The sequence below is a fragment of the Lactococcus garvieae subsp. garvieae genome (assembly GCF_029024465.1).
GTDB classification, from domain to species: domain Bacteria; phylum Bacillota; class Bacilli; order Lactobacillales; family Streptococcaceae; genus Lactococcus; species Lactococcus garvieae.
Genome location: NZ_CP118950.1, coordinates 1,553,460 through 1,611,130 on the forward strand (window position 1 = coordinate 1,553,460; position 57,671 = coordinate 1,611,130).

At 40.7% G+C, this 57,671-nt stretch carries 47 protein-coding genes, 16 tRNA genes and 3 rRNA genes (2 of these 66 cut by a window edge); 14 read left to right on the forward strand and 52 right to left on the reverse strand.

Annotation, left to right across the window (positions count from 1 at the left end):
* Nucleotides 1-3,743: the 5' portion of an Ig-like domain-containing protein gene (locus PYW30_RS07750; protein ID WP_338150027.1), read on the reverse strand. 517 nt of this gene lie to the left of the window's left edge; 3,743 of the gene's 4,260 nt are visible here — the first part of the coding sequence; the start codon lies at nucleotides 3,741-3,743; its stop codon lies off the left edge, out of view.
* Nucleotides 3,744-4,051: 308 nt separating this feature from the next.
* Here PYW30_RS07750 and PYW30_RS07755 point away from each other — a divergent pair, with 308 nt between their 5' ends.
* Entirely contained in the window at nucleotides 4,052-4,231 is a 180-nt protein-coding gene (locus PYW30_RS07755) for a 2-hydroxymuconate tautomerase (protein ID WP_014025285.1), read from the forward strand.
* 48 nt (nucleotides 4,232-4,279) lie between these two features.
* On the opposite strand, the gene PYW30_RS07760 is transcribed toward PYW30_RS07755, so the two are convergent.
* Nucleotides 4,280-5,569, reverse strand: a complete 1,290-nt coding sequence (locus PYW30_RS07760) for an L-cysteine desulfidase family protein (RefSeq protein ID WP_042219498.1) — start codon at nucleotides 5,567-5,569, stop codon at nucleotides 4,280-4,282.
* Nucleotides 5,570-5,707: 138 nt separating this feature from the next.
* Between PYW30_RS07760 and PYW30_RS07765 the strand changes: the two genes are divergently transcribed.
* The 5 genes from PYW30_RS07765 to yidC all read left to right on the forward strand — a co-directional run bounded on the left by PYW30_RS07765 (nucleotide 5,708) and on the right by yidC (nucleotide 10,565).
* Nucleotides 5,708-6,406, forward strand: a complete 699-nt coding sequence (locus PYW30_RS07765) for a phosphopantothenate--cysteine ligase (protein ID WP_023889103.1) — start codon at nucleotides 5,708-5,710, stop codon at nucleotides 6,404-6,406.
* Complete coding sequence (gene coaC, locus PYW30_RS07770) at nucleotides 6,399-6,950, forward strand: phosphopantothenoylcysteine decarboxylase (RefSeq protein ID WP_014025288.1); 552 nt, start codon at nucleotides 6,399-6,401, stop codon at nucleotides 6,948-6,950. The genes PYW30_RS07765 and coaC overlap by 8 nt, the downstream gene beginning before the upstream one ends.
* Nucleotides 6,951-6,954: 4 nt before the next feature.
* Nucleotides 6,955-7,536, forward strand: a complete 582-nt coding sequence (locus tag PYW30_RS07775) for an ECF transporter S component (RefSeq protein ID WP_019299657.1) — start codon at nucleotides 6,955-6,957, stop codon at nucleotides 7,534-7,536.
* Between the two features lie 155 nt (nucleotides 7,537-7,691).
* The gene (locus tag PYW30_RS07780) at nucleotides 7,692-9,404 is read left to right on the forward strand and encodes a phospho-sugar mutase (RefSeq protein ID WP_023889102.1); all 1,713 of its coding nucleotides are present in this window, start codon (nucleotides 7,692-7,694) and stop codon (nucleotides 9,402-9,404) included.
* 207 nt (nucleotides 9,405-9,611) lie between these two features.
* Nucleotides 9,612-10,565 carry a membrane protein insertase YidC gene (gene yidC, locus PYW30_RS07785; protein WP_014025290.1) on the forward strand — a complete coding sequence of 318 codons (954 nt, stop codon included), beginning with the start codon at nucleotides 9,612-9,614 and terminating at the stop codon, nucleotides 10,563-10,565.
* Between the two features lie 99 nt (nucleotides 10,566-10,664).
* Here yidC and PYW30_RS07790 read toward each other — a convergent pair whose 3' ends face one another.
* The 4 genes from PYW30_RS07790 to fabI all read right to left on the reverse strand — a co-directional run bounded on the left by PYW30_RS07790 (nucleotide 10,665) and on the right by fabI (nucleotide 13,782).
* Nucleotides 10,665-11,321 (reverse strand): Crp/Fnr family transcriptional regulator, encoded by a 657-nt coding sequence (locus PYW30_RS07790; protein ID WP_031285757.1) that lies wholly within the window; start codon nucleotides 11,319-11,321, stop codon nucleotides 10,665-10,667.
* 8 nt (nucleotides 11,322-11,329) lie between these two features.
* A complete protein-coding gene (locus tag PYW30_RS07795; RefSeq protein ID WP_014570994.1) occupies nucleotides 11,330-12,553 on the reverse strand; it encodes an MFS transporter in 1,224 nt (407 codons plus the stop codon).
* 55 nt (nucleotides 12,554-12,608) lie between these two features.
* Nucleotides 12,609-12,812 (reverse strand): hypothetical protein, encoded by a 204-nt coding sequence (locus PYW30_RS07800; RefSeq protein WP_014025293.1) that lies wholly within the window; start codon nucleotides 12,810-12,812, stop codon nucleotides 12,609-12,611.
* A 217-nt stretch (nucleotides 12,813-13,029) separates the two neighbouring features.
* Nucleotides 13,030-13,782, reverse strand: a complete 753-nt coding sequence (fabI, locus tag PYW30_RS07805) for an enoyl-ACP reductase FabI (RefSeq protein WP_014025294.1) — start codon at nucleotides 13,780-13,782, stop codon at nucleotides 13,030-13,032.
* A 214-nt stretch (nucleotides 13,783-13,996) separates the two neighbouring features.
* Between fabI and PYW30_RS07810 the strand changes: the two genes are divergently transcribed.
* Nucleotides 13,997-14,695: an N-acetylmannosamine-6-phosphate 2-epimerase gene (locus PYW30_RS07810; protein ID WP_014025295.1), complete on the forward strand. Its 699-nt coding sequence runs from the start codon at nucleotides 13,997-13,999 to the stop codon at nucleotides 14,693-14,695.
* Nucleotides 14,696-14,968: 273 nt separating this feature from the next.
* Complete coding sequence (gene fabZ / locus PYW30_RS07815; protein ID WP_014025296.1) at nucleotides 14,969-15,427, forward strand: 3-hydroxyacyl-ACP dehydratase FabZ; 459 nt, start codon at nucleotides 14,969-14,971, stop codon at nucleotides 15,425-15,427.
* 336 nt (nucleotides 15,428-15,763) lie between these two features.
* Here fabZ and PYW30_RS07820 read toward each other — a convergent pair whose 3' ends face one another.
* The 4 genes from PYW30_RS07820 to PYW30_RS07835 all read right to left on the reverse strand — a co-directional run bounded on the left by PYW30_RS07820 (nucleotide 15,764) and on the right by PYW30_RS07835 (nucleotide 20,390).
* Nucleotides 15,764-17,392 (reverse strand): hypothetical protein, encoded by a 1,629-nt coding sequence (locus PYW30_RS07820; protein ID WP_042219496.1) that lies wholly within the window; start codon nucleotides 17,390-17,392, stop codon nucleotides 15,764-15,766.
* 150 nt (nucleotides 17,393-17,542) lie between these two features.
* Nucleotides 17,543-17,725, reverse strand: coding sequence for an adenine methyltransferase (locus tag PYW30_RS07825; protein WP_275090559.1), 183 nt, complete (start codon nucleotides 17,723-17,725; stop codon nucleotides 17,543-17,545).
* 224 nt (nucleotides 17,726-17,949) lie between these two features.
* Entirely contained in the window at nucleotides 17,950-19,938 is a 1,989-nt protein-coding gene (gene uvrB / locus PYW30_RS07830; RefSeq protein ID WP_023889516.1) for an excinuclease ABC subunit UvrB, read from the reverse strand.
* Nucleotides 19,935-20,390 (reverse strand): RNA pyrophosphohydrolase, encoded by a 456-nt coding sequence (locus tag PYW30_RS07835; protein WP_003134193.1) that lies wholly within the window; start codon nucleotides 20,388-20,390, stop codon nucleotides 19,935-19,937. Before PYW30_RS07835 ends, uvrB begins: the two co-directional genes overlap by 4 nt.
* A gap of 104 nt (nucleotides 20,391-20,494) precedes the next feature.
* Between PYW30_RS07835 and def the strand changes: the two genes are divergently transcribed.
* Nucleotides 20,495-21,121 carry a peptide deformylase gene (gene def, locus PYW30_RS07840; protein ID WP_023889515.1) on the forward strand — a complete coding sequence of 209 codons (627 nt, stop codon included), beginning with the start codon at nucleotides 20,495-20,497 and terminating at the stop codon, nucleotides 21,119-21,121.
* A 42-nt stretch (nucleotides 21,122-21,163) separates the two neighbouring features.
* On the opposite strand, the gene PYW30_RS07845 is transcribed toward def, so the two are convergent.
* The 34 genes from PYW30_RS07845 to PYW30_RS08010 all read right to left on the reverse strand — a co-directional run bounded on the left by PYW30_RS07845 (nucleotide 21,164) and on the right by PYW30_RS08010 (nucleotide 45,823).
* Nucleotides 21,164-21,409: a hypothetical protein gene (locus PYW30_RS07845; RefSeq protein WP_042219490.1), complete on the reverse strand. Its 246-nt coding sequence runs from the start codon at nucleotides 21,407-21,409 to the stop codon at nucleotides 21,164-21,166.
* Between the two features lie 74 nt (nucleotides 21,410-21,483).
* On the reverse strand, nucleotides 21,484-22,074 hold the full coding sequence (gene yqeK, locus PYW30_RS07850; protein ID WP_023889513.1) for a bis(5'-nucleosyl)-tetraphosphatase (symmetrical) YqeK: 591 nt from the start codon (nucleotides 22,072-22,074) through the stop codon (nucleotides 21,484-21,486).
* Between the two features lie 55 nt (nucleotides 22,075-22,129).
* On the reverse strand, nucleotides 22,130-24,376 hold the full coding sequence (locus PYW30_RS07855) for an ATP-dependent Clp protease ATP-binding subunit (protein ID WP_003134200.1): 2,247 nt from the start codon (nucleotides 24,374-24,376) through the stop codon (nucleotides 22,130-22,132).
* A gap of 221 nt (nucleotides 24,377-24,597) precedes the next feature.
* Nucleotides 24,598-25,980 (reverse strand): RNA polymerase sigma factor RpoD, encoded by a 1,383-nt coding sequence (rpoD, locus tag PYW30_RS07860; protein ID WP_003134202.1) that lies wholly within the window; start codon nucleotides 25,978-25,980, stop codon nucleotides 24,598-24,600.
* 35 nt (nucleotides 25,981-26,015) lie between these two features.
* Nucleotides 26,016-27,902 carry a DNA primase gene (gene dnaG / locus PYW30_RS07865; RefSeq protein WP_042219488.1) on the reverse strand — a complete coding sequence of 629 codons (1,887 nt, stop codon included), beginning with the start codon at nucleotides 27,900-27,902 and terminating at the stop codon, nucleotides 26,016-26,018.
* 73 nt (nucleotides 27,903-27,975) lie between these two features.
* Nucleotides 27,976-28,063: transfer RNA gene (locus PYW30_RS07870), tRNA-Ser, on the reverse strand.
* Nucleotides 28,064-28,101: 38 nt separating this feature from the next.
* Nucleotides 28,102-28,175 (reverse strand) — tRNA-Ile (locus tag PYW30_RS07875).
* A gap of 39 nt (nucleotides 28,176-28,214) precedes the next feature.
* Nucleotides 28,215-28,285, reverse strand: a tRNA-Gly gene (locus PYW30_RS07880).
* Nucleotides 28,286-28,288: 3 nt separating this feature from the next.
* Nucleotides 28,289-28,361 (reverse strand) — tRNA-Phe (locus tag PYW30_RS07885).
* Nucleotides 28,362-28,368: 7 nt separating this feature from the next.
* Nucleotides 28,369-28,458, reverse strand: a tRNA-Ser gene (locus PYW30_RS07890).
* 5 nt (nucleotides 28,459-28,463) lie between these two features.
* Nucleotides 28,464-28,537, reverse strand: a tRNA-Ile gene (locus PYW30_RS07895).
* Nucleotides 28,538-28,551: 14 nt separating this feature from the next.
* Nucleotides 28,552-28,625 (reverse strand) — tRNA-Met (locus PYW30_RS07900).
* Between the two features lie 28 nt (nucleotides 28,626-28,653).
* A tRNA-Pro gene (locus tag PYW30_RS07905) sits at nucleotides 28,654-28,727 on the reverse strand.
* Between the two features lie 41 nt (nucleotides 28,728-28,768).
* Nucleotides 28,769-28,842: transfer RNA gene (locus PYW30_RS07910), tRNA-Arg, on the reverse strand.
* Between the two features lie 17 nt (nucleotides 28,843-28,859).
* Nucleotides 28,860-28,931 (reverse strand) — tRNA-Gly (locus tag PYW30_RS07915).
* Between the two features lie 71 nt (nucleotides 28,932-29,002).
* Nucleotides 29,003-29,075 (reverse strand) — tRNA-Thr (locus PYW30_RS07920).
* An 11-nt stretch (nucleotides 29,076-29,086) separates the two neighbouring features.
* Nucleotides 29,087-29,168: transfer RNA gene (locus tag PYW30_RS07925), tRNA-Leu, on the reverse strand.
* Between the two features lie 46 nt (nucleotides 29,169-29,214).
* Nucleotides 29,215-29,287: transfer RNA gene (locus PYW30_RS07930), tRNA-Lys, on the reverse strand.
* Nucleotides 29,288-29,325: 38 nt separating this feature from the next.
* Nucleotides 29,326-29,398 (reverse strand) — tRNA-Asp (locus PYW30_RS07935).
* Nucleotides 29,399-29,400: 2 nt separating this feature from the next.
* Nucleotides 29,401-29,473, reverse strand: a tRNA-Val gene (locus tag PYW30_RS07940).
* Nucleotides 29,474-29,477: 4 nt separating this feature from the next.
* A 5S ribosomal RNA gene (gene rrf / locus PYW30_RS07945) occupies nucleotides 29,478-29,593 on the reverse strand.
* Between the two features lie 84 nt (nucleotides 29,594-29,677).
* Nucleotides 29,678-32,581 (reverse strand): 23S ribosomal RNA (locus tag PYW30_RS07950).
* Nucleotides 32,582-32,747: 166 nt separating this feature from the next.
* Nucleotides 32,748-32,820: transfer RNA gene (locus PYW30_RS07955), tRNA-Ala, on the reverse strand.
* A 109-nt stretch (nucleotides 32,821-32,929) separates the two neighbouring features.
* Nucleotides 32,930-34,480: ribosomal RNA gene (locus tag PYW30_RS07960) — 16S ribosomal RNA — on the reverse strand.
* The 16S, 23S and 5S rRNA genes sit together here with 16 tRNA genes alongside, the layout of an rRNA operon.
* A gap of 301 nt (nucleotides 34,481-34,781) precedes the next feature.
* Entirely contained in the window at nucleotides 34,782-36,656 is a 1,875-nt protein-coding gene (gene mnmG / locus PYW30_RS07965; protein WP_096822697.1) for a tRNA uridine-5-carboxymethylaminomethyl(34) synthesis enzyme MnmG, read from the reverse strand.
* Between the two features lie 154 nt (nucleotides 36,657-36,810).
* On the reverse strand, nucleotides 36,811-37,359 hold the full coding sequence (locus tag PYW30_RS07970; protein ID WP_042219048.1) for a hypothetical protein: 549 nt from the start codon (nucleotides 37,357-37,359) through the stop codon (nucleotides 36,811-36,813).
* 142 nt (nucleotides 37,360-37,501) lie between these two features.
* Nucleotides 37,502-37,873, reverse strand: coding sequence for a DUF1033 family protein (locus PYW30_RS07975; protein ID WP_019299023.1), 372 nt, complete (start codon nucleotides 37,871-37,873; stop codon nucleotides 37,502-37,504).
* 85 nt (nucleotides 37,874-37,958) lie between these two features.
* A complete protein-coding gene (locus tag PYW30_RS07980; protein WP_042219050.1) occupies nucleotides 37,959-38,360 on the reverse strand; it encodes a Mini-ribonuclease 3 in 402 nt (133 codons plus the stop codon).
* Nucleotides 38,353-39,705 carry a cysteine--tRNA ligase gene (gene cysS, locus PYW30_RS07985; RefSeq protein WP_023889775.1) on the reverse strand — a complete coding sequence of 451 codons (1,353 nt, stop codon included), beginning with the start codon at nucleotides 39,703-39,705 and terminating at the stop codon, nucleotides 38,353-38,355. The genes PYW30_RS07980 and cysS overlap by 8 nt, the downstream gene beginning before the upstream one ends.
* Nucleotides 39,689-40,288 (reverse strand): serine O-acetyltransferase, encoded by a 600-nt coding sequence (cysE, locus tag PYW30_RS07990; RefSeq protein WP_003133482.1) that lies wholly within the window; start codon nucleotides 40,286-40,288, stop codon nucleotides 39,689-39,691. Before cysE ends, cysS begins: the two co-directional genes overlap by 17 nt.
* A 63-nt stretch (nucleotides 40,289-40,351) precedes the next feature.
* Nucleotides 40,352-42,631 (reverse strand): polyribonucleotide nucleotidyltransferase, encoded by a 2,280-nt coding sequence (gene pnp / locus PYW30_RS07995; protein ID WP_042219053.1) that lies wholly within the window; start codon nucleotides 42,629-42,631, stop codon nucleotides 40,352-40,354.
* Nucleotides 42,632-43,106: 475 nt separating this feature from the next.
* A complete protein-coding gene (locus PYW30_RS08000) occupies nucleotides 43,107-43,883 on the reverse strand; it encodes an ABC transporter ATP-binding protein (RefSeq protein ID WP_023889776.1) in 777 nt (258 codons plus the stop codon).
* Between the two features lies 1 nt (nucleotide 43,884).
* Entirely contained in the window at nucleotides 43,885-44,904 is a 1,020-nt protein-coding gene (locus PYW30_RS08005) for a FecCD family ABC transporter permease (protein ID WP_042219054.1), read from the reverse strand.
* Nucleotides 44,882-45,823 (reverse strand): ABC transporter substrate-binding protein, encoded by a 942-nt coding sequence (locus PYW30_RS08010; RefSeq protein ID WP_003133478.1) that lies wholly within the window; start codon nucleotides 45,821-45,823, stop codon nucleotides 44,882-44,884. The genes PYW30_RS08005 and PYW30_RS08010 overlap by 23 nt, the downstream gene beginning before the upstream one ends.
* Before the next feature lie 450 nt (nucleotides 45,824-46,273).
* Here PYW30_RS08010 and PYW30_RS08015 point away from each other — a divergent pair, with 450 nt between their 5' ends.
* Nucleotides 46,274-47,239 (forward strand): ribose-phosphate diphosphokinase, encoded by a 966-nt coding sequence (locus PYW30_RS08015; protein ID WP_003133477.1) that lies wholly within the window; start codon nucleotides 46,274-46,276, stop codon nucleotides 47,237-47,239.
* A 191-nt stretch (nucleotides 47,240-47,430) separates the two neighbouring features.
* On the opposite strand, the gene PYW30_RS08020 is transcribed toward PYW30_RS08015, so the two are convergent.
* On the reverse strand, nucleotides 47,431-47,805 hold the full coding sequence (locus PYW30_RS08020) for a hypothetical protein (RefSeq protein WP_003133476.1): 375 nt from the start codon (nucleotides 47,803-47,805) through the stop codon (nucleotides 47,431-47,433).
* A 453-nt stretch (nucleotides 47,806-48,258) separates the two neighbouring features.
* Between PYW30_RS08020 and PYW30_RS08025 the strand changes: the two genes are divergently transcribed.
* Together PYW30_RS08025 and PYW30_RS08030 are read left to right on the forward strand one after the other, a co-directional pair.
* Nucleotides 48,259-49,377: a cysteine desulfurase family protein gene (locus PYW30_RS08025; RefSeq protein ID WP_023889778.1), complete on the forward strand. Its 1,119-nt coding sequence runs from the start codon at nucleotides 48,259-48,261 to the stop codon at nucleotides 49,375-49,377.
* Between the two features lie 3 nt (nucleotides 49,378-49,380).
* Nucleotides 49,381-49,725 (forward strand): DUF1831 domain-containing protein, encoded by a 345-nt coding sequence (locus PYW30_RS08030; protein WP_014025317.1) that lies wholly within the window; start codon nucleotides 49,381-49,383, stop codon nucleotides 49,723-49,725.
* 115 nt (nucleotides 49,726-49,840) lie between these two features.
* On the opposite strand, the gene tuf is transcribed toward PYW30_RS08030, so the two are convergent.
* Nucleotides 49,841-51,028 carry an elongation factor Tu gene (gene tuf, locus PYW30_RS08035; RefSeq protein ID WP_003133474.1) on the reverse strand — a complete coding sequence of 396 codons (1,188 nt, stop codon included), beginning with the start codon at nucleotides 51,026-51,028 and terminating at the stop codon, nucleotides 49,841-49,843.
* Between the two features lie 181 nt (nucleotides 51,029-51,209).
* Here tuf and PYW30_RS08040 point away from each other — a divergent pair, with 181 nt between their 5' ends.
* Nucleotides 51,210-51,392, forward strand: a complete 183-nt coding sequence (locus PYW30_RS08040) for an SPJ_0845 family protein (protein ID WP_014025318.1) — start codon at nucleotides 51,210-51,212, stop codon at nucleotides 51,390-51,392.
* A gap of 61 nt (nucleotides 51,393-51,453) precedes the next feature.
* The gene (locus tag PYW30_RS08045) at nucleotides 51,454-51,603 is read left to right on the forward strand and encodes a DUF4044 domain-containing protein (RefSeq protein WP_080719680.1); all 150 of its coding nucleotides are present in this window, start codon (nucleotides 51,454-51,456) and stop codon (nucleotides 51,601-51,603) included.
* A 28-nt stretch (nucleotides 51,604-51,631) separates the two neighbouring features.
* Here PYW30_RS08045 and ileS read toward each other — a convergent pair whose 3' ends face one another.
* The 6 genes from ileS to PYW30_RS08075 form a co-directional block, all read right to left on the reverse strand.
* Complete coding sequence (gene ileS, locus PYW30_RS08050; protein ID WP_042219058.1) at nucleotides 51,632-54,418, reverse strand: isoleucine--tRNA ligase; 2,787 nt, start codon at nucleotides 54,416-54,418, stop codon at nucleotides 51,632-51,634.
* Between the two features lie 459 nt (nucleotides 54,419-54,877).
* The gene (locus PYW30_RS08055) at nucleotides 54,878-55,693 is read right to left on the reverse strand and encodes a DivIVA domain-containing protein (RefSeq protein WP_023889780.1); all 816 of its coding nucleotides are present in this window, start codon (nucleotides 55,691-55,693) and stop codon (nucleotides 54,878-54,880) included.
* A gap of 26 nt (nucleotides 55,694-55,719) precedes the next feature.
* Nucleotides 55,720-56,517, reverse strand: a complete 798-nt coding sequence (locus tag PYW30_RS08060; protein WP_042219060.1) for a YlmH family RNA-binding protein — start codon at nucleotides 56,515-56,517, stop codon at nucleotides 55,720-55,722.
* The gene (locus PYW30_RS08065; RefSeq protein WP_003133468.1) at nucleotides 56,514-56,759 is read right to left on the reverse strand and encodes a YggT family protein; all 246 of its coding nucleotides are present in this window, start codon (nucleotides 56,757-56,759) and stop codon (nucleotides 56,514-56,516) included. Before PYW30_RS08065 ends, PYW30_RS08060 begins: the two co-directional genes overlap by 4 nt.
* A gap of 6 nt (nucleotides 56,760-56,765) precedes the next feature.
* The gene (locus PYW30_RS08070; RefSeq protein ID WP_003133466.1) at nucleotides 56,766-57,344 is read right to left on the reverse strand and encodes a cell division protein SepF; all 579 of its coding nucleotides are present in this window, start codon (nucleotides 57,342-57,344) and stop codon (nucleotides 56,766-56,768) included.
* A gap of 40 nt (nucleotides 57,345-57,384) precedes the next feature.
* Nucleotides 57,385-57,671 carry the final stretch of a YggS family pyridoxal phosphate-dependent enzyme gene (locus PYW30_RS08075; protein ID WP_042219062.1) on the reverse strand. Its footprint extends 385 nt past the window's final position, so only the last 287 of its 672 coding nucleotides appear in the window; its start codon lies off the right edge, out of view; its stop codon occupies nucleotides 57,385-57,387.

Consider the following 57,671-nt stretch of genomic DNA (forward strand, 5'->3'; position numbering starts at 1 on the left):
GCTGCATCAATTGCGATGGCTGTAATATCTACGTTAGCTCCAATAGAACCTTTAGGAAGCGTTACACTGTAATTGCCAGAACTGTCGGCTTTGGCAGAACCAATGACCTTACCTGAACCATCCTTAATCTCAACAGTAGATCCAGCTTCTGCTTTACCTGTAACGACATAACCTTTTGTTGAATTGCCTGTCACATTAGTGATTGTTGGGGCATCAGGGGCTGTCGTATCCTTTGGATCGGCTGGGGTTTTACCAGAGGTAGGCGTACTCACGTTGCCGGCCGCATCGGTTGCAGTGGCTGTAATGTCGGCATTAGCTCCCACTGAGCCTGGCAAGCTCACGCTGTAGTTACCTGAACCATCGGCAGTGGCAGAGCCAATAACGGCGCCAGTAGAATCTTTGATTTCCACCTTCGAACCTGGTTCGGCTGTACCTTTAACGACATAACCATCTGTAGAGTTTCCTGTGATACCTGTAATTACTGGTGCATCCGGTGCTGTAGTATCTGCATCGGCTGGTGTTTTACCTGTCGTTGGATTACTCACATTGCCGGCCGCATCGGTTGCAGTGGCTGTAATGTCCGCGTTAGCTCCCACTGAGCCTGGCAAGCTCACGCTGTAGTTACCTGAACCATCGGCAGTGGCAGAGCCAATAACGGCGCCAGTAGAATCTTTGATTTCCACCTTCGAACCTGGTTCGGCTGTACCTTTAACGACATAACCATCTGTAGAGTTTCCTGTGATACCTGTAATTACTGGTGCATCTGGTGCGGTAGTATCCACATCGGATGGTGTTTTACCAGAGGTTGGTGCACTTACATTTCCTGCTGCATCAATTGCAGTGGCTGTAAGAGCTGCGTTCGCTCCAATAGAACCTTTAGGAAGCGTTACACTGTAATTGCCAGAACTGTCGGCTTTGGCAGAACCAATGACCTTACCTGAACCATCCTTAATCTCAACAGTAGATCCGGCTTCTGCTGTACCTGTAACGACATAACCTTTTGTTGAATTGCCTGTCACATTAGTGATTGTTGGGGCATCGGGGGCTATCGTATCCTTTGGATCTGCTGGTGTTTTACCTGCAGTTGGGGCACTCACATTACCTGCTGCGTCTGTCGCTGTCACTGTGATATTAGCATTTGGTCCCACTGAGGCTGGCAAGCTCACGCTGTAGTTACCTGAACCATCAGCTGTGGCAGAGCCAATAACAGCGCCGGTAGAATCTTTAATTTCTACCTTCGAACCTGGTTCGGCTGTACCTTTAACGACATAACCATCTGTAGAATTACCTGTGATATCTGTAATTACTGGCGCATCGGGCGCTGTGGTATCCGCATCAGCTGGTGTTTTACCTGCAGTTGGGGCACTCACGTTACCTGCCGCATCGGTTGCAGTGGCTGTAATGTCAGCGTTAGCTCCCACTGACCCCGGCAAGCTCACGCTGTAGTTACCTGAACCATCGGCTGTGGCAGAACCGATAACTGCGCCGGTTGAATCTTTGATCTCTACCTTCGAGCCCGCTTCGGCTGTACCTGTAACAACATAACCATCTGTAGAGTTTCCTGTGATGCCGGTAATTACTGGGGCATCAGGCGCGGTAGAATCCACATCGGCTGGTGTTTTACCTGTCGTTGGAGTACTCACATTACCTGCCGCGTCTGTCGCTGTCACTGTGATATTAGCATTCGGTCCCACTGAGCCTGGTAAATCCACGCTGTAGTTACCTGAACCATCAGCTGTGGCAGAACCAATAACGGCGCCGGTTGAATCTTTAATTTCTACCTTCGAACCCGCTTCGGCTGTACCTGTAATGACATAGCCGTCTGTGGAATTTCCGGTTACCGAAGAAATGACTGGGGCATCGGGCGCTGTGGTATCCGCATCAGCTGGTGTTTTACCTGTCGTTGGAGTACTCACATTGCCTGCCGCATCGGTTGCGGTCGCTGTAATGTCGGCGTTAGCTCCCACTGAGCCCGGTAAGCTCACGCTGTAGTTGCCCGAACCATCAGCTGTGGCAGAGCCAACAACGGCGCCGGTAGAATCTTTGATTTCCACCTTCGAACCCGCTTCAGCTGTACCTGTAATGACATAGCCGTCTGTGGAATTTCCGGTTACCGAAGAAATGACTGGGGCATCAGGCGCTGTGGTATCCGCATCGGCTGGCGTTTTGCCTGTCGTTGGAGTACTCACATTGCCTGCCGCATCGGTTGCGGTCGCTGTAATGTCGGCGTTAGCTCCCACTGAGCCCGGTAAGCTCACGCTGTAGTTGCCCGAACCATCGGCCGTGGCAGAGCCAACAACGGCGCCGGTAGAATCTTTGATCTCTACCTTCGAACCCGCTTCGGCTGTACCTGTAACGACATAACCATCTGTGGAATTTCCGGTTACCGAAGAAATGACTGGGGCATCGGGCGCTGTTGTATCCGCATCGGCTGGCGTTTTGCCTGCGGTCGGATTACTCACGTTACCTCCCGCATCGGTCGCAGTGGCATTAATATCGGCATTGGCACCAATTGAGTCTGCTGGCAACGTTATGCTATAGTTCCCTGAACTATCTGCTAATCCACTTCCAATTTCTTGACCTGTAGCTGGATTAATAATTTTTACTGTATTCCCTGGGTCAGCTGTTCCTGAGACAACATAGCCGGCTTGAGAATTTCCGGTAACACTTGAAATTACAGGTGGTGTTGGTAGAACAGCTAGTCCATTCCAGTAAATATTTGAAGAACTGTCTGATCCACTGAAAAGACTCACATCCAAGATATCTGATTGGACGATTGTACCAACAAATTTTGAGGTAACAGTCCCTTGTGTCGTTGATGTCGTAGGTATATTTATCGTTGTTGGTACATTAACCGTTGTACTTCCTAGCAAAGAAACATCCAACAATTGTTGTGTGAGAACACCTGCATCATTTAAAACAGGGGTTAATACACCGTCAATAGCAACTGTCAAAGCTGTTTTTATGGGCGCCAGCGTGGTATTAAGAGTCGCAGCTGTTAAGTGTAATGTACCCAAAGGGTCACTTCCTGTAACAGTAACATTGAGATCATTAACCGCTAATTTTAAATCTTGTAAGATATTAATCACATTATTAGCTAAAATCGGACCCAAACCTTTGTCCAAGTCAACTATAATCATTGAGCCATCTGGGCTTAGAGTTGCTGCTTGTGACCATGCACCTTGATCAATGGTCATTACATTGGACAATAAATTCAAATCAGCATAGAGGCGCGACGTATCAAATTTTAGTCCTGCTGTACTCGTAACCGTGTCCACAATGTTTGTTAACCCACTCAATGTGTTGTTTAATGTGCCCACTAGTCCTGTTAGTAGTGGAACTTTAGTCAAATCAACCGAGACATTGGTATTTCCTGTGGCCTGTCCCGGCGTTACCTTGCCTCGTAGTTCTTGTGGAATAACAATAACTGCATATCGTGTACCAGATAAGACATTCGTAGTTACTGCAGAATTCCCTGCAATTGTAAAGTTTACATTTTGTTGTGACCCTTCTGGATAGGGGTTAGCTAGACTTGAAGTCGTGTTGTTTGAAGAGGTGGTATCCCCAAAGATTTCTACTCCTAATACAGCAGCGTTGGCAACGATAGGGTTCGGGAAGAGCGTATAAGCCCCAGCAATTACGACACCTGCTAGAAGTACATTTCCTGATATACCGGCTGATAATAAATGTTTTTTTATATATTGACTACTTTTTAAATAATTTTTCCATTTTTCACAATATATCCTCCTATTTTAACAATATTTATTCAACAACCATTTTTTTATTCAACTCCTCCTCTACATCTAGTTTTCATTAATACCGCGAAAACAGGCTTTTCTTATTGACAAATCCGCAAACATTAAAATGTTGTGACTTTTTCCAAAATTACATTATATGAATAATTATAAATTATAAAATTTATTAAATCAAAAGAATAAGCTCGGTAGTATATTATTTTTATATCGTTATATTGTTCCTATTTAAAAAGATGCTCATTGTCAGAAAAAATGATAAAATAAAAGCATATAAAACAATCCTAAGGAGGATTATCATGCCGTTTGTACATGTTGAATTAGTTGAAGGACGTAGTGCCGAAGCCAAGAAAGCCTTAGCAAAAGAAATTACAGAGTCCGTGATGAAACATACCGGAGCACCTCGTGAAGCCATTTATGTCATTTATGATGAGATGGCAAAAGATAATTTTTACCCCCACGGGGAACCTAAACAATAAAGAAAAAAGCTTAGAGAGGGCTCTCTAAGCTTTTTCTTTTTCTCGATTTTATTTCTTATTCATCATAATATCTAATATGACAGGATCCGAATTTTGCATCCCGCTAGAAACATAACGTCCTAAATCATGGATACAATCCTCTACCTCTTCAGAAACAATGCCATTTGTTGCTGGAATAACTACACCTGCCTGAGCCAGTTGTACCGCGCGATACATTGAAGATACAGAACTGACTACTTTTAGTGCACAAGAAAAACCTGCGCCGTCACAAATCATGCCTACTGCGTCACCAATCATGTTCTTAATTGCCATCTCAGCCTTTGCTTGATCTTCTGATTCAAGATAAATCAAACCAGTTGCTGCCCCCATTGCTGCCGAATCTGTAGCACAATAAGCAGAAAGCAAAGGTAAAAATGCATGAATATAAAGAGCAGTAAGATGTGAAAGAGTTAAACCCCTAATAAGTTTTTCTTCACTCACACCTCTATGTTGTGCAAAGACACAAACAGGAACTGTAGCTGTAATTCCTTGATTTCCTGAGCCTGAATTTGTCATTGCTGCATGCTGGCAACCGCCCATCCGTGCATCTGATGCTGCAGCTGTATAAATGACAATTTGCTCTTCCAAGCTAAGCTCTGAAAGGCTTCTGTGGTTGCGTAAAGCTTTACCAATCCCCATCCCATAATCACAGCTTAAACCTTCTGAAGCCAAAGTCATGTTTAATTCTTGTGCCTTTATTAAAATTGAAATATCTTCCAGATTTTGACTTGTTGCAAAATCCCAAATTTCAGCAAAACTGCGCTTTTTTAAGAATTCAACACTGCTTGCTTCTTCATTAGATTGAACTTTTTCCTTTTTAAAAATTACTTCCTTATTTTTTTCTATCCAATAAATAGAAGTATGCCCACCTGCAATTTTAACTGTTACTGTTTCACTCCCTGAAGCTATGCTAACTTCAACATACAATTTGTCTGCGACAGAAGCAACTTCAGCTTTCACTTGGTTTGACCGGGCAAGGCTAATAATTTCTGGAACTATATCGGGAGAAAGCTCAGAAATAACCTTCAATCCAGCTTCGGCATTTCCTGCTAGGGCACCTGCAGCTGCAGCTACTTCTACTCCAGCTTCTCTCGTTCCAGGAACAATCACAGCCAAGGCATTTTTCATTACATTAGCTGACACCCGTATATTTATCCAATCGATAGAGGAATCTTCTAAATATGTACGGCATACTGCAGCAGCATAGGCCACAGCTACAGGCTCCGTACAACCTGTAGCGGGCTTAACACCTTCTTCTAAAACCTGTAAAAAACAATTTCTAATTTCTTCTGTCAGCATAGTGCTCTCTTTCTTTTTGACTTTTTCATTTTAAATTATAGTTCATATCTTTAATTATTGCAAGCGCTTTCTTTACTTTGTTACCTGGTGGGGTATACTCTTCTTGCATTGCGAAAAAACTTAGGTTAAAATAAAGCCATGAAGATTTTAATTACAGCAGGTGGCACCACTGAGTCCATTGATACCGTCCGAGGTATCACTAATTTCGCGACAGGTAGTTTAGGAAAATTAACTGCTGAAGAATTTTTGACACACGGGCATCAGGTTATTTTGTTAGCTGGACGTTTTGCACAGCTGCCCTCAGAGCAAGAAAATTTAACTGTTATTCCAATTGGCGATACACAAGATTTACTCGATAATGTAGAAAAATTTCTTCCAGAAGTCGATGTTGTTGTCCACAGTATGGCAGTTTCTGATTATCGTCCTGTTTATATGACTGGAGTGGATGACTTACCCCACCCCCTTACAAAAGAACAGCTCATTCATTTCCGCCCTGAAGTGCAGAAAAAAATATCCTCAAACTCTGAATACCAAATGATGCTCTTGGAAAAAACACCAAAAGTAATTTCATTTATTAAAAAATGGAATCCTAAAGTTCTGCTTTTTGGCTTTAAACTCCTTTCTGGTGTGAGTGAAGCACAGCTGCTTGAGGTTGCCAAAAACAAACGTAAAGAAACTTCTGCTGATTTTATCATTGCAAATGATCTGGCTAATATCCAGGGAGAAAACCACCTGGCCTTCTTAGTTAGTGATTCTGCAGATATTACTCGGCTTCACACTAAACCACAAATTGCTCAAGTCATTGTTAAAAAATCCGAGGAGGCACATCATGGCTAATATAACTCTTGCTGTCACTGGCAGCATTGCAGCCTACAAAGCTGCAGATATCGTCTCAATGCTCAACAAAAAGAACCACAATGTTACTGTTTTAATGACAAAAGCAGCCACACAATTCATTACACCTTTGACTTTGCAAGTTTTATCTAAAAATAAAGTGCACCTTGATATTATGGATGAAGAACATCCTGATGTTGTTAATCATATCGATATCGCAAAACACACTGATATTTTTGTTGTTGCGCCTGCCACAGCTGATACTATAAGTCGCCTGTCACATGGTGCCGCTTCTGATATTGTAACTTCTGTAGCCCTTGCGCTACATCCAAGCAAAACCAAATATATCGCTCCTGCTATGAATACCAATATGTATGCCAATCCTTTAACAATGAAAAATATTGATATTTTAAAATCAATAGGATACAATGTTATACAACCCAAACAATCTCTCTTAGCTTGTGGAGACTTTGGGGAAGGCGCACTCGCAGATATTGATACCATTGTTGATACGCTGGATCAAGCTACTAAAATTGAGGAAATTTAAAAACATGAAAAAATCAAAAGCATCCGATATTGCCATCCTTGCAATTTTTATTGCTATCATGGTTGTCGTGCAAGTTTTGAGCCAAATCGTCTATAGCGTATGGCCATTACCTATTGTACCTACACTTTTGCATATTCCTGTAATTATCGGTTCTATTGTCTTAGGTGCTCGTAAAGGAGCTTTCTTAGGGCTTGTGATGGGGATTATCAGCGTTATTAACTCTACAATCCTTACAACACCTTTGAGTTATGTGTTTAGTCCGCTTCAACCCATTCCTGGTACGAATCATGGTTCCCTCTGGGCTTTAGTGGTTGCTATTGTCCCTCGGGTCCTCATTGGGGTCTTTCCTTATTTTATTTATAAAGCCATGAAAACACGTACAGGTGCGGGTATTGCTGCTTTTGTGGGTACAGCCACAAATACAGTACTTGTCTTAAGTTTCATTACTTTATTTTTTGGTCAATACACAGGGATGACCTTCGCGGGTCTTATTCAGCTGATCATCACAAGTAATTCCATTGCGGAAGTTGTTATCGCCGTTATTTTAACAGCAGCGATTGTTCCTTCTTTGGAAAAATCAAGATAAATTACAAAATAGACCTCAATTGGTCTATTTTTTATTTTTTGGAAAATAAAAATGAAAAATGATATAATACATCTGAAACCGAATTCATTTTTGATTAGGATTTAAAATAAATAATAACTAATTAAAGCCTTGAAAACAAAGGCTTGGAGGATAACATGTCATACAATGAAATTTACGAACAATGGCTCAATGCTGACTTAACACCGGACTTGCATAAAGAACTGCTTGCAATGGACGAAAAAACAAAGGAAGATGCATTCTATACCTATCTTGAGTTCGGTACAGCTGGTCAACGTGGCCTTTTAGGTGCTGGGACAAACCGTATGAATATTTACACCGTACGTTTAACAACCGAAGGGCTTGCACGTCTGATGGACAGCAAAGGCGATGCGAAAAAACGTGGTGTCGCGATTGCTTATGATAGCCGTCACTTTTCTAAAGAATTCGCTATGGAAACTGCAACGATTCTGGCAGACCATGGAATTCCAAGCTATGTCTATGACAGTCTCCGTCCTACTCCCGCATTGAGCTTTACAATTCGTGAGTTGAACACTCTTACAGGTGTTATGATTACAGCTAGCCACAACCCTGCACCTTATAACGGCTACAAAGTTTACGGCGAAGACGGTGGACAAATGCCACCTGAAGATGCTGCAGCCTTGACTGAATATATTCGCCAAATTGACGACATTTTCTCTATCACTTTAGGCGATACTGAAAAATATATCGCAGAAGGTATGATCAAAATTATTGGTGAAGATATTGATGCAAAATATCTTAAAAATATCGAAACCGTTACAATCAATCATGATTTAATTAACAAATACGGTCGTGACCTTAACATCGTTTACACACCTCTCCACGGGACTGGTGAAATGCTGGGACGTCGTGCTCTTGCCACAGCTGGTTTTGAAAAAATTGCTGTTGTAGAAGAGCAAGCCATTCCCGATCCAGACTTTTCAACTGTAAAATCACCGAACCCTGAAAGTCAAGCTGCCTTTGCTATGTCTGAAGAACTTGGCCGTAAAGTTGGAGCTGATATGTTAGTTGCTACTGACCCTGATGCTGACCGTATAGGTGTTGAAGTCCGCTTACCAGATGGAAGCTACCAACCGTTGACAGGTAACCAAATCGGTGCCGTTTTAGCTAAATATATCCTCGAAGCACACAAAACAGCGGGCACATTGCCGGCTAATGCGGCTATGGCTAAATCTATCGTTTCTACTGAGTTAGTCAGTCATATTGCTGAAAGCTACAACGTGGAAATGTTTAATGTACTCACTGGTTTCAAATTCATCGGCGAAAAAATTCATGCTTGGGAAACGACAGGTGAGCACACTTACATGTTTGGTTTTGAGGAAAGCTTTGGCTATCTCATCAAGCCTTTTGTCCGTGATAAAGATGCCATCCAAGCAATGCTCCTTATCTGTGAAGTTGCGGCTTACTACCGTTCTTTAGGTAAAACACTCTATGACGGTATTCAAGATATCTATGCTGAATACGGCTTCTTTGTTGAAAAGACACTATCCGTTACGCTTGAAGGAAGTACCGGTAAAGAACAAATTGCTGAAATCATGGGTAAATTCCGTGCCAATGCACCAGAAAAATTTGACGGCCTTGAAATTCTTTTAACTGAAGACTTCAAGGAACTTACTGCAACATCACACAGTGGTAAAGTTGAAAAATTAACCACTCCTCCTTCTGATGTTTTGAAATATCATTTAGAAGATGGCAGCTGGATTGCTGTTCGTCCTTCAGGTACAGAGCCTAAGATAAAATTCTATATGGCTGCTGTAGCAGATACTGAAGCACAAGCACAAAGTAAGATTGATCATTTTGAAAAAGAAATCACAACATTTATCGGATAAATTATCCTCAAAGCTGTCTGTCACAGGCAGCTTTTTTAGTTGCTATTGCTACAATAAAAAAATCACTCTTTTTTATTTTTCCATCCAGAAAAATAAGCGGCTGCAAAGCTTTAAAATAGGTTATTTCAGACTATAGACCTATTGAAAAATAAAGCATTTTCCTGTAAAATGGTAACAGACCGTTTATTTATAGAAAGCGAATTTATTTTGAAAAATTTGAACAAAAAATTGTCCCTCTTGGGTGTAGCAAGTGCTGGTTTGCTCTTGCTCTCTGGCTGTGTCCAAACCCATATTGTTGATGGTGTGCGTGTTCCTACCGAAGCTGCAACACATGGCATGACTTACCAAATTCTTGTTAAACCAATGTCAGCCTTTGTCGATGTGTTTGCCAATAACATGAACCTCGGTTATGGTTGGGGAATCGTCTTAGTCACTCTGATTATCCGTTTCCTTATCCTTCCATTGGGACTCAACCAAGCCTATAAGTCTACTTATATGCAAGAAAAAACAGCTTACTTGGCTCCTGTGTTTGAGCCTCTTAATGCAAGATTGAAAGCTGCAACGACACCTGAAGAACGTATGGCTGCCCAACAAGCATTGATGAAAGCCCAAAAAGATAATGGCATTAACATGTTATCTTCATTGGGTTGTCTCCCCCTACTTATCCAATGGCCTTTCTTCATTGCCCTCTATAATGCCGCAGCCTATACTCCTGGTATTTCTACAGCAACTTTCTTCGGCATTGACCTCGGACGTTCAAGCATTGTAATCACTCTGATTGCGGGTATCTTCTACTTCCTGCAAACTTGGATTTCAACTAAGAGCATGACACCTGAACAAAAGAAAACAGGTATGACTATGCTCATTATGAGTCCTGTGATGATTATCGTTTTCAGTTTCATGTCACCTGCAGGTGTAGCTCTTTATTGGGCTGTTGGTGGTATCGTGATGGTTATCCAACAGATCATCATTACTTACATCATGAAACCACGCATGCGTAAGAAAATTGATGAAGAATTTAAAAATAATCCTCCAAAGATGGCCGATCTTCCAAAAGATGTCACTCCTAAATCTGCCACACAACAAGGCTTGAAAGATTTGGATGCACCGCGTAAGAAGAACAATAACGGACGTAACGCTGGTAAACAAAAACGTAAATAATACACTCTAAAGAAGCAAGTTTATGTTGCTTCTTTTTTTTCTATCCAAAAAACCTCCAGAACCTTAAGATTCTGGAGGTTTTGAACGCTATTCTTCACTCTAGCTGATGTAATTTTGTAAGCTGTATTTATCACAAATCATAATCTTATGCTGCACAATGTCAATAATTTTTTCTTCCCGGAGTTCACGAAGTATCCTGTTAACACTGGTTCGTGTGGAAATACCACAAAATCCTGCTATGTCTTCATTGGTTACGGTAAAATCAATTAAAATGCCTTCTGCTTTTTGTCTGCCAAAGCACTCAATGAAATTATATAAACACGCGCATACAGCGCCTTTTTTGCCATTTACAGTCATTTTTTGCAAGGCTTCTAAGATCATGACTAATCGTTTACGATAAAAATTATCCACAATGCGGAACAACTTGATATCTTTATCGATCCATTCCCAAAAAACTTTACGTGGAACCCGATAAAAAGTTGCCTCATCCGATTCTATTCTCACATTAAAGAGAGCCGAAACGCCATCCACTTGTTCTTCTTCCAGCAATGAAACAAAATCTGGCTCACAAACGTAAGTAATATTGAATTCACGACCGTTGCGCAAAATACTGCTCAGTTTAACCACACCTTCTTTAAGCACATAAAGGTACTCTGATTCAATCCCTTGATACATGATATAGCTGTGTTTCCTACGGCTAACTATACTCACATTTTTTTCTTCTAACAGTTCTACTACATATTTTATGTCATTCATACCATTTTTTAAGCAACATTTGTCTGGTGTTGCTTTTTCCCATGCACAAGATAATAGATGATCCATACTATAACAACTGCTGGTGCACTGTAAAGATACAGGTTACGGAAACCAACCATTCCTTTTCCAAGCATTGGAATGATAGCGCCTAGGATAATCGGGCCGCCACCAACACCCAAATCTAAAAATCCAAAGAAAGTTGAAGTTGCAACCCCGATACGATCTTTACGTGCTTCGCGAATCGCAATGGCTTGACCAAAAGGTGCCACTCCTCCATAACCGAGACCAAATGTACCTCCAGCAATAAGCAACATGATAAAACCAGCACCTGGACTCATGAAGCCTGCTAAACCAACGAAGAGCATTGAAATTGCAAAGAAGATAAAGACAGGATGGAAAACCCAATTATCCCCTTTCGTATCAAACATACGCCCTGTTAATGGGCGTGATAAGAAAATCAAGACAGCATACAAGGTAAAGAACAATGAACCTGCAGTTGAAATGTGTAAGAAGGATGTAAATGGCCCCATTCCTGTTAAAATAGCGGAGTCAATAAATCCTGCCAAAAAGGCAACAAAAGAAATAGGTAAGGCTGATTTTTCGATGTATTTATCTAAGCCTTTTGGACTGTGAAGCAATGCTTCATGCACTTCTTCTTCAGAAAGCTCTTTTACATGGACAAAGAAGATCAAAACAAAAGTCAAAACAAGTAAGACAAGTGCCAAAGCAAGAAGCCCATTAAAACCTAAGGAAGAAGAATAAATGGAAATACTTAAAGCAGGTCCTACAGCTGCAGCAAGTGTGACAGACAAGGCATAATAGCCAATCCCTTCGCCTCGTCTTGAAGCAGGAACAATGTGTCCAGCAATCGTTCCTGAAGCTGTTGCCCCAATCCCAAATCCCATACCTTGAAGCACACGTATAATAAAGAGCAAAGGTATATTAGTCGTTGCATAATAGCCTAAGGTTAAAACTAAAAAGATAATTCCACCTACATAAAGGAGCTTTTTCATCCCAATCCGTGTCACAACGATACCGGTCCATACACGCCCGATAAGCGCCCCAATAACAAAGATACTTGATAATGATAAACTCACTACTGTAGATTGATGGAGTTCTTCCATCGCATACGTCCCTATAGATGATGTTAAAACGTAAAAAACAATATAAAATAAAAAGCTAATAAGTGTATTAATAATGAAAGTAGCTGTAAAAAGACTTTCTTTTTTCATGATTTTTTCTATTCCTCGACTGATGTGTATCCTCTGGAGATACTTTTTTTATTTGTTATTTGATAAGGGAGATATTTCTCACTTCAAAAGCAAATTTCCCATTATCTGTAATCAAATAACCGTGATGATCAGTCACATATTTTACAGCTTCTGCCATGGAGTCAAATTCTTGGATTAGACTGTGGTAGTTTACTCCACCCATAAAGTTAGGTGTCGCAACTTCTTCATATGTAGATAAACTTTTAAATTCAAATTTCATTGTTAAAAATTCCTTTTCTTTATTCTCGTCAAACATTGAGTGGCCACTTCCCTGTCGACATTTATGTACAAGAAATATAATATAAGAAAAAGCGTAACATCGCTACAACAATTTATACTGCAAAATATAAACAACATTTGTTAACAACTCTTATTTACAAAAATAAAAAAAATACTTGATAGAGCCGAAACCCTATCAAGTATTTCTCAATTTTTGCCTATGTTAAGTGAACACCCTTATCCACATAAACCACATCTCCAATGACACCTGTAGCCAAAGGACTAACGAGGAAGGCAGCGGTTTGTCCAATTTCTTCAATCGTTACACCCTTACCGTCAGCTGTACGGCTGTTAGATTCTTTAATCAAATCTTTGTAGCCTGCAACACCGGATACTGCAAGCGTTTTGATGGCACCCGCTGAAATAGCATTGACATGAACACCAACGTGTGCCATTTCTGCTGCCAAGTAACGTACACTTGCTTCTAGAGCTGCTTTAGCAATACCCATTACATTGTAGTTAGGAATTGCACGAACAGAGCCCATATAGCTCAAAGTAACAATACCAGAACCTTCATTAAATAAAGGTTTTGCAGCTTTTGCTACAGCAAGCAATGAGTAAGCTGAGATATCTTGTGCAAGTGCATAGCCGTCACGTGAGATATCCGATACATTACCATCAAGTTCTTCTTTTTTTGAATAAGCAATGGCATGTACCAAACCGTCTATTTTGCCCACGCGGCTTTCAATAGTTGAAAATGCGCGACGGATAGATTCGTCTGATACAACATCACATTCGATAAGTAGATCTTCTGGTCCAGCAAGCTTTGCAAGCTGTTTTTCCATACGTTCATTTTGATAAGTGTAGATCAAGGTCGCCCCTTGATCTTTCATAGCTTTAGCGCAACCCCAAGCGATAGACTTGTTGTTAGCAACACCCATAATGACGATTTTTTTTCCTTCTAAAAACATATAAATAAGTCCCCTTAAAATAAAAAAATATATTTCAGAAAATATAAGTTAAAAAATATAAGTAAATAGTTTAGTATATAAAAATACTTACTACATAAAACATTGTAATGTAAAAGCCTGTAATTGTCAAGTTTCCCTCTTCGATCTTAAAGAAAACGTTTTAAAAATTCTAAATTTGATGATACAATAAAATTAAGAATGAAAGAGAGGTTTTATGAATAAGCAAGAATTTATTGAAAAAGTCCGCGGTGGACTGATTGTTTCCTGTCAAGCATTGCCCGGTGAGCCACTTTATACTATCGACGGTGGAATTATGCCTCTTATTGCCTTAGGTGTCCAAAATGCGGGCGCTGTAGGCATTCGGGCAAATTCTGTACGTGATATTGAAGAAATTAAAGAAGTGGTTGATGTGCCCATTATTGGCCTTATCAAACGTGATTATCCCCCACAAGAACCCTATATTACTGCAACCATGAAGGAAGTTGACGAGTTAGCCAGTCTTAATATCGCCGTCATTGCCTTAGATTGCACACTGCGTGAACGTCATGACGGTTTAAGTATGGCTGATTTTGTTCATCAGGTGAAGGAAAAATATCCTCATCAATTGCTGATGGCAGATATTGATACTTTTGCTGCTGGAAAAGCAGCCTATGAAGCGGGTTGTGACTTTGTCGGAACCACACTCTCTGGTTATACTGGGGCAACCAAAGGACGCCCTCAACCTGATATGGAGCTTATTCAGTCCCTCTTGGACAGCAATATTCCAGTCATTGCTGAAGGGGGTATCCATATCCCTGAACAGGCTAAAAAAATTCAGGAACTTGGTGTGCTCGCTCAGGTTGTTGGTGGTGCAATTACACGTCCTCATGAGATTACAGCCCGCTTTATCACAGCTATAAAGCAAGCCGACTAAAAAATCTCTCAAGCCAAAGACGGCTGAGAGAGCGCTTATGTTAAAGTAATCTTTACTCCAATAGTAGAGCACTACTGGTTCACTTTTTCCAGTAATCATCGTCTAAGTTTAATATTCTAAATATTTGCCTTGCTTGGCTCTGCTTGTACCTCTCTCGATGATCCCCAAGGTCCAGAGGAACACCCCCAATGACCTTTTAATGTTTTTATACATAAAACAATAAAAATAGTGATATAATGAGAAGGTACAAATAAAATATGAGGTACTATTAATATGACACATTCAAAATATGCTATGACAGCGACGGAAGTTATGGAAGTTATTCCTAACCGTTATCCTATTATGTTTATCGATTATGTTGACGAAATCTCAGAAAATAAGATTCTGGCAACAAAAAACGTTACCATTAATGAAGAAGTTTTTAATGGGCATTTCCCAGGTAACCCAACTTTCCCAGGCGTTTTGATTTTGGAAAGTTTAGCACAAGCCGGCTCTATCTTGATTCTTAAAAAAGAAGAATTCCAAGGGAAAATGGCCTATATTGGCGGCATTGACAAAGCTAAATTCCGTCAAAAAGTTGTTCCTGGTGATGTAATGAAACTCGAATTTGAAATCACTAAATTCCGTGGCAAAGTAGGTAAGGCTGATGCTGCTGCATATGTTGATGGCAAAAAAGTAACAACCTGTGAATTTACCTTCATCGTGGATGAAGCCGCTGAGCAAGAAAAATAAAAACTCAATGTCATTAAGAAAAGCCACTGATTGTTGCAATCAGTGGCTTTTCTTCTCCACGTTTACCTCTTAAGTTGTCCCTAAAGAAGTAAAAGTGGCTAACCAATCCCAAAAATCAAGCACATGCCGACTTGTTTCTTGAGACCTGCTGTGTCGCTTTTACTATACACTTTTTCAAACAGTCAACCCCTACGCAGAAAGGAATGAGTTTTCGTATTGCTCGCAGAAATCTAGTTGCTTTTATTCATAAGAAAAAAATAACCATCAAAGTATGGCTTTGATGATTTATTGCCTTAATAATATTATCCTAAGAACTTTTTATTGTGTATGTTTGGATTACGGGTGTACAATGATGGCTGGACGGACACCCATACCATCAACGGTAGTCGCGGTGGGATGATGACAAACTAACAAACCAGGGAGCTCAGCAAACCTAGTAATAGACCAAGCAACGCTACCGCTACTATCTCTAAGGGTACGTAACCACCATGCGGCGTTAGGGCTCATACGTGCTCTAAGATTAGGGAAAGGTCCATTTGATGTAGACAATCGCGTCACATCCGCAAGGGATAAGGCAAAAGCTTGAGGTGTACCACTCGGATTCACAGTGGTCACATCTCCTGCTACTGCAGGGAAGGAAGCCAAGTTGCCAGGCAACCAGTGGAGTATTCCATCTAACCAAGTGATTGAAGCATAGGTTACATCAGGAGCTGGGTCTGGTATAACTACGGGTTGAACCATAGCCTGAACCTCAGCGTCAAGGCCACTGAACCAGTTGCTGAGGACTTGAGGCTGCATATTGAAACTTGTATTGTTAATTGCTTCGTGGCGGATAATCATATGGTTACCGTTACCCATGTCTTCAAGGTAGCGATACTGCTCCCCGGCCATAGTGAAGACACGGCCTGGAGCCATCGCGTTAAAATCAAAAGATGATGGAGGTAAATTGATGTCTGGTCGGGCATTTCCTTCATCAATCATCGAGTTGTTCTTAATTCCTGTAAGGAAAGCTTCTAAACGGCTGTCACCACCTGGGAGAAACTCCTCACTGTTATCCGGGCTGATCAGTTGGCTGTCCACATGGATGCCATAATAATAACTGCCGTTAAAGACTGTATCTTCAATGGCATCGGTCAGTTCTGCAGCATCCAGAAGATAAGAACTTGCATTTCCTGGCTCCAAGAGCGAGGCCCAATAGGCCCAACCGGTGGTGTGGTCCACCACCCAGAAATCACCGATTTGTTGCCAGTCTTCCAAGTTAGACCACTGTTCAATGGTCATTGGGGCACGTTGCTGGCGCAGGTTTTGTGCCGCTTCATTTTCAAGGGTAGCCCCCGGCCAAAGGCCTGCACTGTTATCAAAGGTGTCGTTTTCAGACCAGTAAGCATCTGTACCATCCCCAGGGTGCGTGGCGCCATCGGTTGTCCCATCGGTTGCCCCTGCGCCTGCGATATAGTCCCGGGCATGACCAGCGGCTGCGGTCCTTAGGTACAGATTATCATGGTTGAAGGTTGGCATGTACCATGGGGCTGTTTCGCCTTCACGGCTCCAGCCAAAGGTCAGCTGAGCGTAGCGGTTAAAGGCGCTGGAGTTCCCCGTATCGGCACGCTGATTGATATTGTTTGCGCTGGGGATCCAGGTGATCCAAGTCGCTAAGTTGTCCCGTTCACTTCCAGGGACGAGGGGTGTAAAGTCCCCTTCTCCTCTTTGGTACTCCAAGAACTCGGACAGGCGGATACGAGCCATGATGGGACGTTCGCCATAGTTTTCCACAAAGACATCCTTGTTTTCGGTGTCTCTATTGTAGTAGTCGTGCACACGGCCACCGACATTGACCTGTACAGTATTTTCTCGGTCATTGATGGCTTGTTGGTTGAAAGCCTGGAAGGCCATCGTTCCGCCGATGAGGCCAAGCAAGGAGAGGAGAGCAATGTTCCGTAGTTTACGTTTCTTTTCTGGTGTCATAATAATACCTTTTCCCTTTCTTTGTCTTTCTTTATGATTCTTTTTTTATCTTTACTTCTCTTAACCTGACCCTCAGCACTAAGGGTCAGAGGACGGAAAAAACGCTCCAGTGGTCCAGAGCGTTTGGGGGCAAGCAAAAATAGGCGGTTATTATCTACCGCATGCTGTGCTGTGCTGTGCTGTGCTGTGCTGTGCTGTGCTGTGCTGTGCTGTGCTGTGCTGTGCTGTGCTGTGCTGTGCTGTGCTGTGCTGTGCTGTGCTGTGCTGTGCTGTGCTGTGCTGTGCTGTGCTGTGCTGTGCTGTGCTGTGCTGTGCTGTCTGATTATAAGTCATAGCGTTTCCCTCGTCAATTCTTTTACAAGTCTTTTATTACATATATCTAAGAATATTTCTTATTTAATTCTAACATTTGTAGTTTTGATGTCAAAATGATTTCAGTAGAGTTTCATTTGTATTGGACTTCTTACGTGGGGAAACAAAAAAAGTTCCAACACTTTTTACAGTGTTGGAACCTTTTATTTTTATTTACTTAAGGGCATCAAAAACCTTTATTGTTGTTAATCTAAAGCTTTTATCTCAAGAATCATATCACGTAACTGAGCAGCTGATTCAAAGTCAAGCGCACCGGCAGCTTCGGCCATTTCTTTCTCAAGCTTTTTAAGAAGTGCTTTACGCTCTTTTTTCGTCATTGCTTCAGCCGAAACTTCTTCCACTTCTCCGCTTTCCGTACGTTTCGTAATTGAAATTAAATCACGAATTTCTTTCTTAATGGTTTGTGGCACAATGCCGTGTTTTTCATTGTAAGCCATTTGAATTTCACGACGACGGCTCGTTTCATCCATTGCACGTTGCATGGATTGAGTAATATTATCCCCATACATGATAACACGTCCGTTAGAATTACGCGCGGCACGTCCGATGGTTTGAATCAAACCACGCTCATTACGGAGGAAACCTTCCTTATCCGCATCCAAAATAGCAACCAGAGAAACTTCTGGCACATCGATCCCTTCACGTAAAAGATTAATACCGACTAACACATCAAAAACGCCCAATCTCAAGTCACGAATAATTTCAGTTCGCTCCAGGGTTTTGATATCACTGTGCATGTACTTGACTTTTACACCCATTTCTTTGAAATAAGAAGTTAAATCTTCCGCCATCTTTTTCGTCAAGGTAGTGACAAAGACACGTTCATCTTTTTCGACACGCGCATTAATTTCCCCTAGGAGATCGTCGATTTGCCCCATCATTGGCCGAACTTCCACGATAGGGTCCAGAAGCCCTGTAGGACGTATAATTTGCTCGACAATTGTCTCCGTTTGCTCCATTTCATAGTCACCCGGTGTGGCAGAAACATAAAGAATTTGGTGCACATGACTTTCAAATTCTTCACGACGCAACGGACGGTTGTCCAAGGCTGAAGGCAGGCGGAAACCGTAGTTGACCAACATGTCTTTACGTGCCCGGTCACCATTATACATCCCTTTCACTTGACCCATCGTCATGTGACTTTCGTCAATCATGATCATAAAATCATCGGGAAAGAAATCAAGCAAGGTGAAAGGGGGTTCTCCTTCACTACGGCCGTCCATATGACGTGAGTAGTTTTCTACGCCATTACAATAGCCCATCTCACGTAGCATTTCGATATCATAGTTGGTTCTTTGTTCCAACCGCTGTGCTTCTAAGAGCTTCCCTTCACTACGGAAGACTTTTAATTGCTGTTGAAGTTCTGCTTCAATCTTGGCAATGGACTCTTCCATACGATCGTCATTTGTCATAAAGTGAGTAGCCGGGAATATAGCAAGATGGTCTACTTCTCCTAACACTTGCCCTGTGAGAGCTTCTATTTCACGGATTCGGTCAATTTCATCGCCAAAAAATTCAACACGAAAAGCATGCTCATCTCGTGATGCAGGGAATACTTCGACAACATCACCACGTACACGAAAACGCCCACGTTGGAAGTCAATATCATTGCGCTCAAATTGGATGCCTACTAAATCATTGAGTAATTTATCACGAGAGATTTCCAGTCCAGGACGTAAGCTAACGACGCTATCTTGATATTCTTTAGGAGAACCCAACCCATAGATACAGGATACAGAGGCCACCACAATAACATCATTCCGTTCCAAAAGGGAGCTTGTTGCACTATGACGCAGTTTATCAATTTCATCATTGACGGAACTGTCTTTTTCAATATAAGTATCTGAAGAAGGGACATAAGCTTCAGGTTGGTAATAATCATAGTAGCTGACAAAATATTCGACAGCATTGTTGGGGAAAAACTCTTTAAACTCGCTGTAAAGCTGACCTGCAAGCGTCTTATTGTGCGCCATAACTAAAGTAGGTTTATTTGTCCGCGCAATCACTTGACTCATGGTATATGTTTTACCTGTACCAGTCGCCCCCCTTAAAATTTGCGCTTTTTCGCCATTTTCAATATTTTCTACAAGCGTCTCAATCGCTTGCCCTTGGTCTCCAGCTGGTTCATACTTGCTGACCAAGTCAAATTTATTATCTGTTATACGTTCTATCATTTTATTTCCTTAAATTCTTTTTTAAAATAAGTGAGTGCCTTTCGGTATACATCGGCTTTGAAACTAAATGCACTAAAATCAATATCTGCAAAAGGAACCGCCTTATAACTGATAAACTCGGGATGACCCGTTTTTACATTAATAGAAGCCGTGGCATAAAGTCGGATAAGAAAATACTGTTGCTCTTGTCCATCATAGCTCCAATCAGGAAAAGTCATACCTTCTGGAAAATCATAACGTAAAAGTTCTGGATATTTCCCTATAATTTCAAAATCTTGTGTACCAATCTCTTCCTCGAGTTCTCTCACTACGGCTTGTTCGGGAGTTTCACCTGTCTCAATTCCTCCTTGTGGGAAGCCCCAGATTTGTGGCAAATCCGCACGTTGAAAGAGTAAAATTTCATTTTCTGCATTCAAAATGATTGCTGCTGTATTTTTTCTATAAGTTTTCATTTCTGCCCCCTTATAAACCTTCTCTTTAATCAATTTTAACATTTTTGACTGAAAATTTATGCTATAATTAACTAATAGTAATAATATATCAAGGAAGTAAAAAAATGTCTGTACAAGAAAAATTAATCAAAGCAAGTCATATGATTAGCATGGACGATATTGTCCGTGAAGGAAACGAAACACTGCGTACTGTTGCTGATGAAGTAAGCTTACCCTTGTCTGATGAAGACATCATTCTAGGCGAAAAAATGATGGAATTTCTCCGTAATTCACAAAATCCAGCAATGGCAGAAAAAATGCAGCTCCGTCCAGGTGTGGGGTTAGCCGCCAATCAACTCGATATCGCTAAAAAAATTATTGCTGTTCTTATTCCTAACGATCCGGAAGTAGATGAAAATGGCAATGAAGTTGCACCTAAAGATGCTTATAAATTGGCAGAAATCATGTATAATGCTAAAATTGTAAGCCACTCTGTTCAAGATGCAGCTATCGAGTCTGGCGAAGGTTGTCTTTCTGTCGACCGTGAAGTACCCGGTCTGGTTATCCGTCACGCGCGTGTAACTGTAGAATACTATGACAAAAACAACGAAAAACATAAGATTCGTCTGAAAGATTTCCCTTCAATGTGCGTCCAACATGAGATCGACCACACAAACGGTATAATGTTCTACGATCATATCAATGAAAAAGAACCTTGGGCTATTAAAGATGGACTTTTGATTGTTCAATAATTTTCCCAATAAAAAAGAATAAGCTTTGCGGCTTATTCTTTTTTATTTTAATAATTTTTCAAGCTGTCTTTTCCTTATTCGATAGTCCTGAATATTAAGGACAATTGTTATTATGAGGTAAAGGGGGTAAAAAAGGAAAATATAAGGGGGGATAGCAAGGATTATCACAAATCCACTGTTCGCTCCAATAAAATAATTATTAATTTGATTGAAGGCTGTGTACTTTGATGAAGTCTCTTGGTCATATTTCCGAGCCATATTTTCTTCGTTTATAATTTTCCAGAGCATGGTTTCTCCAATAAAACTTTTTATTACTTATTCGTACGAAAAATATAAGGAATATTCACCAAAGATAAATTTTTTCATTCACTACTTCTTCTTAGATTTAAAAATTCATAAGCTTCTAAAAGCCAAGGATGAATGACTTTTATATCATGTTTCAAAATATAATCAATATAAGAAAAAGCTGCTGCTTCAAAAGAAAAATTTAGCGCTTGGGTAATTTCCTGTAGATAAGGAGGCTGACCTTCTTGATCCCATCTTATTTTGTCAGCCACAAATAAAACTAAATCAACCTTTGAAAATTTTTTCTTCAAGGTAGTGTGACAAGAAATTGCTGAAAGAATTTTTTCGTCTTGGATCCCAAATTCTCTTTGAGCCATTATCCTTGATATCCTTTGATGGATAATCATAGGAAATTGTCTTTCTTCCTTAAAAAGTTCTATCCTCATGTCTTCTGCTACAAAAATTCTTTCATTATTTGGATAAATAGCAGAAATATCATGCAGGTAGCCTGCTATCCTTACTTGCTCTCTCTCTTCTTCATTGAGGAATTCTTGGCCTATTTCTTCAGCATAGTCACCAACAGTTATACAATGCCTATATGTTGCATAACATCCCTTTTCTAATAAAAAAGCTTTTATCTCTTGTTTAAGTTGATTTGTATTTTCCATATTTATCTTACTTTAACAAAAAAAGATAAGACCATCAACTGGTCTTATCTTTATCTTATTTCTCCTCATCTTTATTATCAGATGTATCCGTTGTGGCTTCTACTTCTTCAGGCTTATTCACAATAACAATCTTATCATCAACCAAGTCTGCCAGTAATTCTTTATATTCAGGATGCTCAATATAAAAATCAGCAATTGCATCCTCGATATTATCCTGGATGGTACGACGCAATGGACGAGCCCCCATTTTCGGATCGTAACCCAGATCAACAAGTTTTTCTTTAACGGCCTGTGTGACATCAAGATGAATATCATTTTGAGCGATTTGAGCATTCACTTCATCCAACATTAAATCCACAATCTTAAGCAAGTTTTCTTTGCTCAATGCCGAGAATTCAATGATAGCATCAAAACGATTCATGAATTCCGGACTAAAGAAATTACCCAATTCCCCAAGTACTGAATTCGTACGTCCTTCACGTGCAGCACCAAAACCAACACTTGCTTCAACCTTACCTGTACCAGCATTCGATGTCATAATGATGATGGCATCTTTGAAGGAAACTGTACGCCCTTGCGCATCTGTCAAACGACCGTCATCAAGAATTTGCAAGAACATATGCATAACATCAGGGTGGGCTTTCTCAATCTCATCCAACAAGATTAAGCTGTATGGGTTACGACGTACACGTTCTGTCAATTGACCGGCTTCTTCATAACCTACATATCCTGGAGGAGCTCCAATCAACTTAGCCACACTGTGTTTTTCCATGTATTCCGACATGTCAAAACGAATCATGCTATCCCTAGAACCAAAGAGTTCATAAGCCAATTGTTTCGCGAGTTCGGTCTTCCCTACACCAGTCGGTCCAACAAAGAGGAATGAACCGATAGGACGATTAGGCTTTCCAAGTCCAACACGTGAACGACGCACGGCTTTCGAAATTTTATCAATTGCTTCATCTTGTCCGATAACATGTTCTTTCAAGTCTTCGGCCAGATTAATCAGCTGTGTTTGTTCTTTTTCTTTCAAATCTCCCACAGGGATATGCGTTTTTTCTTCAACGATTGCTTCGATATCTTTTTCTGTGATATTTGGCATATCAGTATCCGAGATTTCATGACTTTGCAGCTCACGAAGCTTAGCGATTTGATCACGGAAATGGGCTGCTTTCTCAAAATCTTCACGTTGCATAGCTTCATTTTTTTGCACTTCTGCTTGCTCAATACGTTTCTTTATGTCCTCTGGATCAACAAATTTGAGGGTGAGATTCTTTTTCGAACCTGCTTCGTCCAGCAAGTCAATTGCCTTATCAGGAAGGAAACGGTCCTGAATATAACGGTTAGATAGATTTGCAGCAGCTAAGATTGCTTCATCGGAGTATTTTACATGATGATAATCTTCATAACGTTTTTGAATACCACGTAAGATTGTGATTGTCTCATCTACAGAAGGTTCATCAACTTTAACAGGTTGCATCCGACGCTCAAGCGCTGCATCCTTTTCAATAATTCGATATTCATTGAGTGTTGTTGCTCCAACAAGTTGGAGTTCGCCACGTGCTAAAGCCGGTTTAAGGATATTTCCGGCATCCATATTTCCTTCTCCAGCAGAACCTGCGCCCACAATCTCATGAATTTCATCAATGAAGAGGATAACATCATCACGTTTACGGATCTCTTCCATCAGTTTTTGCATGCGCTCTTCAAATTGTCCACGCACACCAGTACCTTGGACGAGACTGACAACGTCAAGACGAATAACTTCTTTATTTTGTAATTTTTGTGGTACGTCACCGTCAACGATTTTTTGGGCTAATCCTTCAACAACTGCTGTTTTACCAACACCAGGTTCTCCGATAAGAACAGGATTATTTTTTGTCCGACGATTCAGAATTTCGATGACACGCGTAATTTCAGAATCACGCCCAATAACAGGATCGATTTCCCCACGACGTGCAGCATCAGTGATGTTGACCCCGAATTCTTCGAGAAGTCCTTTAGGTGCTTGGCCTCCACGAGGATTTTGTGGGCCTCCTGGGCCTCGACCTCCGGCTTGTGTTGGAGGGGTCATTGTCCGACCTTGATCATTTCCATGTAAAGCTTGGAAAATATCTGGGAACGGATTAAAAGGATCGTCATTATTCGAAATATTTGTAGCTCCAGCAAACAAGCTTTCTTGACCACCTGATTTCATAATTTGATAACAGTTTTGGCATAGATCCACTTGCTTACGCTGGCCATTCACATTTGTATAAAGGTGAATTGTCGCTTCGTTTATTTTACAATTTTGGCAGAGCATCTCTTCCTCCTTCTTTGTGGTTACGTCTTTTCTTTATTTTAACTTATTTTTTTAGAATTAAAGAATCATGTCTGGTTGCTTCTATTTCAAGTTTGACCTTTTTTGACCTTTAATAATTTTTATTATATCACTTCTCTCAAATTTATCAAATCTTTTGTACTCTATTCTTTTCCAAGAATAAGAAAAAACTCTTCGACATCTGTCGAAAGAGTTTTTTTATATTACATAAAGTCACGCAATGGTTTGCTGCGACGAGGATGACGTAATTTCTTAATCGCTTTTGCTTCAATTTGACGAATACGTTCACGTGTCACTTTAAATTGTTTACCAACATCTTCAAGTGTGTGCATGCGGCCATCATCTAAGCCAAAGCGCATACGCAACACGTTTTCTTCACGGTCTGTCAAGGTATCCATAACTTCATCAAGCTGTTCACGAAGCAAGATACGGTTTGTATAGTCTACTGGACTTTCAATCACATCATCTTCAATGAAATCTCCAAGGTGTGAATCGTCTTCCTCACCAATAGGTGTTTCCAATGATACAGGTTCTTGCGCAATTTTTAAGACTTCACGAACTTTATCAGGTGTCATATGCAATTCTTTACCGATTTCTTCTGGTAAAGGATCACGACCCAATTCTTGTAAAAGATTACGTTGCACACGGATTAACTTATTGATTGTTTCAACCATGTGGACAGGAATACGGATTGTACGTGCTTGGTCAGCAATCGCACGTGTGATTGCTTGACGAATCCACCATGTCGCATAAGTTGAGAATTTGAAACCTTTAGTATGGTCAAATTTGTCCACAGCTTTCATAAGTCCCATGTTTCCTTCTTGAATCAAATCCAAGAATTGCATGCCACGTCCTGAATAACGCTTTGCAATTGAAACAACCAAACGTAAGTTGGCTTCCGCAAGCATTTGTTTGGCAAATTCCGCTTCATCTCCGCCTGCAACGATAGCTTCCGCAAGTTTTGTTTCTTCTTCAAGTGAAATCAATGGGTAACGTCCGATTTCCTTAAGATACATACGGACAGGATCATCAATACGGACATTTGTCACGATTTCATCCATTGCATTATCATCAAGCTTTTCTTCTTCTTCAGCTTGCAAAGCTAATGGACTAGGATTTCCATCTTTGTCAACAATGGAAATACCCGCATCTTGGATTTGTTGAAGCAAATCTTCGATAGCTTCCGCTTCCAAACCAAACTTCACCACAAGCTCATCTGTAATTTCATCATCTAAAGCTTCTTCAAGAGGTTTACGTTTTGTAATATAAGCTGCTACTGCTTTATCAAAAGCCTTGTTGTCAAAGGTATCCGAATCTTTAATATCGACTTTCTTGGCCGCTTTTTCTTTAACAGAAGTTACCTGCTTAGAACCTTTTTCTTTCAGCTCTTCCACATCAACTTTTTCAACAATAATTGGTTTAAAATCCATTGCTGCAAGGAGTTTTGCTTCTTCAGCTTCAAAAATAGAACTTGAATGAGATTTAACCGCCATGCCAAGCTCTTGTGCTTTTGCGATTAAAGCTTTGTTAGTAATTCCAGTTTCTTTTGCAATTTGACTGATTCTTTTTTTATTATTACTTGCCAATTTAATCCTCCCCAATGAACAATATAAGTAATAGCTTATATTTTTTTCTTCTGATTAATAATTTGGATTGTGAGTTCCAGCTCACGTTCCTTGTTGCCTACTTTTTGGGCATTCTCTAGTTGTTTTTGCAATTCACTAAACTTTATTTGCTCCATTTCCTTTGCAAAAACGGCTACCAAATCGTCGAGCTCCTGACTACTTGTCTCATCTGGCAAATCAAGGCTTAGGATTTGATAAAATAAATTTTTCTCGTCGGCATCTAGTGAGCTACCAAAGTGAGAAGGATCAATTTCTTCAAAACTCATAACCTCAAGTATGATTTTGTCAAAAAGGTTCTGGTAACGCTGGTGGACAAAGCGAAAAGTTTCATCCTCTGCAAATTTCTGAAGAACACTTTGGTGATAAATCATGCGATTCAGAAGTTGCTCCTCTGCTCGTTCACTTCGTGATAAACTTGGAAGTTGCGGCTGTTGTACAGTTTTAACAGCCTCTTGAGCAGGGGAAAAAGTTTCATAATAATCTTGTTCCGATGCAATAAAACCAGGATCAAAATAATTCGTAAAATCTTCTTCCGAAAAGCTCCCAAAACTCTCTTCAAAATTTCCCGCTGCTGCCCTTGATTTAAGGACGTTTTCACGCTTTAAATTGACAGATTGCTCTACTTGATTATACTCGAAATCAGGTAAAATCTCAACTAATTTTCTTATAAAAGCATCCTGGGCCGTAATTGACGAAACCCTTGCAATAACAGGCGCCATTTGCTCAATAAAATCCAATTGATTTTGCAGATTCGAAAGGTTTTCAGGCTTCAGATAATCAATCAGAAACTCTGTCGGTTGTATCCTACTGTTTTCCATCAGACCAGCTAATGACTCTAAAGAATACTTTTTGCTGTAATCGTCTGGATCCAGACCTTCCGGAACACGAACAATCTGTGTCTTCTCTTCACCAATCAAGTCAATTGCTTTATATATCGCATTTTGACCCGCCTGATCACCATCATAGATAAGAACATAATTTTTAGCTATTTTTTTTAAACGCTTTACGTGTTTCTCAGTTAAAGCTGTCCCCATGGTCGCCACAACATTAAATATACCAGCTTTATAAGCTGCAATAACGTCCATGAACCCTTCCATTAAGTAAACTTCACGAGTTTTAGAAATAACAGGTTTTGCTCTATCTAGATTATAAAGCTCGTAAGACTTATCAAAGATTTTCGTTGCACTTGTATTAATATACTTTGCCTTACTTGTATCATTTTCTTGCCATTTTCGGCCTGAAAATCCAACAACATGCCCGTACTCATTTTTGAGGGGAAACATAATTCTATTTTGAAAAGCATCAAAAACCTTGTTGCTTGAAAAGTTGAAAAGCCCCGAATTCGCTTGCACACTTTCATCAAATTTCCCAGATAGATTTTTAAAAATAAAATCGTTTTCGTCTGGTGCTAAACCGATATTAAACTGCTTGATAATATCAGCAGTAATTCCTCGTTTTTCCAAATAAAGTCGGGCTTTTTCACCAATTTCTGTAGAGGTTAAAACGATATTATAAAGGCGTGCAGCTTGATTGTTTATATCATAGAGCAGTGCATTAGGGTTATCTTTTTCTGCAGTAGAATCATCCTCAATATTTAAAGTGATGCCAGCAAAACTCGCCACATCTTTTACTGCATCCACAAAACCAACTTGTTTATAATCTTTTATAAAATCAATAACATCGCCTGATTTTCCACAACCAAAACAGTGATAAAAGCCTTTATCAGCATTGACATTGAAACTCGGCGTTTTTTCCCCATGAAAAGGGCAAAGCCCTAAATAATTCTTTCCTGACTTCGTGAGAGGTACATATTGTGAAATCAAATCAGCAATATTTACCTGATTTTTTAACTCGGTTACTTCTTCGTTTGTAAGAAAAGCCATCTAACCCCCTCTCATCTTAAACATTCTACATAAAGCATAAAAAACGACTATTCAACAATAGTCGTTGTACGGAAGGGGAGTAAGGGATTCGAACCCTCGCGCCGGTTTCCCGACCTAACGATTTAGCAAACCGTCCTCTTCAGCCTCTTGAGTAACTCCCCACCAGTTATTCACAATATATAGATATTATAAACATCTATGGGAACACGAGGATTTGAACCTCGGACCCCTGCGTTATCAACACAGTGCTCTAACCAACTGAGCTATGCTCCCAAATTATTAAAAAATCTTCTATATTCTAGAAAAATTTTAAGCGGGTGATGAGAATCGAACTCACAACATCAGCTTGGAAGGCTGAGGTTTTACCACTAAACTACACCCGCAAATGGCGCGAGACGGAATCGAACCGCCGACACATGGAGCTTCAATCCATTGCTCTACCAACTGAGCTACCGAGCCAAAGGAAAGGAGGATGTGGGATTCGAACCCACGCACGGTTTTACCCGCCTGACGGTTTTCAAGACCGTTCCCTTCAGCCGGACTTGGGTAATCCTCCAAAAGTGGATCTTGTTGGATTCGAACCAACGACCGCTCGGTTATGAGCCGAGAGCTCTAACCAACTGAGCTAAAGATCCAGCTGTAAATATAATAGCGGCGAAGGGGATCGAACCCCCGACCTCTCGGGTATGAACCGAACGCTCTAGCCAGCTGAGCTACACCGCCAAAAATTTCTGATAGATTAATCTATCAATCGGGAAGACAGGATTCGAACCTGCGACACCTTGGTCCCAAACCAAGTACTCTACCAAGCTGAGCTACTTCCCGAGATAAAGTTCATTATCATCATGATTTCATTCAGAAATCAATGCACCCGGCAGGATTCGAACCTGCAACCGCCTGATTCGTAGTCAGGTACTCTATCCAGTTGAGCCACGGGTGCATAATATTTAATTTTAAAGCGAACGACGAGATTCGAACTCGCGACCCCAACCATGGCAAGGTTGTGTTCTACCCCTGAACTACGTTCGCAACGCTTAAAGAAAGTTAAACTCTCTTCATACCTCTAGCTGTACTCCATTAGGTCTAAACAGTTAAAGGAATGCCGACTACATGATTCGAACACGCGACCCTCTGATTACAAATCAGATGCTCTACCAACTGAGCTAAGTCGGCTATAAAAGAAATGCGGATGAAGGGACTTGAACCCCCACGCCCTAAAGCACTAGAACCTAAATCTAGCGTGTCTGCCAATTTCACCACATCCGCTTGACAAGTTCTTTTACGCTTTATACCTCAACCTAATGTTAAAGTATGACCCGTGCTGGGCTCGAACCAGCGACCCTTTGATTAAAAGTCAAATGCTCTACCAACTGAGCTAACGAGTCTATTTCTTTTATTACCTTTCAAGTAAGTCTACTTGAAACGGTTCCGACGGGAATCGAACCCGCGATCTTCGCCGTGACAGGGCGACGTGATAACCGCTACACTACGGAACCTATGGGAGTTAACGGGATCGAACCGCTGACCCTCTGCTTGTAAGGCAGATGCTCTCCCAGCTGAGCTAAACTCCCAATCACTTGGCATTTACCATATCTCACAGGGGGCAACCCCCAACTACTTCCGGCGTAATAGGACTTAACTTCTGTGTTCGACATGGGAACAGGTGTATCTCCTATGCAATGAATACCAAATCATGGTCTGAATGTATTGAACACTCAAAACTAAATAACAATCTCTTGATAAATAAGTAAAGCTAAACTCATATGTTCTATTACTTGGTAAAGTCCTCGAGCTATTAGTACTGGTCCGCTCCATCCCTCGCAGGACTTCCACTTCCAGCCTATCAACCTGATCATCTCTCAGGGCTCTTAATTCATAAAGAATGGGAAATCTCATCTTGAGGTGGGCTTCGCACTTAGATGCTTTCAGCGCTTATCCCTTCCCTACATAGCTACCCAGCGGTGCTCCTGGCGGAACAACTGGTACACCAGCGGTAAGTCCACCCCGGTCCTCTCGTACTAAGGGCAGATCCTCTCAAATTTCCTACGCCCGCGACGGATAGGGACCGAACTGTCTCACGACGTTCTGAACCCAGCTCGCGTGCCGCTTTAATGGGCGAACAGCCCAACCCTTGGGACCGACTACAGCCCCAGGATGCGACGAGCCGACATCGAGGTGCCAAACCTCCCCGTCGATGTGAACTCTTGGGGGAGATAAGCCTGTTATCCCCAGGGTAGCTTTTATCCGTTGAGCGATGGCCCTTCCATGCGGTACCACCGGATCACTAAGCCCTAGTTTCCTACCTGCTCGAGTTGTAGCTCTCGCAGTCAAGCTCCCTTATACCTTTACACTCTACACATGATTTCCAACCATGTTGAGGGAACCTTTGGGCGCCTCCGTTACTCTTTAGGAGGCGACCGCCCCAGTCAAACTGCCCGACAGACACTGTCTCCCACGCCGATTATGCGTGTGGGTTAGAGCAACCATGAAGCAAGGGTAGTATCCCAACAGCGACTCACTTGAAACTAGCGTCCCAAGGTCAAAGTCTCCTACCTATCCTGTACATGCTTCACAGGTACTCAATATCAATCTGCAGTAAAGCTCCATGGGGTCTTTCCGTCCTGTCGCGGGTAACCTGCATCTTCACAGGTACTAAAATTTCACCGAGTCTCTCGTTGAGACAGTATCCAAATCATTACGCCTTTCGTGCGGGTCGGAACTTACCCGACAAGGAATTTCGCTACCTTAGGACCGTTATAGTTACGGCCGCCGTTTACTGGGGCTTCAATTCAGAGCTTCGACTAATGTCTAACCCCTCCTCTTAACCTTCCAGCACCGGGCAGGCGTCACCCCCTATACATCACCTTGCGGTTTAGCAGAGAGCTGTGTTTTTGATAAACAGTTGCTTGGATCTTTTCACTGCGGCTGTATTTCTACAGCACCCCTTCTCCCGAAGTTACGGGGTCATTTTGCCGAGTTCCTTAACGAGAGTTCTCTCGATCACCTGAGGCTACTCGCCTCGACTACCTGTGTCGGTTTGCGGTACGGGTAGTATTGAATTAAACGCTAGAAGATTTTCTTGGCAGTGTGACATCAAGGGCTTCGCAACCGTAGTTGCTTCCCCATCACAGCTCAATGTTAAAGGAAAATGCATTTGACACATTCCACACCTCACTGCTTAGACCAGAATCCATTAACTGGCTCCCTTTAGCCTACTGCGTCCCTCCATCACTAACAATACTAGTACAGGAATATCAACCTGTTGTCCATCGACTACGCCTTTCGGCCTCGCCTTAGGTCCCGACTAACCCAGGGCGGACGAGCCTTCCCCTGGAAACCTTAGTCTTACGGTGGATAAGATTCTCACTTATCTTGCGCTACTCATACCGGCATTCTCACTTGTAATCGCTCCAGCACCCCTCACGGTATACCTTCATCGCTGATTACAACGCTCTCCTACCATTTAATTAATATTAAATCCACAGCTTCGGTAATATGTTTAGCCCCGGTACATTTTCGGCGCAGGGTCACTCGACTAGTGAGCTATTACGCACTCTTTGAATGATAGCTGCTTCTGAGCTAACATCCTAGTTGTCTGTGCAACCCCACATCCTTTTCCACTTAACATATATTTTGGGACCTTAGCTGGTGGTCTGGGCTGTTTCCCTTTCGACTACGGATCTTAGCACTCGCAGTCTGACTGCCGCACATGTGTATTAGCATTCGGAGTTTATCTGAAATTGGTAACCCGAGATGGGCCCCTCATCCAAACAGTGCTCTACCTCCAATACACTTAAATTGCGACGCTAGCCCTAAAGCTATTTCGGAGAGAACCAGCTATCTCCCAGTTCGTTTGGAATTTCTCCGCTATCCCACAAGTCATCCAAACACTTTTCAACGTGTCCTGGTTCGGTCCTCCAGTGCGTCTTACCGCACCTTCAACCTGCTCATGGATAGGTCACTAGGTTTCGGGTCTACATCATGATACTAAAGCGCCCTATTCAGACTCGCTTTCGCTACGGCTCCGCCTCTTCAGCTTAACCTCGCATCATAACGTAACTCGCCGGTTCATTCTACAAAAGGCACGCTCTCACCCATTGACGGGCTCGAACTTCTTGTAGGCACACGGTTTCAGGTGCTATTTCACTCCCCTCCCGGGGTTCTTTTCACCTTTCCCTCACGGTACTGGTTCACTATCGGTCATTAAGGAGTATTTAGGCTTGGAGATGGTCCTCCCGGATTCAAACTGGAATTTCGCGTGTCCAGCCCTACTCAGGATACTGCTAGGTATAAAGTCTATTTCAAATACGAGGCTATTACTCTCTTTGGCTTACCTTCCCAGGTAATTCTTCTATAGACTTTAAGTCCACGTTGCAGTCCTACAACCCCAAGAAGCAAGCTTCTTGGTTTGGCCTGTTTCCCGTTCGCTCGCCGCTACTTAGGAAATCGTTTTTACTTTCTCTTCCTGCAGGTACTTAGATGTTTCAGTTCTCTGCGTTACCTTCGCGTAAGCTATGTATTCACTTACGGATACTATGCATAACATAGTGGGTTTTCCCCATTCGGAGACCTAGGGATCAATGCGTACTTACTGCTCCCCCTAGAATATCGTCGTTAGTCACGTCCTTCTTCGGCTCTTAATGCCAAGGCATCCACCGTGCGCCCTTATTAACTTTGCCATTAAAACAAGTATAAGTTTTTTCGAACTCTTTAAAAGAATTCGCAGCTTTACAGAATGTTTAAAACATTTCTCGGTTTATTTATCGTTATAAGATATTGTTATTTAGTTTTCAATGATCAATTCCTATTTTAACGTCTTCGTTGACCAGATACTTCCGTATCTTATGGAGCCTAGCGGGATCGAACCGCTGACCTCCTGCGTGCAAAGCAGGCGCTCTCCCAGCTGAGCTAAGGCCCCTTCTCTCAACGCAATCTTCTCTATCTTGCATCAAAAGACTGCTTGTTGGTCTTTATAGACCCCTCAAAACTGAATAAAGTAGAACAACATCTTTTTTTATATTCCTTAGAAAGGAGGTGATCCAGCCGCACCTTCCGATACGGCTACCTTGTTACGACTTCACCCCCAGTCATCGGTCTACCTTAGGAAGCGCCCCTCCTTGCGGTTAGGCAACCTACTTTGGGTACTCCCAACTTCCGTGGTGTGACGGGCGGTGTGTACAAGGCCCGGGAACGTATTCACCGCGGCGTGCTGATCCGCGATTACTAGCGATTCGACTTCATGCAGGCGAGTTGCAGCCTGCAATCCGAACTGAGAATGGTTTTAAGAGATTAGCGCACCCTCGCGGGTTGGCGACTCGTTGTACCATCCATTGTAGCACGTGTGTAGCCCAGGTCATAAGGGGCATGATGATTTGACGTCATCCCCACCTTCCTCCGGTTTATCACCGGCAGTCTCACTAGAGTGCCCAACTTAATGATGGCAACTAGTATAAGGGTTGCGCTCGTTGCGGGACTTAACCCAACATCTCACGACACGAGCTGACGACAACCATGCACCACCTGTATCCCGTGTCCCGAAGGAACTCCTTATCTCTAAGGATAGCACGAGTATGTCAAGACCTGGTAAGGTTCTTCGCGTTGCTTCGAATTAAACCACATGCTCCACCGCTTGTGCGGGGCCCCCGTCAATTCCTTTGAGTTTCAACCTTGCGGTCGTACTCCCCAGGCGGAGTGCTTAATGCGTTAGCTGCGCTACAGAGAACTTATAGCTCCCTACAAGCTAGCACTCATCGTTTACGGCGTGGACTACCAGGGTATCTAATCCTGTTTGCTCCCCACGCTTTCGAGCCTCAGTGTTCAGTTACAGGCCAGAGAGCCGCTTTCGCCTCCGGTGTTTCCTCCATATCTACGCATTTCACCGCTACACATGGAATTCCACTCTCCTCCTCCTGCACTCAAGTCTCCCAGTTTCCAATGCACACAATGGTTGAGCCACTGCCTTTTACATCAGACTTAAGAAACCACCTGCGCTCGCTTTACGCCCAATAAATCCGGACAACGCTTGGGACCTACGTATTACCGCGGCTGCTGGCACGTAGTTAGCCGTCCCTTTCTGGTTAGATACCGTCACTTAAGTAATTTTCCACTCTACTTAACGTTCTTCTCTAACAACAGAGTTTTACGATCCGAAAACCTTCTTCACTCACGCGGCGTTGCTCGGTCAGGGTTGCCCCCATTGCCGAAGATTCCCTACTGCTGCCTCCCGTAGGAGTCTGGGCCGTGTCTCAGTCCCAGTGTGGCCGATCACCCTCTCAGGTCGGCTATGTATCATCGCCTTGGTAGTCCTTTACACTACCAACTAGCTAATACAACGCGGGATCATCAAGTAGTGAAGCAATTGCTTCTTTTAAATAAGAATCATGCGATTCTCATTGTTATGCGGTATTAGCGTTCGTTTCCAAACGTTGTCCCCCGCTACTCGGCAGATTTCCCACGCGTTACTCACCCGTTCGCCGCTCTTCATAAAAATAGCAAGCTATCTTTAATCATCGCTCGACTTGCATGTATTAGGCACGCCGCCAGCGTTCGTCCTGAGCCAGGATCAAACTCTCATTTAAATTTAGTTCATCAAATGAACTGGCTGTTGTTTTGTCTTTCATTATTGAATTGACAGTTGGTATACAAGAAGTTCCCTTCTCGCATATAGTCATTCTACTTTATTCAGTTTTCAAAGGTCTATCGCTCTCACGGGAGATACGCTCTCTCGCGACAACTATTATATTCTATCAAACTACTCCCTCCCTGTCAAGAATAAACTGTGGTTTTTTACTTCTTTTTTTACCCTTGTTCGGAAAACCCCGCCGTTGTCACGTTCTTTAACACTAAAAAAATCAGACACCTAGTGTCTGATTTACATTTTTATCTTTTGCCTTCAAGATAAACCATCAAAATGGAAATATCGGCAGGATTTACTCCTGAAATACGGCTTGCTTGTCCTAAGGTTTCAGGATTTATTTTCTTGAATTTTTGGCGCGCTTCCGTTGCGATACTGTCTAAGGCATCCCAATTCATATTTTTAGGAATGCGTTTAGCTTCTAAGCGGTGCATCTTTTCAACTTGTTCTTTTGCTTTTTTGATGTAGCCCTCATAAGTAACTTCTGTTTCAATAAGTTCGATGACTGTTCGATCGAGTTCTTCAGAAGATTCGCCAACAAATCTAACGACATCAGAATACTTCACCTCAGGGCGTTTTAAGAACTCGATGCCCGTCAAAGCATCTTTGATTGGACCAAATCCCATCATTCCAAGTTTTTCTTGCGTATCCGCAAGTGGTTTTAGTTTTTCTTTATTAAGACGAGCAATTTCTGTTTGGTAAGAAGTGAGTTTATCTTGGAAAGCATCCCAGCGCTCGTCACCAACTAAACCAATTTCTCGTCCAATAGATGTCAAACGCATATCTGCGTTATCATGACGTAAAATTAAGCGATACTCGGCACGAGAAGTCAATAATCGATAAGGCTCTAATGTGCCCTTAGTCACAAGGTCATCAATCATTACTCCGATATATGCATCGCTTCGTTTTAGGATGAGCTCTTCTTTCCCTTGAACTTTAAGACTTGCATTGATTCCCGCAACCAACCCTTGACCAGCTGCTTCTTCATAACCAGATGTACCATTTGTTTGTCCCGCAGTGAAAAGTCCTGAAACAAGTTTCGTTTCCAATGTTGGACGGAGCTGGTGAGGCAGAACCACGTCATATTCGATAGCATAACCAGTACGCATCATTTTTGCATCTTCTAAACCAGGAATAGAGCGGACCAAATCAAACTGAACATCTTCCGGTAAACTTGTGGATAAACCTTGGATATACACTTCTTCTGTATTGCGTCCTTCTGGTTCCAAGAAAAGTTGGTGGCGGGGTTTATCCGCAAAACGTACAACTTTATCTTCTATAGAAGGGCAATAACGTGGACCGACACCTTTGACAATCCCTGAAAACATTGGAGCACGGTGCAAATTTTCTTGAATAATCTCATGTGTTGTTTTACTTGTGTAGGTAAGCCAACAAGGAATCTGCTCTGTGAGGTAATCTTCATCTTTTGACAAAAAGCTAAAGTGATTTGGTTTTTCATCCCCTGGTTGAATCTCTGTCGCATCATAGTTAATACTTGATGAAAGCACACGTGGCGGTGTCCCTGTTTTGAAGCGGCCAATTTCAAATCCTAAATTGCGTAAGTTATCAGCCAAGCTGACAGAGGCTAGCGAATTGTTTGGTCCTGAGGAATATTTAAGCTCACCAATGATAATTTCACCGCGTAAAGCAGTTCCTGTAGTAACGATAACGGCTTGGGCAGCATACTTCGCTCCAGTTGTAACTTTTACACCTGTTACTTTTCCAGCATCAACCAAAATTTCTTCTACCATTGCTTGACGTAAGGTTAGATTCTCTTGATTTTCAACTGTATGCTTCATTTCCTGAGAGTACAACGCCTTATCTGCTTGTGCACGCAAGGCACGGACTGCAGGTCCTTTACCCGTATTCAACATTTTCATCTGAATATAGGTCTTGTCAGTATTTCGTCCCATCTCCCCACCTAGGGCATCAATTTCACGAACGACTATTCCTTTAGCAGAACCACCGATTGAAGGGTTGCAGGGCATGAAAGCAACCATGTCGAGGTTAATTGTTAATAAAAGGGTTTTGGTGCCCATACGAGCTGAAGCGAGTGCTGCTTCTACACCAGCATGCCCCGCCCCAATCACTATAACATCATATTTTTCTTGAAATTCCATAATTTCTCCATTTTTACAAAACAAAAAGCCAAAGCCAGTGAAAAATACATGCTAAAAAGCACATATCTTCCCGAGCCTTGACCATCGAGTTTTTATGATAGGACTATTTTAACTCTTTTCAAAAATTTTTTCAAGAGTATTTTCCTGTTTATTTTTACACTAAGGCTTCACCATCCCGATACAAGACCAACGAAGCGAGTTCCTCTACTGTTCGCGCTGAACCTTCTGGTAGAATTCGGTCTTTTTCTCGAGACGTTGGATCATATTTACCTGAGTAATCAATCGTGCCATTTCTTAATTTGACCGGAACTGGCGTGCCTTTAGGATAAATTTCAAATCGTGAGCCGTTTTCAGGAGCGATTCCTTCTAAGTACATCCACAAGTAAACCTGACCTGTTTGTTCATTTATACCTCCATATTGGAGATAGAAATCCCGTTTCTGCTTTGTCACTTTTGTATCCAAAACACGTACTCTTCTTCCATCAATATCACTTTCATAATTGACCCAATCCCCATGAATAGTTTCAAAATTTCCCATCTTTATTTGTTCAATATTTACTGTTTTTTCTGGTCTGTATTGTTCTGCTTTCGCAAACTCTATTGTTGGTGCTACAACCGGATGCTCACCCTGTTTCACAGCAAAAATTAAAAGAACAGCAGTAAGAGCTAATGTAACATCTGTGATAACAAGCAGTTTTTTCAAGAAGGACTCCTTTCTATTTTGATTAGATTTTGATTATAAAATAATTATAACAAAATAACTTAATCTTCAATAACGTTTTACTTGGAGACTTTTTGACATTAAAAGACTTCTAGCTGAGTGGCTAGAAGTCTTTTGCATTTGATTATTTTTTATCCCACAATTTATTACAAAATTTGGGAGGTAAGTCTCCAGAAGATTTACCATATGCCCAGCGTTTTTTCTCTACTGGAAGCACATGCCAATCTTCTAACAGCATCAAACTTTGATAACGTTGGAGGTATCCTGCACATTCTTCGCACCAGATCTCATCTCCACTTCTCCAGAATGCAGCTAAAAGGTCGTCTTGGCTTTTAAATTCTTTATAGCTTTTTGCCATTTTTAGCCATTCACTTTTGTACTTTTTCAAAGCTTGATAGAAGTCTTCATATTCATCTACTGATTGAATATCTTTTTGCCAGTCTTCAAAAAACCACCATGGTTCATCATAGCCTGACATTGTGATTACTCTATACATATTTCTTGTCCAGCTTCTTTTCTTTAATATACATCTCTTGTTATGTATTGTAACGAAAAAATATGCTTTTGAGAAATATTTTGAACTATTTTGCAGATATGTCGATATTCTTAATGCAAAAGGCAGCAAATTCTTCTAAACGTTCTATCTTTTTAGTCAAGTGTAAGAAACCTACAACTGCTTCAAAACCTGTCGATATACGATAAGTCACAACATCTGTGTTTTTAGCTGTTGTTTTAGAGTGTGCATTTCGCCCACGCTTGAAGTAAAGAAGTTCCTCCTCTGTTAGAAAGTCCACTTCTTCCATTTTACGAATCAAGGCAGCCTGCGCTTTCGCGGAAACGTATTGAATCGCTTGACGTTGAAGTTCTCCAGGTTTGGTTAGACCTTTATCTAAGAGGTAGTCTCTAATGAAAACTTCATAAACAGCATCTCCGATATAAGCGAGTGCTACACCATTTAATAACTCTGCATCTTTTTTATTCACGATGCCACCTCACACCTTGAGCAGTATCTTCAAGAACAATCCCTTGTGCCTTTAATTCATCACGAATCTTGTCTGCTTGAGCAAAATCTCGTGCTGCTCTTGCCGCTTGTCTTGCTTCGATTAAGTCTTCAATTTCAGCATCTAAGCTTATATCTTGATTTTCAAAATGCAAGCCGAGAATTAAGAGAACATCCTCAAAGAAAGCTTTCACTTCTAATCCGCCATTTCCCTTATTTACCCAAGTGATGAAATCATAAAAAACAGTTAAACCATTCGCAATATTGAAGTCCTCATCCATTGCTGTTTCAAACTCTGCTTTAAATTTAGCAAGAGCTTCTAAGTCAGCCTGACCCTCTACATCAAGATTGCGGTAAGCATTTTCAATCTTTTTGACATTGTTTTCTGCATCTTGTACGGCTTCATCCGTAAAGTTAACAGGTCGGCGATAGTGAGTCGTAGCCAAGAAAAAGCGGAGAACTGTTGGACTTACTACGTCAAGCATTTCATGCACGGTTTTAAAGTTTCCTAAAGACTTGGACATTTTTTCGCCACTAACATTTACAAAACCATTGTGCATCCAGTAGTTTACAAATTTTTTACCTGTTTTTGCTTCTGATTGCGCAATTTCATTGGTATGATGGGGAAACTCGAGGTCTGCTCCTCCAGCATGTATATCCAAAGTATCCCCTAAGAGGTCACTGCTCATCACTGAACATTCGATATGCCAACCTGGGCGTCCTTCACCCCAAGGACTTGACCAAGAAATTTCGTCTTTTTTCGCAGCTTTCCATAAGGCAAAATCCGCGGGGCTTTCTTTACGTGCTGTTTCTTCATCTGTTCGACCAGAAGCACCTTGCAGCAGTTCTTCTAAATTTTTATTTGCGAGCTTCGCATAACCTTCTGATTTTGAAACACGAAAATAAACGTCGCCTTCTGCTTCGTAAGCGAACCCTTTATCCATTAAATCTTGAATAAAAGTAATCATCTTGTCAATATAGTTAGTGGCTCTTGGATTTACTGTTGCACGTTTGACATTGAGAGCATCTGTATCTTGATAAAATGCGGCGATATATTTGTCAGATAATTCAAGTGGTGTAAGATGCTCTTGAGCTGCTCCTTTGATAATTTTATCATCAACATCTGTAAAGTTAGAGACGTAAGTCACTTCAAAGCCCTTGTATTCCATATATCTACGGATTAAATCAAAAGCAACAACAGAACGTGCATTCCCGATATGAATGTAGTTATAGACTGTTGGTCCACAAACATACATCTTTATCTTATTTTCTTCAAGGGGATGGAACTCCTCGATTTTTCTTGTCATTGTGTTATAGATGTGAAGCATGATAGCTCGCCTCCCTTTTTTCTTCTATGGACGAAATTTTCTCTGAATCTTTTTGTCCCTTAACTCGAACCACTTTTGCTGGAATTCCTACTACTGTGACTTCAGGTGGAACATCACTTACGACAACAGCACCAGCACCTACTTTGGCATTTTCACCAATTTCGATAGGACCAAGCAACTGTGAGTGTGCTGATATTAAGGCCCCCTTACGCACCGTAGGGTGACGTTTCCCTTTATCTTTTCCTGTTCCTCCAAGGGTTACTCCGTGATAAAGTTTAACATCTGTTTCTACTATCGCTGTCTCACCGATAACCAATCCAGAACCGTGATCGATAAAAACGCCGTGGGCAATCGTTGCTCCTGGATGAATTTCAATTTGTGTCCAAAAACGCCAAAACTGTGAGTTCATCCGCGCCCAAAGTTTAAAGTTATGCGTCCAAAGCCAATGACTAAAACGATGTGCTGCTAAAGCTTTTACTCCCGGATAAGTCAAGAGAACTTCTAGCCCAGTTCGTGCAGCAGGATCATTTTCTTTAGTGACACGGATGGCTTCCTGCCAAAAGCCTCTCTTTTTATTTTTCATATTCATTTATTATAGCAAAAATCTATAGGAAAAGCGCATTACACTGCGCCTTTCTCCTTTTTATCATTCTGGTCGAGTTGTTGATAATTCTGGAAACTCTTCATCTATGACTGGCGCTTTGCGTTCACGACGCTCAAATTTAGGCCCAGATGGTTTTTCTTTATGGTATCCACGATGACCATTTCCGTTATTCCCATTACGACGTTCGCGTGGCTTATGCTCAGGTTCTACATAGCCTTCCGGTTTTTCTAGTAAAGCACGTACTGAGGCGTCAACACGACCTTTCTCATCAACTTTTGTAATCTTGACTTTAACAAGATCTCCAAGCTTCAAGGCATCTTCTACTTTGTTCGTGCGATTCCATGCAAGTTCTGAAATATGCACCATGGCATCAGTATGGCCAAAAAGATGAACAAATGCTCCGAATTTTTCGATTCTTACTACCTTGGCTTCATACACATCGCCGACCTTGGCTTCGCGGACTAATTCTGTAATGATTTCTTTCGCTCGGTTAATCGCTGCCTGGTCAGGCGAAAAGATAGAACAAAGTCCATCTTCATCAATGTCGATTTTGACACCTGTCTCTTCGATAATTTTGTCAATCGTTTCGCCGCCCTTACCAATAACAACCTTAATTTTATCCGTATCAATTTTAATCGTATCAATTTTAGGTGCTGATGGTGCAAGTTCTGAACGGGGTTCCGAAATCGTTGCTTCAATCACATCTAATATTTCAAAGCGGGCACGTTTTGCCTGTGCAAGTGCTTCTGCCAAAATTTCGGCAGTGATGCCTGAAATTTTGATGTCCATTTGTAAAGCAGTAATCCCCTCACGTGTACCTGCAACTTTGAAATCCATATCGCCAAAGTGATCTTCCAAACCTTGAATATCTGTCAAAATAGTATAGTTGGAACCATCCGAGATTAAGCCCATAGCAATTCCAGCTACAGGTGCCTTGATTGGTACTCCTCCAGCCATCAAGGCCAGTGTCCCTGCACAAATCGAAGCTTGCGATGAAGAGCCATTCGACTCTAGTACTTCCGCAACTAAACGTACTGCATAAGGAAACTCTTCCAGTGACGGCATCACTTGCTCAAGCGCGCGTTCACCAAGTGCACCATGACCTATTTCGCGGCGTCCAGGTGCACCATAACGTCCAGTTTCTCCTACGGAATACTGTGGAAAATTATAGTGGTGCATGAAACGTTTTTTATATTCAAGATCCAAGCCATCAATAACTTGTGCTTCACCCATCGGGGCCAAAGTCAAAGTTGACAAGGCTTGCGTTTGCCCTCGTGTAAAGAGAGCTGAGCCGTGGGTAATTGTATTTGGTGTAAAGTCGATTTCTGCTTCCAAAGGACGAATTTCGTCGACTTTACGACCATCAGGACGAATTTTATCCTCTGTGATGAGGCGGCGGACTTCTGTATGTTCCATTCCCTCCAGAATCTCAGCAACATCACGCATGATTCGTTCAAACTCTTCGTGTTGGGCATAGGTTGTTTCATATTCTGCTTTGACACGCTCTTTAAGGGCTTGAGTGGCAGCTTCACGCGCAAGCTTTTCTTCCACTTGTACAGCAGCTTGCAAGTCTTTATTATAGTCTGCAATAATTTGAGCTTTCAACGTTTCATCGACACGTAAAAGTTCAACCTCTGCCTTGTCCTTACCAACTTTGGCAACAATCTCATTTTGGAAAGCAATAAGTTCTTTAATCGCCTCGTGTCCTGCAAGGAGAGCTTCGAGCATAACCGTTTCTGATAATTCCTTTGCACCTGACTCTACCATATTGATCGCATCTATATTTCCAGCGACAATAAGATCCAAATCAGACTGTAGGGTCTGCTCAACATCGGGATTAATGATAATTTCTCCATCTATATAGCCCACTTCAACACCCGCAATCGGACCGTCAAAAGGAATATCTGAAATGGCTAGTGCCAAGGAACTTCCGAACATCGCTGCCATGCGTCCACTTGCGTTTTCATCATAGGAAAGTACAGTATTGATGACTTGCACTTCATTTCGAAAACCATCAGCAAACATTGGACGTATAGGGCGATCAATCAAACGGGCAGTCAAAGTAGCATACGTTGATGGGCGTGCTTCACGCTTATTAAAGCCTCCAGGAAATTTTCCTGCGGCATACATTTTTTCTTCATAATTAACTTGCAAAGGGAAAAAATCACCGTTTGCCATTTTTTTCGACATGGTTGCTGCAGTCAGCACGGTTGTGTCTCCATAGCGAACAACAACTGCACCATTGGCTTGCTTGGCAACTTGACCTGTTTCAACAACAAGCTCGCGTCCTGCAAAATTCATTCTGAAAGTTTCTTTTGTCATGTTTTCTCCCGCTTTTCAAGTTTTCTGTGCTTCTCATTTCTATCCAAAAATCAATTTTCTTTCCCACAAGTAAACTCATTTTTGTATAGAAGAGCACTGTGCTCATTATACTATATTTTTGAGGATAAAAAAAGCTTCATAAGAGCAATCTATAACGGTTTTAGGCGTCCAATCTCAGCAAAAGAAAACGCTCACTTTTCTCTGCGTTTTTGAACATTTTCTAACGCACCTTTCTTAAAATATAGAGCCCCTCAAATCGTGTTATAATAAGAAGAATTTCAAAAACTCAACTGAAAAGGAAAAGTCGATGCGCGTCGTTAACTCATTACGAAATTCATCTTTTACAATCATTCATTTGAGGTCTATATTAATACACCAAGCTCCTTTATCATTATAAAAGGATTGTTCGAGAGAATAAAAAAGACAACGTTAACGTTGCTTTTTTTATTTTTATTTGACTTGACAAAACCTGTCTCTATTCTTGCTTTTTATCAATTTCCTGCCAAAATTTATGTTTTTCAAGCATATAATCTAAAACATCAGTCTGGTAAACTTGCTCCAAAAAAGAACGAGAAAGTACCGCGTTGGCTTTTCCTTGTTTTAAGATTTTTCCTTCCTGTAAAACCAAAATATTTTCCGAAAAAGACAGTGCCAAATTAATATCATGAAAAACAGCAATGATGATTTGATTTTGAGTAAAATACTTATCAATATTGCGCAACATTTCTAGTTGGTAATAGATATCCAAATGATTATTGGGTTCATCCAATAAAACAATTTGAGGGTTCTGTAATAATGTCCGGGCAAAAAAGACACGCTGCAGTTGGCCCCCAGAAAGTGTTGACAGTTGTTGATCTTTTATCTTATCCAAATCAAGCGCCACCATCACTTGTGCTACACGTGCCTTATCTTGGACGCGTGCCACTGCCATAAATCGTTTTCTCAGTTGGGTGTAGAGCCCCATCATCAAGGTTTCATAGACGGAATAAGAAAAATATACAGCTGGATTTTGAGAGAGAAGAGCCACTTTTTCCGCTAATTCAATTCTTTTTAATGTTGCCAATGATTGTTCGTTAAACTCAATCTTTCCTTCATATTTTAGTAAACCAGCAAGACTCTTCAAAAGTGTTGATTTTCCACTACCATTTGGCCCTAAAATTGCTAACCTTTCCCCTGCTTTGACAGAAAAACTAATATCAGAAAGAATTTCTTTTCCCGAATACTCCACCTTCAGATTTTCAACTTTTAACATCTCATACTTGTCCTTTCCTAAAGAAAATATAGCAGAAGAATGGCGCACCAATGAGGGCTGTTACCGCTCCAATTGGTAATTCTCTTGATTGGAAAACACTTCTTGCCACAGTATCAGCAAGAACACAGAGCAAGCCGCCCACAAGTGCTGAACTAGGGAGAACCCACTTATGTGTCGCCCCAAACAACCGGCGAGCGACATGAGGTGCAATCAAGTCGACAAAGCCAATCACTCCGGTCATAGCTACGCTGGCTCCTGTGAGCAAAGTCGACAAACCAATTAAAAGAACTTTCGTACGCTTGACTTCTACTCCTTGACTCAAAGCAAAGGCATCACCAAAACTCAAAATATCCATTTCTCGGTGAAAGTAAATCAAGCAGAAAAAACTAAAGGTAAAAAGCAAAGCAAGGAGCTGTACGTTTTCCCATGAAGCCCCCGAAAAACTCCCTAATTGCCAGAAAATGATACGTTGCATATAATCCGGCGAAAAAGTCATCATTAAGGTTAAAAAGGAATTCACAAACAAAGAAAATACCATTCCCACCAAAATAATAGTTTGATTCTCTAAGGCTTGGGAAAATTGTTGAGCAAAGAGTAAAACGATAACAACAGTTACAAGTCCAAAAGCAAAGCCCGCAAGGCTCATCGAAATGGAAGGGCTCATAAAATTAATACCGAATAGCATCACAGTTGAAGCCCCTAATGAAGCACCGGATGATACACCTAAGGTATAGGAAGAAGCTAAAGGATTTTGTAGAAGGGACTGCATCACAGTTCCACTCGCACCCAAGGCTAAACCAACAAGAAAGCTGAGCAAAATCCGGGGCATGCGCACTTCAAGAAGAATGTCCTGCAAAAGAGGAGCAGAACTATTCCCTCTGCCTATCATCATACTCATTAAATCGCCTACTGATATCGGAGCACTTCCTATGCGAAGACTGAGAAGCATTGCCAGTAAAGACAGTGCCAAAAGTAGAATAATGATGCTTATTCTATTCTTATTTGAAATTTTTGTATACATCAGGATATACCGCTTTGGCCATTTCTGTCATTGCCTTTACTATATGTTGATTGGGAAGCGAACTTCTTTCGTTATCAATAGAGTAAACAGCTTTATTTTTTACTGCTGTCACCTCTTCCCAACCTTTCAATCTTAAAATATCATTAATAGGATCCGGAACATATTCTACATTTGTTAAGATCACATCTGGATTAGCCATAATTGCTGCTTCTTCTGAAACTTTGATTGCTCCTGCCTCTTTGGCCATCACATTCTCAGCTCCAATCGTTTCAATCATCTCATTGATATAAGTATCCTTTCCCATACTATAAATTTCTGGAGAAGCAGCGATTTCAAACAGCACTCTTTTCTTAGGACTTATTTTTGTGGCTTGTTCTTTAAAAGCAGCGATGTCTTTCTCCATCTGACGCGTCACTTGCTCCCCTTTTTCTTTTTGGTTTAAAGCTGTCGCCACAAGGCAAATATTATCTTCGATTTCTTTAAAATTCTTTTCTGTAGGTAAGACAACAACTGCCGTTCCTTTATCCTGGAGTTTCTTAATTTTATCTTCCGATTGGAACAGGGTCAAATCACTCACAAATAAAAGTTCTGGCTTGAGCGCCATTATTTTTTCAAGATCCAGGTTCATAAGGTCTGTCTGCTGCACTTTTTCCAAACCCTTAACATACTTAGGACTTTGCGTATCTACAGCAATAAGTTTATCTTTTTGTCCAAGATCGTTAATCACTTGTGTCACTGCGGGTGAGAGTGACACAACTCTCTGAATATTTTGCGGAATTTTTACTTTTTCACCTTGTGGTGTCGTAATTTCAACTTGAGATTGGTTTCCTTCCTGAGTCACATGTTTATTTTTTGTACATGATGATAAACTGACCGCTATAAACAGCAAACCAATTATCGTTAGTGTTTTCTTTTTCATTTGTTCTCCCTCACTAAAAAAAGCTCTACTCATGCAAAGCCCTACATTTTTCTCTTGCTTTGACCAGACAAAAAGAAACAAAGGTCCTTGACAGCTCTTATTTACTCAAAGACAGTCAAAAAGATGACGTGGTCTGTGTCCTCTCAGTAGTTTAAGTACTGCTAAGAAGTCTTGCCGCTCTTCTTATATTATTTTTATTTCTCTCATCTTGTGACATAACATTCTTCTTATTTTACCATGTCTACGCCTAACTTCGGTAGCTAAAACACTTGGCCTGTTACACACGATAGATTGATAAGAAGAGGACTCTAATTATCAAACCTCTTGCATTAAAAATTTCTTTATTCTAACTCTGCCAATATAACGTGAAATGTTTCACGTAAATAGCGCTATGCAATCCCCCTCAAATTTGATAGAATAGACATATCATAATATTATAGGAGAAAAACTGTGACTTATTCTGACGCACAACTTAAACTTTTTTCACTGAACTCAAATCCCGAATTGGCTGAAAAAATTAGCAAAATTATGGATGTTCCTTTGGGGAAAGTAACTTCAAAACAATTTTCTGACGGAGAAATCATGATTAACATGGAAGAAAGTGTTCGTAATCATGATGTTTATATTATCCAGTCAACAAGTTGTCCCGTCAATGATAACATTTGGGAATTGTTGATCATGATTGATGCTTGCGTCCGTGCATCTGCACATTCTGTCAATATCGTTATGCCATACTTTGGTTATGCGCGTCAAGACCGAACTGCTTCAAGTCGTGAACCAATCACAGCTAAGCTTGTCGCTGATATGCTCGTTAAAGCGGGAGCAGATCGTGTACTCACTTTAGATATCCACGCAGTTCAAGTACAAGGTTTCTTTGATATTCCTGTCGATAATCTCTTCACTGTTCCACTTTTTGCTGAGTACTACATGAATCAGGGATTGTCTGGCGATGACGTTGTGGTTGTTGCTCCTAAAAACTCAGGTATCAAACGCGCGCGTAGTCTCGCGGAATATTTAGAAGCTCCTATTGCCATCGTTGACTATGAAGATGACGATGCAAAACGTGAAAATGGTTATATCATCGGTAATGTTGAAGGGAAAAAAGTTATTCTCATTGACGATATCCTCAACACAGGTGTAACCTTCTCAAATGCTGCTTCTGTCGTACGCGAAGCAGGCGCTGGAGATGTTTATGCCGTAGCAAGTCACGGTCTCTTTACTAAGACCGCTGCTGACTTACTTGAAAAGTCAGGTATTTGTGAAGTTCTCGTCACTGATTCTGTCGCTACTAAAAACCGTAAACCTAACAATGTAAAATATCTTAGCGTAGACAAACACATGGCAGATGCAATTCTTCGTATTCACGAAGGACGTCCAGTATCTCCACTCTTCAAATTTGATAAAAATCAAGACTAAAGTCTATTCTGAACAATATTTAAGTTCATTCCTCACCAGCTTTTAGCTGGTTTTTTATATGAAAAAAAACCACGCTGGCAAGACGAGGCTTCACATTCAGGAAATTTTAATCGCTATTTTGATTTGCCGTATTTACTCTATCATATCTTCTTCTCAATCACGTTGTCTTTTGTTAACAGACCTTGAAATGGTTAGTGCTCTCTATTATCCTCATTCTTTTCTTTTGGCGTTTCTTCTTTTATTTTTTTGTCCTCTAGAGTAACCCCTTTTGACTTGAGATAGACAAAGAGCTCTTGAAATAATGGATTGATTTGACAAATGAGTTGAAGCATACGTGCAAAGAAAAAAAGTAAGGAACTATTGATGACAAATTCTATTTCATGGGTGTACATTTTCACATTTGAAAACTTATAAAATTCGAAAACACCCCAAAAGATTGCTATTGTTACACCGTCGATCACTATCCTCTTCTTCAATGGTGGATCCATTTTTTCGCCATCCTTGAGCCATGTTAATCCTAAAATAATTACAATTAATGCCGATATACCTAGTAAGTTATATTCCATATCTCTTTTCTTCCCTTCCTATAAGATTGCTTATCAAGCTTAAATTTATTATATCCTTCATTTCTAGATTGTTCCACATCGTTTAAAAAATTATACTTTAATACGTGTCAGTGTTATAATTGGCATAGGCAGATCACAATAATATAATTAATACATCTTTCAAAGGTCACCTTTCTGCCTAGGTGGCTTTTTTCATGTTCTGTCCTTACTTTAGCTTCTTCTTTCTCTTCTCATAACTGCATTTCCTTAAAAAAATTTAGCGTAAGCGTTCGAATTTCAGAAAAAAAATATAAAACATGGTAATATAGATATAATGGGAACTTACGATTGTCATCAAGCTTTCGTATAGAGTACATAAATGAAATACATACATTTATTATAGAGGTTGAGTCACTAAGACCTTCCCCCTTGAAACAAGACTTTTAATAGAAACTCGAAAGAGAGGAAAAAACAATTATATATCTAGACAATGCCGCAACAACACCTATACTTCCTGAAGTTGTTGATGTCATGACGGAAGTTCTTGCTAACAATTTTGGTAATCCGTCCAGTACGCACACTTTTGGTCGTCAAGCGAGCCAGCTCGTGCGTCAGGCAAGAGAAACAGTAGCTCAGGCACTCCAAGTTTCACCTGGAACAATTACTTTTACTTCCGGCGGAAGCGAATCCAACTCCACCGCTTTGGTGGGTTATGCATTAGCGCATCGTCAAAACGGGAATCATATTATCACCACTGCCTTAGAGCATCCCTCAGTACTTAATGCTCTTAACTACTTGAAAACACGTCATGGCTTTGATGTTACTTTTGTTCAGCCTCAAGCTGACGGCTCTTTCCCTGCCCAATTGATTGAAAATGAACTGAGGGAAGAGACAATTCTTGTTTCAATGATGATGGCGAATAATGAAACTGGTCAACTGCTTCCCATCAAAGAAGTGGGCCAACTTTTAGAAAATCATCCAGCTGTTTTTCATGTTGATGCGGTACAAACAATGGGTAAAATTCCCGTACATCCTGAGGAGCTAAAAATAGATTTTCTGTCAGCTAGCGGACACAAATTCCATGGTCCAAAAGGTGTTGGCTTTCTTTATCATCGTTCTGGACTAAAATTTGACAGTATTATCCACGGGGGAGAGCAAGAAGAAAAACGTCGTGCAGGTACAGAAAATCTCCATTCCCTCCTAGGCATGGCAAAAGCACTGCAAATTGCAACAGAGAACATGAGCGATAATTATGCACATGTTGAAAAACTGAAAGCCTCGCTTCTTGAGGACCTTGCAGATATTGAGTATTATACACACGAATTTGGACCTAGTATGCCACATGTTGTGAACATCGGTTTTCCAGGGAAAAACCATGATTTATTGCTCGCAAAACTTGATCTAGCTGGCGTGGCAATTTCTACTGGGTCAGCTTGTACCGCGGGAACGGTTGATCCTTCACATGTTCTCGAAGCTGTATATGGTATTAAATCCCCAAAACTTAAAGAAAATATTCGTGTTTCTTTTTCAGAACTCAATACTGAAGCAGAAATTCACAATTTTGTTAAAGCACTAAAAGAAAGGGCACTATAAAAGATGGCTTTTATTACTGAAAAAAAACTTGAAGGCTGCAAATACAGCTACACATTATCACCGAAAGTTAAGAAATTTACTCTCAAAGACACCACATTTTCTCAAAATAATATCGGAAACTTTGAGTTTAAACGTATCCTTGAAGAAGTTCCAAATTCTGGTCAAGGCTTCCTCCTTAAAATTATTATTAATCCTGATTTAACAGGCTTTAAACTCTCCGTTACTGATAAATCTGGATTACGTAATGTGAACATCTTTAAAAATGCCAGCGAAATTATCCAAGAAAAATTTTATTTCCAAATGGATACTTTTGTTGATCGCGAAATCTTTATTAAAAATGAAGCCTAAAAAACTCCCCTAAAGGGAGTTTTTTTATATCCTCATCCAAAAGTACGCAACAAAAAAAACTCACTAAATGTGAGGTTTTTTTGGAAGTGCATTCACTTCAATAACTCATTAAGAATTATGCTTTGATTTCAGCTACGATACCTGAACCAACAGTACGTCCACCTTCACGGATAGAGAAAGTAGTTCCTTGTTCGATGGCAACTGGGTGGATAAGTTCAACGTCGATGTGAACGTTATCACCAGGCATTACCATTTCAGTACCTTCTGGAAGTTTAACTGAACCAGTAACGTCAGTTGTGTGGAAGTAGAATTGAGGACGGTAGTTGTCGAAGAATGGAGTGTGACGTCCGCCTTCTTCTTTGCTCAATACGTAAACTTCACCTTCGAATTTAGTGTGTGGAGTGATTGAACCTGGTTTAGCGATAACTTGACCACGTTCGATTTCGTCACGTTGAACACCACGGAGAAGTACACCAACGTTATCGCCGGCAAGACCTTCGTCAAGTGTTTTACGGAACATTTCGATACCAGTAACAACAGCTTTTTTAGTGTCTTCTTTGATACCAACGATTTCGATTTCGTCGTTGACTTTAACAGTACCACGTTCGATACGACCTGAAGCAACAGTACCACGACCAGTGATTGAGAATACGTCTTCGACTGGAAGCAACAATGGTTTGTCAGTGTCACGTTCTGGAGTTGGGATGTATTCGTCAACGATGTCCATAAGTTCTTCAACTTTAGCAACCCATTGAGGTTCACCGTTCAAAGCACCAAGAGCTGAACCAGCGATTACTGGAGTATCGTCACCTGGGAAGTCGTATTCTGACAAGAGGTCACGGACTTCCATTTCAACAAGTTCCATAAGTTCTTCGTCATCAACGAGGTCAGCTTTGTTAAGGAATACGATAAGGTATTTAACACCAACTTGACGTGAAAGCAAGATGTGCTCACGTGTTTGTGGCATAGGTCCGTCAGTTGCAGCAACAACGAGGATCGCACCGTCCATTTGGGCAGCACCAGTGATCATGTTTTTAACGTAGTCCGCGTGACCTGGGGCATCGATGTGGGCATAGTGACGTTTATCAGTTTCGTACTCGATGTGAGCAGTGTTGATAGTGATACCACGTTCGCGTTCTTCTGGCGCAGCATCGATAGATGCGAAATCAGTCGCTTTAGAGTAACCTTTGTCAGACAATACTTTAGAGATTGCAGCTGAGAGGGTAGTTTTACCATGGTCAACGTGTCCGATAGTACCAATATTTACGTGCGGTTTGCTACGGTCGTAAACTTCTTTAGCCATTTTAAAATGTCTCCTTTGAGAAAAAATATATTTTTTATAGGTAGCAGTGCTTTACACAAACTACCGTTCCATAACATTATACTGGATTTTCGCTTTAAATGCAAACTTTATTGCTATTTATCTGGCTTTTTTTGGCTTTTCGTAGTAAAATATATAAAAAATGATAAGGAGTAATATCGATATGGGATTAACTTTTAGAAAACGTGATGATTTCGATAAAATGATGGATGATCTAGGCGTCTCAACTGGTGATTTAGACACTGATAAAGCAACAGCAAAAACTGATAAACAAGAAGATCCATTTGCAAAATTCTTAGAACCAAAAGATACTTCAAAATCCGAAACAGTTGATTCTGGTAAATAGTGTGACATTTTACTAATTTCTTGCTAGAATATAATTGAGAATAATAAATATTGAGGAAACTATGGCTTACAAAAAGAAACAAAAATCTACTTTTCAAAAAGTAACGATGGTTGTTGTCGTTGCGATGCTGCTGCTTATTGTCTTTAGCTCTCTAGCTATGGCTCTGTCTGCATTTAAAAAAAACTGCTTCAAGCAGTTTTTTATATTATAAAAAGCTTGGGTAACCAAGCTTTTTTATTTTATTCAAACCCTTCAGTTAATACTTGAGGAAATTCATTTTTTACAATTGTGGCACAGCTTGAGCAAAGAGCATGCAGATGTTCATTTTCATCTGTCCCAACGGTAACATCTGTACGGCGGCAACGGTCACATACTTGACCTGCTGCTTGTTCCACAAGAATAGCTACATCATCAAATTGAAGCGCTGCTTCTGGTGCTTCTTCATTTGATACAGAGAATTCTGAAACAATGAGAAGTTGGGCAACATTTTCATCAAGACTTACAAGAAGGCTTGAAACCACTTCATTAGGATAAACCGTAACTTTTGCTTCAAGTGATTTACCGATTAATTTTGCTTCGCGTGCTTCTTCAAGTGCTTTGAGGACTTTATTTCGGAAATCAAGGAAAGCTTCCCACTCACCGAGTAACTCTTCTGAGCCAGTGAAGTCTTTAACTTCAGGCATTTCAGCAAGATAAGCAAACTCTTCCGTCTCTGCTTCAAGGTAAGACCAGATTTCTTCGGCTGTGTGTGGCAGAATTGGAACCAAAAGTTTTGTCAAATCTGCAAGCATTGTATACATTACGGTTTGCATTGAACGACGATCTGCAGCATTGGCTGCCTCGATATATACAACATCCTTCGCAAAATCAAGATAGAAAGCAGACAAATCATTAGTCAAGAAGTTAATCACTTGCTTATAAACACTCATGAAATTGTATGAATCATAAGCTTCACGTACTGCTTTTACTAAGGTATTGAATTTAGCAAGCATATATTTATCAACACTACGTAAGTTTTCATATGAAACGGCATTTGTATTTTTATCAAAATCAGTAGTATTTGCAATTAGGAAGCGCATTGTGTTACGGATTTTACGATAGACTTCTGAAACTTGATTAAGGATTTCCATAGAAACACGAACGTCGGCTTCCGTATCCACAGAAGCTACCCAGAGACGAAGGATATCTGCCCCTAATTTTCCTGTCACATCTGAAGGTAAAATTGTATTACCAATAGATTTAGACATTTTACGTCCTTTTCCATCAAGAACAAAACCTTGTGACAGAACTGCTTTATATGGCGAAACCCCATTCACAGCAACTGATGTTGTAATTGATGAGTTAAACCAACCACGATATTGATCTGAGCCTTCCAGATAAAGATCTGCAGGGTAAGACAGGTAATCTCGTTCGTCTAGAACACCATTCCATGATGAACCCGAATCAAACCAGACATCCATGATGTCTTTTTCTTTTGTGAACTCACCATTTGGAGAACCAGGATGAGTAAAGCCTTCAGGTAATAACTCTTTAGCTTCACGTTCAACCCAAACTTTTGAACCGTGTTCAGCAAAAAGCTGAGCAACATGTTCTGTTGTTTCTGGTGTAATGATTGCCTCTCCATTTTCCGCATAGAAGATAGGCAGTGGAACACCCCAAGCACGCTGACGAGAGATAACCCAATCTCCACGGTCACGAACCATATTATAGAGACGTGTTTTCCCCCAAGGAATAATCCAATCGACTTGTTCAATTTCACTTAGGATATTTTCACGGAAGTCATCAATCGATGCAAACCATTGAGGTGTTGCACGGAAAATAACGGGTTTCTTCGTACGCCAATCATGTGGATAACTGTGCGTAAAGAAGTCAAGCTTCAGCAAGGATCCTTTTTCTTCCAACCATTTACTTACAATTTTGTTTCCTTCATCATAGAAGATGCCCTCTAAACCAGGAGCTTCATCCGTATAATAACCACGATTGTCCACAGGTGACATCACTTCAAGTTTATATTTACGGCTAAAGAAATAGTCATCTTCACCGTGACCTGGTGCACTATGAACGAGTCCAGTACCAGAATCAAGTGTGACATAATCTCCATTCATAATCAATGATTCACGATCGTAAAATGGATGGTGAGCCGTCATCATATCCATATCAGAACCCTTAAGTGTTTGAAGTACCGTTGGATTTTCCCACTCTAGAGTTTCTGCTACCTTGCTGAGCATTTCTGAAGCAATAACAAATTTACGATTTCCTACTTCTACAACTGAATATTCGTAGTCTGGGTGTACAAAAATCCCCATATTTGCTGGCAATGTCCAAGGTGTCGTTGTCCAAATAACAAATTCTACATCTTCTGGCAACAGGCCTTTAACATCTTTTGCTTTGAAAGCCACAAAGATTGATGCCGAACGTACATCTTGGTATTCAATTTCCGCTTCAGCCAATGAACTTTCTGAGGAAGGAGACCAGTAAATTGGTTTTTGCCCCTTGTAAATATAACCTTTTTCCGCCATTTTACCGAAGACACGAATTTGCGCCGCTTCATATTCTGGAAGAAGTGTCATATATGGACGTTCCCAATCTGCTAAAACACCTAAAGACTTAAAATCTGAACGTTGCATATCTACTTGCTTGAGCGCATATTTACGACACTCTTCAAGATAATCCAACATGTCCATTTCTTTACGATTCATGCCCGCTTTTGAAAGTTGTTGTTCAATAGGTAAACCGTGAGTATCCCAGCCTGGAACGTATGGTGCACGGAAACCAGACATGGATTTATAACGTACAATAATATCTTTTGAAATTTTATTTAAGGCATGTCCAACGTGGATATTCCCATTCGCATAGGGAGGCCCGTCGTGCAACATAAACGATGGTTTACCTTCGTTGAGTGCTTGACGTGCTTCATAAAGCTTTGCTTCTTCCCATCCTTTTTGCCAACCTGACTCTTTGTTTGGTAGGCCTGCACGCATCGGAAAAGCCGTTTTCCCTAAATTCAATGTATCTTTAATTTTCATATTTTTTAACCTTCCTTTTAAAGTTTATCAATTTACCAGTATCTCTAAATTCTCAGCTTCCTGCGTATTGCCATTCTAACTGCTAAAGCAGTAAGAATTTTTCTTGGTTCACAACTCGCTTCGCTCCTTGCGTATTATCATTCTAAACTGCTAAAGCAGTAAGAATTTTTCTTGGTTCACAACTCGCTTCGCTCCCTGCGTATTATCATTCTAACTGCTAAAGCAGTAAGAATGATAATAAAAAACGGTCTTTCGAAAAAGGACGAAAGACCGTGGTACCACCTTAATTTTTTTCACAAAAAGTGAAAACTCTTACGTACGTAACGTGTACAGCGTCTAAACTTACTTTAGTTGGGCTTAGAATAATTTAGGTGATAAGCCGAAAAACAGGGAATATGAGACTTTCATCAACGCTCACTTGCTGTAAATATATTTTTCTTTTCTTGTCCTAAAATTATATTATTTATGTTCAGATGTTTCTACTTCTGGAACTTCTGTTTGCATCTCTGGAAAAACTGGATAAGTTTTTTCTTTATTTTTTTCAGCTTCTGGAGTTTCACCATCTTGTGAGGGTATTTTTTCAGTTTCTTTTTCATGAGCAGGAGCCAAAACTTCTTTTACAGTTTGTGGTACTTCTGTTTCTGCAACTTCAACTGCTTGTTCATCAGTTTTAACCGTTGCTCCTCCACGCCCTTTATTTCCTGTCAAAGATGTTCCACTCAATTGCATGTCTACAATTTCTTGAAGCTTTTCCTCAGGGTTTGTGATATGTGAAGATGTTGCTTCTAAAGTATCTTGCCAATCTTCTGAATGAATACTTGCCAACTGAGCCTCAATAATTGAAGTCATACGTTGGTGATAAAGACGCATTTTACGTTTCAAATCATCTGTATCACGCACCAAACGACGTGCATCATCAGAAGCTTGGTTAAGGATTGTTCCTGCTTCTTTTTTAGCTGCTTCAATAATGAGTTGACCTTTTTGACTTGCTTCAGCAATAATACTGTTTGACTCACTTTGTGCTTGAACACGTAAATTATCTGCTGCATCTTGCGCCACTACAATTGACTTATTCAAGGAATCTTTCATGTCATCAAAGTATTTTACGCGCTCACGCAAATCCTTAAGCTCACGGTCTTGATCTTTAATTTTTTGTGCAAATTCATCATAGTCACGAACAACAATATCTAAAAACTCTTCAATTTCATGTTTATTGTAACCACGCATTTGTGTATTAAATGTTTTATTTTGAACATCTAAACTATTTAATGCCATAAGTACCTCCAATCTCCCAAGAGACTCTATTTTTTCTTATGATTCTTAGTAATTTCACATTCGATTTTCTGTTTACCCTTTTTGGTCTCACCTAACATCTTTAGAATTTTAATGCGACCTAGACCACGGACACTGATTAAATCTCCTGGTTCAACAGGAAAATCTTTCTTTTCAATTTCAAGGTAGTTTAATTTCACCTTTCTTAATTGTAACATATTTACAGCAAGATTGCGAGAAATTTCGAAAGTGCTTGCAATAATTTTATCAATACGTAAACTCGAAACTAAGACTACTTTTCTTACTGAGGAAGTTTCTGTTTCTAATCGTTCTTCAAATGGTTTTTCAACAAATTTTACAGTGGCAGAGCCAATTTTTCTGATATTATTCTGAAAGATTTCAAGAAGATGTTTAGAAACAAAAACTTGAACTCTTCCTTCATTTAAAATAATGTCCCCTATCTCTGAACGCCGAATCCCCGTTTGACCTAAGAAGCTCCCTAAAATTTGGGAATGCTTAAGTTGATAAAATTTCCGGGCATAAGAAATTTCTAACAGCGCTAAGTCAAAATCAAGGATATCTAATTGATAAAATTCGGGCGCTATAATGATTTTAGTCAGTTCGGTCTGCGCAATATCCTGAGTAGAAAAAATCTGAAGCTCCCGCTTATTTGCTAAAGATTCGAGAATTTCAACTTCTCTAGGATTTAGAAAATAAGTAGTAACTACAGAATAATTGTTTTCCACACGATCCATCCAATCTAAAACGCGATCAATAAATTGCTTTTCTTCAGGATGAAAGTGTTGATATATATTTTCATGACTCATAGGAAGCGTAAAAGAAGTTGTTGAATAACTTGTAAAGCAATTACGCCAAGAACGATTGTAAAATCTAACCCTGCAAAACGTAAAGGAATACCTTCAAATAAGCTCAGATAAGGTCTTGAAATTTTGACGATAAAACGGCCTACAGCTGTATCATAAAGGCTTGGTATCCAGCTCATCAAAGCATAGGCTACCAAAACCCAAGTATAAAGACCAATCAGTCGAATTAAAATATATATAATCATAGTTTATTAAATATCGAAGTTCTCAAAGTTTTGTCCTGCCAAGATACTTAATTCTTGGGAAGCATCAACTGTGATATTCGCCGGTGTGAGTAAGAAAATTTGTCCGCCAACATTTTGAACGTCACCATCAAGTGTGAATACGACACCAGTCAAAAAGTCAATTGAACGTCGGGCTTGAGTATCTGGCATAAACTTGAAGTTAACCAAAACCGACTCTCCATTTTTAACGATACGTGCAGATTCCATAATATCAGAATAGGCACGTGGCTCTTTGATGGCAATAACTTGTCCTGCATTTGTTGTGGCTTGATTCATCATAGGTTTTTGAACTTTTTTCTCTGTTGTTTTAGTGTTATTTGTTGTTGAAGAAAAGGGTGCTGGGCGTTTAGCAGCAGATTTTGCTTGCGCTTGTCTTTGAGGTTGAACCGGGCGATTCATACCTGTAGATTTCTTTTCTGTATTTACTGTTGAAGACTTTTGCGGTTGTGCTTGTGGCTTTTGTGCCGCTACAACGGGTTCATCATACTCATCGTCGTCCTCTTCGAAAAATTTTTTTAATTTATCAAATTGATCTTTTAAGGCCATACTTCCCTCCGTTTTCAATGCTTAAGATTCTATACAAATTTTATTCAAAAAATGCTGTACCAATTCGAACAAAGGTCGCTCCTTGTTGAATTGCTCTTGTATAATCACGGCTCATTCCCATACTCAATTCAGTACAAGGAACATTAGCAATTCCTTTAGCCGCGATTTCGATTTGCAATTGCTTCATCGAAGCGAAAATGTTATCCAACTGCTCATTATCAGCATCAATCGGCGCCATCGTCATCAAGCCCACAATTTCCACATTCTCTAACTGTGAAATTTCTGCTAAAGCTTGATCTATATCTTCTGGTGCAAATCCATGTTTTG

Coding starts and splice junctions, on each gene's coding strand:
- PYW30_RS07755 (WP_014025285.1), top strand. CDS start 4,052: ATGCCGTTTGTACATGTTGAATTAGTTGAAGGACGTAGTGCCGAAGCC.
- PYW30_RS07760 (WP_042219498.1), bottom strand. CDS start 5,569: ATGCTGACAGAAGAAATTAGAAATTGTTTTTTACAGGTTTTAGAAGAA.
- PYW30_RS07765 (WP_023889103.1), top strand. CDS start 5,708: ATGAAGATTTTAATTACAGCAGGTGGCACCACTGAGTCCATTGATACC.
- coaC (WP_014025288.1), top strand. CDS start 6,399: ATGGCTAATATAACTCTTGCTGTCACTGGCAGCATTGCAGCCTACAAA.
- PYW30_RS07775 (WP_019299657.1), top strand. CDS start 6,955: ATGAAAAAATCAAAAGCATCCGATATTGCCATCCTTGCAATTTTTATT.
- PYW30_RS07780 (WP_023889102.1), top strand. CDS start 7,692: ATGTCATACAATGAAATTTACGAACAATGGCTCAATGCTGACTTAACA.
- PYW30_RS07790 (WP_031285757.1), bottom strand. CDS start 11,321: ATGAATGACATAAAATATGTAGTAGAACTGTTAGAAGAAAAAAATGTG.
- PYW30_RS07795 (WP_014570994.1), bottom strand. CDS start 12,553: ATGAAAAAAGAAAGTCTTTTTACAGCTACTTTCATTATTAATACACTT.
- PYW30_RS07800 (WP_014025293.1), bottom strand. CDS start 12,812: ATGAAATTTGAATTTAAAAGTTTATCTACATATGAAGAAGTTGCGACA.
- fabI (WP_014025294.1), bottom strand. CDS start 13,782: ATGTTTTTAGAAGGAAAAAAAATCGTCATTATGGGTGTTGCTAACAAC.
- PYW30_RS07810 (WP_014025295.1), top strand. CDS start 13,997: ATGAATAAGCAAGAATTTATTGAAAAAGTCCGCGGTGGACTGATTGTT.
- fabZ (WP_014025296.1), top strand. CDS start 14,969: ATGACACATTCAAAATATGCTATGACAGCGACGGAAGTTATGGAAGTT.
- PYW30_RS07820 (WP_042219496.1), bottom strand. CDS start 17,392: ATGACACCAGAAAAGAAACGTAAACTACGGAACATTGCTCTCCTCTCC.
- PYW30_RS07825 (WP_275090559.1), bottom strand. CDS start 17,725: ATGACTTATAATCAGACAGCACAGCACAGCACAGCACAGCACAGCACA.
- uvrB (WP_023889516.1), bottom strand. CDS start 19,938: ATGATAGAACGTATAACAGATAATAAATTTGACTTGGTCAGCAAGTAT.
- PYW30_RS07835 (WP_003134193.1), bottom strand. CDS start 20,390: ATGAAAACTTATAGAAAAAATACAGCAGCAATCATTTTGAATGCAGAA.
- def (WP_023889515.1), top strand. CDS start 20,495: ATGTCTGTACAAGAAAAATTAATCAAAGCAAGTCATATGATTAGCATG.
- PYW30_RS07845 (WP_042219490.1), bottom strand. CDS start 21,409: ATGCTCTGGAAAATTATAAACGAAGAAAATATGGCTCGGAAATATGAC.
- yqeK (WP_023889513.1), bottom strand. CDS start 22,074: ATGGAAAATACAAATCAACTTAAACAAGAGATAAAAGCTTTTTTATTA.
- PYW30_RS07855 (WP_003134200.1), bottom strand. CDS start 24,376: ATGCTCTGCCAAAATTGTAAAATAAACGAAGCGACAATTCACCTTTAT.
- dnaG (WP_042219488.1), bottom strand. CDS start 27,902: ATGGCTTTTCTTACAAACGAAGAAGTAACCGAGTTAAAAAATCAGGTA.
- mnmG (WP_096822697.1), bottom strand. CDS start 36,656: ATGGAATTTCAAGAAAAATATGATGTTATAGTGATTGGGGCGGGGCAT.
- PYW30_RS07975 (WP_019299023.1), bottom strand. CDS start 37,873: ATGTATAGAGTAATCACAATGTCAGGCTATGATGAACCATGGTGGTTT.
- cysS (WP_023889775.1), bottom strand. CDS start 39,705: ATGCTTCACATCTATAACACAATGACAAGAAAAATCGAGGAGTTCCAT.
- cysE (WP_003133482.1), bottom strand. CDS start 40,288: ATGAAAAATAAAAAGAGAGGCTTTTGGCAGGAAGCCATCCGTGTCACT.
- pnp (WP_042219053.1), bottom strand. CDS start 42,631: ATGACAAAAGAAACTTTCAGAATGAATTTTGCAGGACGCGAGCTTGTT.
- PYW30_RS08000 (WP_023889776.1), bottom strand. CDS start 43,883: ATGTTAAAAGTTGAAAATCTGAAGGTGGAGTATTCGGGAAAAGAAATT.
- PYW30_RS08005 (WP_042219054.1), bottom strand. CDS start 44,904: ATGTATACAAAAATTTCAAATAAGAATAGAATAAGCATCATTATTCTA.
- PYW30_RS08010 (WP_003133478.1), bottom strand. CDS start 45,823: ATGAAAAAGAAAACACTAACGATAATTGGTTTGCTGTTTATAGCGGTC.
- PYW30_RS08020 (WP_003133476.1), bottom strand. CDS start 47,805: ATGGAATATAACTTACTAGGTATATCGGCATTAATTGTAATTATTTTA.
- PYW30_RS08030 (WP_014025317.1), top strand. CDS start 49,381: ATGGCTTTTATTACTGAAAAAAAACTTGAAGGCTGCAAATACAGCTAC.
- tuf (WP_003133474.1), bottom strand. CDS start 51,028: ATGGCTAAAGAAGTTTACGACCGTAGCAAACCGCACGTAAATATTGGT.
- PYW30_RS08040 (WP_014025318.1), top strand. CDS start 51,210: ATGGGATTAACTTTTAGAAAACGTGATGATTTCGATAAAATGATGGAT.
- PYW30_RS08045 (WP_080719680.1), top strand. CDS start 51,454: ATGGCTTACAAAAAGAAACAAAAATCTACTTTTCAAAAAGTAACGATG.
- ileS (WP_042219058.1), bottom strand. CDS start 54,418: ATGAAAATTAAAGATACATTGAATTTAGGGAAAACGGCTTTTCCGATG.
- PYW30_RS08055 (WP_023889780.1), bottom strand. CDS start 55,693: ATGGCATTAAATAGTTTAGATGTTCAAAATAAAACATTTAATACACAA.
- PYW30_RS08060 (WP_042219060.1), bottom strand. CDS start 56,517: ATGAGTCATGAAAATATATATCAACACTTTCATCCTGAAGAAAAGCAA.
- PYW30_RS08065 (WP_003133468.1), bottom strand. CDS start 56,759: ATGATTATATATATTTTAATTCGACTGATTGGTCTTTATACTTGGGTT.
- PYW30_RS08070 (WP_003133466.1), bottom strand. CDS start 57,344: ATGGCCTTAAAAGATCAATTTGATAAATTAAAAAAATTTTTCGAAGAG.